The organism is Amycolatopsis sp. NBC_00438 (assembly GCF_036026695.1).
In the GTDB taxonomy this organism is placed as follows: domain Bacteria; phylum Actinomycetota; class Actinomycetes; order Mycobacteriales; family Pseudonocardiaceae; genus Amycolatopsis.
On the sequence record NZ_CP107923.1, the window covers coordinates 8992679 to 9050349 of the forward strand.

Below are 57671 nucleotides of genomic sequence, written 5' to 3' on the forward strand. Positions count from 1 at the left end.
GTCGTGCCGGTCGAGCGGACGCCGCTGCGCAGCCAGATCGCCGTGGGTCTGCGGTTCGTCCTCGGCGACCGCTACCTGCGGACGCTGATGACGTTCGGCGCCGTCTCGAACCTCGCCCTGACCGGGTACCAGGCCATCCAGATCGTCTTCCTGTCCCGCACGCTCGGCGCCGCGCCCGGCCTGGTCGGGCTGGTCCTGGCGGCGGCCGCCACCGGCGGGATCCTCGGCGCCGCGCTGGCCGGTCGGCTCGGCGCCCGCTTCGGCACCGCCCGCGCGTTCCTGCTCTGCGAAGCCTTCGCGGCGCCGATGCTGCTGCTCGGCCCGCTGAGCGGCCCCGGCCCCGGGCTCGTGCTGTTCGTCATCGCGGACTTCGGCGTCTGCGCGGGGGTCGTCGCGTCGAACGTCCTGACCACGACGTTCCGGCAGCGCTACTGCCCGCCGGAGCTGTTCAGCCGGATCAACTCGAGCGCGTCGATCGTCAACTACGGCACGATCCCGCTGGCCGGCGTCCTCGGCGGCGCGCTCGGCGAAGCGATCGGCGTCCGGGAGACGCTCTGGGTGATGTCCGCGCTGCTGGTCGTGGCCCTCGGCATGCTGGCCCCGCTGGCGAAGCTGCGCGACTTCCCGGTCACAGCAGCAGGACGTCCACCTCGTCGCCAACCGCAGCCGAGCTGACGTCCTCCGGCAGCACGATCAGGCAGTTGGCCTGGGTGAACGCGGCCAGCAGGTGCGATCCCGGGCCGCCGCGCGGCCCGACGACCCCGGTGACCTCACGCTCGGACGGCGTGAACACGCCCCGGCGGAACTGGCGGCGTCCGGCCGGCGAGCTCATCGCCTCGGTCAGCCGGGCCCGCACCCGGCGGCGCGAGACGTCGGTGTGGCCGAGCGCGGCCAGCAGCGCCGGGCGCAGGAACGCCTCGAACGACACCAGCACGCTCACCGGGTTGCCGGGCAGCGTCACCACGGGCACGCCCTGCCAGCGCCCGGACCCCTGCGGCCCGCCCGGCTGCATCGCGACCTTCGCGAACTCGACGCCCTGCCCGGTGAGCGCGTCCTTCACCACTTCGTACGCGCCCGCGCTGACGCCGCCGGAGGTGACCAGCAGGTCGGCGTCGGCCAGCCGCGGCTCGATGACCTTGCGGAACTCCTCGACGTCGTCGACGACACTGCGGACCACCTCGACCTCGCAGCCGAGCTCGCGCAGCGCGGCGGCGAGCATCACGCTGTTGGACTCGTAGATCTGGCCGTGCCGCAACGGTGCCGGCGCGTCGACCAGCTCGGTGCCGGTGGAGGCGACGAGCACCCGCGGCGGCCGGTGCACCCGCAGCTCGGCGAGCCCGACCGCGGCGGCCAGGCCCAGGTGCGAATGCCCCAGCACGGTCCCGGCGGGCAGCGCGAGGCTCCCGGCGACGACGTCTTCCCCGAGCCGCCGGATGTGCGCGCCTTCGCGGGCCTCGGCGGTGATGGTCACGGTCTCCGTGCCGCCGTCGGTGTCCTCGACCATCACGACGGCGTCCGCGCCCGGCGGCAGCGGCGCGCCGGTCATGATCCGGTGCGCGGTGCCCGGCTCCAGCGGCCGGACGTCGACCCGGCCGGCCGGGATGTCGTCGGCGACCGGCAGTGTCACCGGCACCGAGGCGACGTCGGCGGCGCGGACCGCGTAGCCGTCCATCGCGGAGTTGTCGAAGGGCGGCAGGGAGACGCCCGCCGGCACGTCCTCGGCCAGCACGAGGCCGGCCGCGTCGGCGAGCGGCAGGACGGTGGTGGGCGCGGTGCCCAGGAGCGCGGTGATCCGCTCCCGGTAGTCGTCGACGGAGATCACCGGACCATCCTCCCCTGTTGTGGGAGGCGTGCAAGACTCTGCGTCGTCTGAGAGCACGCCCAGGGGAGAACGCAATGCAGGTCCGAGTCCGCAACCAGCCCTCTTTCGCCGTCGCCCGGCTGATGCTGGCGCCGGGGGAACCGTGCCAGGTGGAGTCCGGCGCGATGATGGCCACCAGCTACGGCGTGCAGGTCCAGTCCCAGGCGCAGGGCGGGATCATGAAGGGTCTCGGCCGCGCCTTCCTCTCCGGCGAGTCCTTCTTCATCTCCACCTTCACCGCGCCGCAGAACGGCGGCTGGGTCGACGTCGCGGCCAACCTGCCCGGCGACATCCAGACGATCCCGCTCGACGGCCGCACCGGCTGGGCCGTCACCCGCGGCTGCTGGCTCGCGTCGTCGCACGGCGTGCAGACCGAGACCAAGTGGGGCGGGATGAAGAACCTGATGGGCGGCGAAGGCGGTTTCCTCACCCACGCCACCGGCCAGGGCGAGCTGCTCGTCAGCTGTTACGGCGCGGTCGAGACCATGACCCTGCAGCCGGGCGAGATGGTCACCGTCGACACCGGGCACGTCGTCGCGTACGCCGACACCGTGCAGTACCAGATCCGGAAGGTCGCGACCGGCATCATCCAGTCCATGAAGAGCGGTGAAGGCCTCGTCTTCGACTTCGTCGGCCCCGGCCAGATCATGACGCAGACGCGCAACCCGTCGGCCCTGATCAGCTGGATCATCTCGCACGTCCCGTCCCGCTGATGCGCGTCCAGACCCGGCACACGCCGGGCTTCGGCGTCGCCCGGGTGCTGCTCGACCCGGGCGAGGCCGTGCAGGCCGTGCCCGAAACGCTGCTCGCCAGCCGCTTCGGCGTCACCGAAACGGCGGCGGGCCGCGGCGGCGTCCGCGCGGGCAAGACGACGATGGCCGTCTACACCGCACCGTCCGACGGCGGCTGGATCGACTTCGCGCCGCTGCGCCCCGGCGACGTCTACCCGTTGGAACTGCGCGGCGGCACGGGCTGGTCGGTGCACCGCGAAGCCGTGCTCGTGCGCCCCTCGGCGGTTCGCCACGACCCGAGCTGGGCGCCGTTGCAGCAGCTCTTCGGGGCCGACGCGGGGTTCCTCGAGCACTTCAGCGGCACCGGTCCCCTCGTGCTCGCCGCACCCGGGCCGGTGGACGCGTTCGAACTCGCCCAGGGCGAGCTGGTCACCGTCCGCCCGGACTACCTGCTGGCCTATCCGGACACCGTGCAGTGCCGGCTGCGCGCACTCGATCCCGGCGGCCCGCAGTCGGTGCGCACGGGCGAGGGATTGGCAGTCGACTTCGCGGGTCCCGGGACGGTGCTCGTGCACGCGCGGAACCGCCGTCTTTCGCAGGCGTGATCTTCGGACGAATTGCCCATTGCCGAGGGGAATAATTCCGGTAGCGTGATTGGGACTCGCGCCGCTGGCCTACGCTGGGCCAGCGGATCCTTGTGTGCTGAGGGAGGGCGCCGTGGCTGTCGGCACCGTCAAATGGTTCAACTCGGAAAAGGGCTACGGGTTCATCGAATCCACCGAAGGACCAGACGTGTTCGTCCACTATTCCGCCATTCAGGCTGACGGATTCCGCACTTTGGACGAAGGCGACCGGGTGGAGTTCGAAGTGCAGTCCGGCCGGGACGGACGGAGCCAGGCGGCCGACGTGCGGAAGGTGTCGTAACTACCGCTGTTGACCTGTTGGGCCAACCCCCGGCAGCCGCCGAACCAGGGGCGTTAGGCTGCCGGGCGTGACAGGCGATGTGTCGGGGGACCTCACCGGTCGCCGGCTGGGCAACTACCGCATCGACGGCGTGCTCGGCAAGGGCGGCATGAGCGTGACCTACAAGGCCACGGACGTGCGCCTGGGCCGGAAAGTGGCGCTGAAGGTCATCGGCGACCACCTCGGGACCGACGCCGAGTTCCGCGAGCGGTTCGTCGACGAGGCGCGCAACACGTCCGCGATCGACCACGCCAATGTCGTGCCGCTGTACGACTTCGGCGAGCTCGACGGCATGCTCTACATCGCCATGCGGATGGTCGACGGCGGTGATCTCGCCGGCCTGATCGCGGGCGGTCCCATCGCGCCCGCGCGCACGCTGACCATGCTCGACCAGGTCGCGGACGCGCTCGACACCCTGCACAACCGTGGTCTGGTCCACCTGGACGTCAAGCCGGCCAACGTGCTCGTGACGAAGAAGGAGACCTCGCGCGAGCACGTGTACGTCGCCGACTTCGGGCTGACGCGCCGCGGCGCGACCGGCCACCGCACCCGCGGCGGCGACTTCCTCGGCTCGCCCACCTACGCGGCGCCGGAACACCTTCGCGGCGAGCCGCTGGACGGGCGCACCGACCAGTACGCGCTCACGTGCGTCCTCTACGCCTGCCTCACCGGCAGCCCGCCGTTCAAGGGCGACGTCCCGACGGTGATCAAGGGTCACCTCAACGGCGACCCGCCCGCCATCTCCCGCGCTGTCGCGCTGCCGCCGGCGATCGACGAGGTCATCCGCAAGGGCATGGCCAAGAGCCCGGCGGACCGCTACCCCAACTGCGTCGAGATGATCGCGGCCGCCCGCCGCGCGCTCGGCGCCCAGGCGGCGTCGGACACCCCGCCCGGGCCACCCGGTCCGCCGGGGACCAATCCGGGTGGAATCCCCGCGCCGCAGCGTCCTGGTCAGGTACAACAGGGACCGCACCAGACCACGGCACCGCAGCAGGGAGAGGGGGCCCCCGTGCACCCGTACGGAGGACAGCAGCAGCCCGGTTACGGGCAGCAGCCCGGACCGCAGGGCCCGGGTGGCCCCGGCGGCCTCGGTGGCCCTGGTGGCCCTGGTGGCCCGCCGCAGGGCCCGCCCCCCGGTTACGGCTACCCCCAGCAGGGCCCGCCCCAGGGGATGCCGCCGCAGGGCCCGTACGGCTACCAGCAGCAGGGCATGCCCCAGCAGGGCCCGCCGCCCGGCTACGGCCCGCCCGGCGACCCGATGCGCCTGCGCCCGCCGATGCCCGCGGGCGGCGCGGGCGCGTTCCACCAGGCGAAGAGCGGCAACACCAAGTGGATCTGGATCGTCGTCGGCGCGGTCGTGGTGATCGGCGCGATCGTGACGGCGATCATCCTGTTCACCGGCGGCGACAGCGGCGGCGGCACCCCGACGACCGCGCCGAACATCCCGGTCGGCCCGGGCGACTCCCAGGGCAACCCGACCTCCTCGCTGAATGCGCCCCCGTCGTCGATCTCCATCAAGCCGAGCTCCTGATCCCGGTCCCGGCCGTCGTGTGGTCGTTCGCGGTCGCGAGATCGTGCGGCGCTGAGCAGGTCTTCTTGCACTCTCCCCCCGAGAGTGCTAAACACGGACTTGGCACTCGACGCCGTTGAGTGCCAGGCGCGCGGTCACCGATCGCGTGCTTGAAGGTCGGGACGGTGAGGCTGACCCCCACTCGGGTCCAGTCGTCCGTCGCGGGCACCGAGCCTGGCCGAGGAAAGAGTCCTGCTGCCGCCGCTGCAAGTAACACAGCGCGGCGGTGGCGCCCAATACCGGAGGACCACACCGCAATGGCCAAACTGATCGCGTTCGACGAGGACGCCCGCCGCGGTCTTGAGCGCGGCTTGAACATCCTCGCCGAAGCCGTCAAGGTGACCCTCGGCCCGCGGGGCCGGAACGTCGTGCTCGAGAAGAAGTGGGGCGCGCCGACGATCACCAACGACGGCGTCTCCATCGCCAAGGAGATCGAGCTCGAAGACCCGTGGGAGAAGATCGGGGCCGAGCTCGTCAAGGAAGTTGCCAAGAAGACCGACGACGTCGCGGGTGACGGCACCACCACCGCCACCGTGCTCGCCCAGGCCCTGGTCAAGGAAGGCCTGCGCAACGTTGCCGCCGGCGCCGACCCGATCAGCCTGAAGCGCGGCATCGAAGCGGCCGTCGAGGCCATCATCGAGCAGCTGCACAAGATGGCCGTCCAGATCGAGACCAAGGAGCAGATCGCTGCTACCGCCTCGATCTCGGCCGCTGACCGCACCATCGGCGAGCTGATCGCCGAGGCGCTGGACAAGGTCGGCAAGGAAGGCGTCGTCACCGTCGAGGAGAGCAACACCTTCGGTCTCGAGCTCGAGCTCACCGAGGGCATGCGCTTCGACAAGGGCTACATCTCGGGCTACTTCGTGACGGACCCGGAGCGTCAGGAAGCCGAGCTGGAGGACCCCTACATCCTCCTCTTCGGTTCCAAGATCTCCACCGTCAAGGACGTCCTGCCGCTGCTGGAGAAGGTCATCCAGTCCGGCAAGCCGCTGCTGATCATCGCCGAGGACGTCGAGGGCGAGGCCCTGGCCACCCTCATCGTCAACAAGATGCGCGGCACCTTCAAGTCCGTCGCCGTCAAGGCCCCGGGCTTCGGTGACCGCCGCAAGGCGATCCTGCAGGACATCGCGATCCTGACCGGTGGCCAGGTCATCAGCGAGGACGTCGGCCTCAAGCTGGAGAACGCCGACCTGTCGCTGCTGGGCAAGGCGCGCAAGGCCGTCATCACCAAGGACGAGACGACCATCGTCGAGGGTGCGGGCGACGCCGACCAGATCCAGGGTCGCGTCAACCAGATCCGCGCCGAGATCGAGAACTCGGACTCGGACTACGACCGCGAGAAGCTCCAGGAGCGTCTGGCGAAGCTGGCCGGCGGCGTGGCCGTCATCAAGGCCGGTGCCGCCACCGAGGTCGAGCTGAAGGAGCGCAAGCACCGCATCGAGGATGCAGTGCGCAACGCCAAGGCCGCCGTCGAAGAGGGCATCGTCGCCGGTGGTGGCGTCGCTCTCATCCAGGCTGCTGAGGCTGCCTTCGCCGGTCTGAAGCTCGAGGGCGACGAGGCCACTGGTGCCAACATCGTCAAGGTGGCCGTCGAGGCCCCGCTCAAGCAGATCGCGATCAACGCCGGCCTCGAAGGCGGCGTCGTCGTGGAGAAGGTCAAGGGTCTGCCGCAGGGTCACGGCCTGAACGCCGCCACGGGCGTCTACGAGGACCTGCTCGCCGCCGGCGTGCCGGACCCGACGAAGGTCACCCGCTCCGCGCTGCAGAACGCCGCCTCCATCGCGGCGCTGTTCCTGACCACCGAGGCCGTCGTGGCGGACAAGCCGGAGAAGGCTTCGGCCGCTCCCGCCGACCCGTCCGGTGGCATGGGTGGCATGGACTTCTGAGTTCGGCCGCTTCACCGGGAAAGCCCGGTCCGCTTCGGCGGGCCGGGCTTTTCTTGTGACCGCTACGGCTTGGTGAAGAACCAGATGGCGAAGGCGCCGACGATCACGACGCCGAGCGCGAGCACGCCGAGGCCCCCGAGCCAGGCGGTGCTCGCTTCTTCCGCTTCCAGCGCGACGACGATCGCGCCGATCCCGGTGAGCAGGATCCAGATCGCCACCGCCGCGGCCGTGTAGAGCACGGTCTTCGTGACGCTCGCGCTGCCGGTGTCGTTGAAGGCCAGCGCGAAGAAGGCGGCGAAGGCGGTCAGCCCCAGTCCGGCGAGCAGGTAGAGCCCGCCGAGGACCCCGACGACGACCTTCGCGGCCGTCCGGCCGGCGGTGTTCCCTTGATCCACGACCGCGAACCCTAACCCCTCGAACGGGGTTCGCGGAGGGCATTTCGGCCGGTCAGAGTAGGCGGCTACGCCGAACGGCCCGAACGTCCCCTTGGCGTCCGGGCCGCTGTTCGGCACACCCCTGGTCGTCCGGCGGGCACCGGTTCCCCCTGCGAACCGGCGCCCGCCCCGGTCAGGAGTCTTCTTCGGGGGTCAGAATCGCGGCGGCGATGTAGATCGGGATGGCGATCCCGGCGGAGAGGAAAACGGCGGCGACAAGCCCGATCCGCAGCACGTTCGCGTCGATGCCGAGGTACTGGGACCAGCCGCCGCAGACGCCGGTGAGCATCTTGTCGGTACGGCTGCGGCGGACCTTCTTGGTTTCCGGGGTGTACACGCTGTTCGTCATGCAGCAATGTTCGCCCGCCGGGGGTCCAGTCCACATCGGGAAGGGCCCGGATCCGGACCCTGAACTCGGCCTCCGGGAAAACCAGGTGCCGACCCGGTACAACTTCGGACCATGGAACCAGGCGGCGGCTTGAGGTCGTGAGTGTTGAGGGCGGTTCTAACCGCCCTCAACACTCACGACAGGCCGCGGACCCTCGCCAGCCGGGCTTCCCACGCGGCTCGGACGTCGGCCGAGGCCGCGTATGCCTCCGTGGGCTCCGGGGGGTTGCGCAGGACCGGGAGGTAACCGTCCACAGGGGACAGTGAGGCCGCGCAGACGTCACCTTCCAGCAACGAGATCGTGCCCAGGCCGCACGCGAACTCCAGCTCCGGGAGGGCGCCCGCCAGGGCCAGGCCCGCGGCCAGGCCGACGCTCGTCTCCACCGCGGACGACACCACGCACGGCAAGCCGCACGCTTCGGCGACCTCCAGCGCCCGGCGGACGCCGCCGAGGGGGGAGACCTTCAGGACCGCGATGTCCGCCGCTCCGGCGACCGCGACCTTCAGCGGATCCTCCGCTCGGCGGATCGACTCGTCGGCGGCGATGCGGACCGAGACGCGGCGGCGGACCGCGGCGAGGTCGTCGATCGTCGGGCACGGCTGTTCCGCGTACTCCAGGCCACCCGCCGCTCTGTCGAGATCGGTGATCGCGCGGACCGCAGTGTCGACGTCCCACGCCATGTTGGCGTCGACGCGGATCGCGCCGGCCGGGCCGAGCGCGTCGCGGACCGCCTCCACCCGCGCGCAGTCGTCCGCCAGGGACGACCGGGGGTCGGCGACCTTCACCTTCGCCGTGCGGCAGCCGGCCGCGCTGACCAGTTCGTGCGCCTTCTCCGGGCCGACCACCGGCACCGTCGTGTTCACCTCGACGCGGTCGCGGACCGGCGCCGGCCAGCCCGTTTCGCTTGCTTCGACGGCCGCCTGCAGCCACGGCAGGCTCTCGGCGTCGGAGTAGTCGGCGAACGGGCAGAACTCGCCCCAGCCCGCCGGACCGGGCAGCAGCACGCCCTCACGGACCGTGATGCCGCGGAAGCGGTTGCGCAGGGGAATCGCGTAGACCTTCATCACCGCCGATCATGCCACCGTCCCGCGTTTCGCAATCGGGTGCCGATCAGCGCGATTCCGGACAGAATGACTCCCGTGGTCCTCGATTTCCGCCTGCTGGGTCCGGCCGAAGTCACGGCCGACGGCCACCCGGTGGCGCTCGGGGGGAGCCGGCCGTTGATCGTGCTGGCCGGGCTGCTGCTGCGCGCCAACCGCGTCGTGCCGGTCGACGAGCTGGGCCGGTGGCTGTGGAACGACGACCGCCGCCGGTCCAAGGGCGCGCTCCAGACGTACGTGCTGCGCCTGCGCCGCGCCCTCGGCGACCAGGTCTCGATCCGCACCGAGAGCGGCGGTTACCTGATCGAGGTCGCGGACGACCTGCTCGACCTGTCGCGGTTCCGCGCGCTCGCCGCGCGGGGCAAGACGGCCCTGGACCGCGGTGACAGCCGTCAGGCGGCGGCGCACTTCGCGGAAGCGCTCGAGCAGTGGCGCGGCCCGGCGCTGCTGAACGTCGAGTCCGACGCGCTGCACCGCGACGAAGCCGGCCAGCTCGCCGAAGAACGCCTGCGCGTGCGAGAACTGTGGGCCGACGCGCTGCTCGAGGTCGGCGAGTACGGCACGGTCGTCCCCGAACTGGCCCGCCTGACCAGGGAAAACCCGCTGCGGGAGCGGCTGCATGAGCAGCTGATGGTCGCGCTGTACCGGTCGGGCCGCCAGGCCGAGGCGCTCGACGTCCACCGCCGGATCAGCGCGGTGCTCGCCGAGGAGCTCGGGCTGGACCCCGGCCCGTCGCTGCAGCGCACCCGGCAGGCGATCCTGACCGGCGCCGACGTCGGCGAACCCGCGCGTTACCGCCTCGGCGTCGAACCGCAGGTGCCGCACCAGCTGCCCGCCGACCTGCGGACGTTTTCCGGGCGCGAGAGCGACCTCAAGGCGTTGCACGCGCTGCTGCCCGAGGCGCTCGACGCCGACACCTCGACGCCGATCGCGTCCGTCGAAGGCATGGGCGGCATCGGCAAGACGACGCTCGCGGTGCACTTCGCGCACGAGATCGCCGACCGGTTCCCCGGCGGGCAGATCCACCTCAACCTGCGGGGGTACGGGCCCGGCGAGCCGGTCGAGCCGGGGGCGGCGCTGGAGGCGATGCTCACCGCGCTCGGCGTCCCGTGCGAGCAGATCCCGGCCGACCCTGACGGCCGCGCGGCGAGCTGGCGGACGCACACCGCGGGCCGGCGGCTGCTGATCGTCCTCGACAACGCCAACCGCACCGAACAGGTGCGGCCGCTGCTGCCCGGGCCGGGGTGCCTGGTCGTGATCACCAGCCGCTGGCAGCTGCGCGCCCTGGTCGCGACGCACGGCGCCCGGCGCGTCGCGCTGGAGGAGCTCGGCGAGGAGGACGCCGTGGAGCTGCTCGCGTCCACGATCGGCGCCGAGCGCGTCGCCCGCGATCCGGCGGCGGCCGAACGGTTCGTGCGGTACTGCGGCGGGCTGCCGCTGGCGATCCGGATTCTGGCGGTGCGGGCGGCGCAGTTCCCCGAGCTGCCGCTCGACGAGTTCGCCGACTCCCTCGAGAACGAGCACGACCTGCTCGGCTCGTTCGACCTCGCCGACGGTGACGGCACCAACATCCGTTCGGTGTTTTCGTACTCCTACCAGGCACTCGAGCCGCAGGCGGCGCGGTTGCTGCGGCTGCTCGGACTGTCGACCGGCGTCGACTTCACCGCGCCCGCGGCGGCCGCCGTCGCCGGTCTGGACCTGACGCGGACCCGCCCGGTGCTCGCGACCCTGGCGGCCGCGCACCTGCTCGCCCAGCCGCGGCCGGGCCGCTACCAGTTCCACGACCTGATCCGCGCGTACGCGGGCGAAGCCGCGGAGCAGGTCGACAGCGCGGAGGAGCGCGACGCCGCGCTCGACCGGTTGCTCGGCTGGTACCTGGCGTCGGCGCTCAACGCGTCCCGGCGGATGCGGCCCGAGCGCTACTACCGGCTCCTGGAGCCGGCCGGTCTCGACGGCTTGGCGTTCGCCGAGTACCACGACGCGCTGGACTGGTTCGACGAAGAGGCCGGCAACCTGATCGCCGCGGTGCACCTGGCGCGTCGCCGGCGGCGGGACGACGTCTGCTGGAAGCTCGCCTGGCTGCTGCAGAGCTATTTCGGGACGCGCTCGCGGCTGGACGACTGGCGCTCGGTATTCGGCGTGGCGCTCGAAGCCGCGCGCGACGGCGGGCACCGGCCGGGCGAGGCGGGCATCCTCAGTGGACTCGGCGTGGTCAACGGCGTGGTGCGGCAGTACGACGAGTCGCGGCGCTACCTGGAACAGGTGCTGGCGATCCAGCGCGACCTCGGCGCGCGGGAGGGCGAGGCGCGGGCGCAGTACAACCTGGCGCTGGCGGCGCACAACCTGGACGACTACGCCTGGGCGTACGAGCACGGCGTGCAGGCACTGGAGATCGTCCGCGACTTGGGGATGGGCGCGTTCGAGGCGAGTGTGCTGCGGGCGCTGGGCGACATCTGCACGTCGATGGGCGACCACGAGCAGGCACTGGAACTGGCCGACGCGGCGCTGGCGATCCTCGGCCCGGACGGCCGCCCGCTCGACACCCGGTTCACGCAGCACACACGAGGGCTGGCCCTGATCGGCCTCGGCCGGCTCGACGAGGGCATCGCCTGCATCCGCGACTCGGTGGAGATGTTCTTCACCATGGGCGAGCAGTACGAGGCAGCGGACGTGCTGGCCCAGCTGGGGACGATCCATCTGCGCCACGGTGAGGAGCCGCTGGCCCGGGAGTGCTGGGTGCGGTCGGTGCGGTTGCTGACGGAGCTGGGACACCCGGACGCGGACGACGTGCGGGCGAAACTGGCGGCGTTGGTGGGCGCTTCGAGCTGAGGCTGCCTTGGCCGGGAGTCGCGCGCTGAGTGTGGCTTTCGAGAGCTGTTCGGTGGCGGTGGGGGCTCGCGCGGCTGGGCGCGAGGTGGACGCCTGCTGTGCGGGGCCGGTGGGTGGCCGAGTCTTGCGGGACGGAGACCCGCTCAGCGTCTGGTGCGGGTGCGGTTTCACCGAGGTGGCGCGGAGGCCAGATCGATGATGCGGCGGCGCGGGTCGGTGTGTGAGGTCGCGGCTTGACTGAGGTGGCTTGGGACCCGTTCGGTGTCCGGTGGCAGGGTCGAGATGCGGACTGCGGCTTGATCGAGGTGGCGCGCAGGCCCGTTCGGTGACCGGGCGGTGCGGGGGCGCTGCTCGATGGGGTTCTGCGGTGCGGAGATCTGTGCGAGCGCTTGTGGTCCGCGTGGGAGTGGCTCGGGTTGCGCGGCAGGCGGAGTGGTTCTTGGTTGGTGTGATCCGTTCGCGGCGGCGCGGGTTGGTGCGGGGCTGCGGCTTGATCGAGGTGTGCGTAGGCCCGGTTCGGTGTCTGGCGGCGCGGGCGCCTTACCCGATGAGGTTCTGCCGGTGCGGAGATCCGCGCGAGGGCCCGTGGTCCGCGGGTGAATGGTGCGGATATGCGGTGCGGCGGCGGCCTGGTGCGCGCTAGAGCCGGCCGGGTGGGTGGTTGTGCGGCGGACCGCTCGCGTGCTGACCCCCAGTCGCGGCACGCGAGGCAGTCCCGCCCGCTTTGTCATCCAAGACCGGGGCACTCACTGTCCACTCACTGTCTTGTTCGCGGGCTCGACGCCCAGCAGGTCGGCGAGGGCTTGCGCGTTGCGCGGAGCTTCCACCTTGGCGTCGTTGTCGAAGTAGACGTGGACGTCTCGCTTTCCGTCGTCGTGCCAGGCGCGGATCTTCTTCGCCCACTCGCGCAGGGCCTGGTCCGAGTAGCCGCTGACGTACAGCTCCTCGGCGCCGTGCAGCCGGACGTAGGCGAAGTCGGCGGTCTGGTCTTCGAGGAACGGCCACTTGCCCGCCGTGTCGGCGACGACCAGGGCGATGCCGTGCTCTCGCAGCAGCTCCTTCGCCGCCGGCTCCGCGAAGCTCGGGTGGCGGACCTCCAGCGCGTGCCGCAGCGGCCTTCGCTTCCCCGCCTCCAAGTACGGCTTCGCCTTCAGCTTGTCGTCGTGTTTCGTCGCCAGCTCGGCCGCGTCGGTCGTGGTGCGCGGCAGGAGGGTGAAGAAGTTCGCGAGGCGGTCGGGGTCGAACGTGAGCCGGGGTGGCAGCTGCCAGAGGAACGGGCCCAGCTTCGCGCCGAGGGCGAGCACGCCGGACGCGTAGAAGTTGGCCAGCGACGTCTCGACGTCGCGCAGCTGCTTCATGTGCGTGATGAAGCGGCCGCCCTTCACCGCGAACAGGAAGTCCGACGGCGTCTCGTCGAACCACGCGCGGAAGCGCTCCGGGCGCTGCAGCGAGTAGAACGAGCCGTTGAGCTCGACCGTGTTCAGCCGCCGCGACAGGTACTCCAGCTCGCGCCGCTGGGCCAGGCCCGGCGGGTAGAAGTCGCCGCGCCACGGCGGATAGCGCCAGCCCGATGTGCCGATCCGGATTTCGGCGATCGCTCTCACCGCCTTCCCGCGGTGCGTGATGCCCGTTCGCCGGCTCGCCCAAACGCGCCCGTGCGGGCGCCGTCCGGACCGGTGGACCGCCGGCCGGGACAGCTGACCCAACTTCGCGGACGGCCGTCTCACCGGCCCCTTGACGCGCTTGCTCATCACGCCGCACCGCGCCGGAGCGCCGCCCCGCGCCGGAATTCCGCACCGCGCCGGAATTCTGCACCGCGCCGGAGTTCGGCACCGCGCCGGAGCACCGCACCGCGCCGGAGCACCGCCCCGCGCCGGAGCACCGCCCCGCGCTGGAGCACCGCCCCGCGCCGGAGCGCCACACCGCGCCGGAGCGCAGCACCGCACCCGCGGGCGGCGGGCCGCCGGCCAGCCGGCGGCCGTACCGACCTGCCGGACCGCGCCCAGCAGGAGGCCGGCCGCGAGCGCGCCGAGGAGCAGCCCGGTCGCCGCGTGGAGCGCCGGCCACGTGGACGTGCCCGGCGCGCAGGCCGCGGCGACGAGAATCCGGCGGCGAGACGCCCGGAAAGGTTGCCGCTCCGCGCTTTCATGCCCAGGAGAACCGCCAGTGCCGGGTCTGTACCAGGTCCGACGCGTACTCGCGCAGGTTGCCCGGCTGGGCCGCAAATGTCGGGAGGCTGAACGCCCGGTGTTCCGCCGCCACCGACAGTGCCCTCGCCTGGTTGCGGGGTGGGGCCGACACCGACAGCTCGATCGTGTCGAAGCCCAGCACCACCAGCGTCGCCCCGAACCGCTCTTCCCAGCTGCGCAGCACCGCCGACAGCTCGGCGACCTGGTCGGTGCACTTGATCATGCCCGTCCAGCCCAGCAGGGCCGGGATGTCGGCGGGTCGCTCGGTCTGGACCAAGCCGAGCCTGTGCGGGGCGCGCGTGGCCAGGATCGAGCCCGTGTTGCCCGCCTCGGCCAGCGGGTCGGAGCGACGCTGGCTGCGCTTGGCCAGCCCGGGGAACCGCGCGCCGAAGGGGCGCAGGCAGGCGCCGTCACAGCAGGAGCCGTCCCACCAGCGGTCGAGCACGCTCACCGGGTCGGCCGACGCGACCCGGTGGCCGGCCGGGGCGAGCCGGCCGCGGTCGTCGATCCAGTCTTCGCCGTTCGCCGCGAACCGCTGGTCGTGCGGGATCAGCACCGGCCACAGCCCGGACCGCTCGAACTCGGCCACACAGCCCAGGTAGCGCTCGGGCCGGGTCAAGGGCAGGTCCGACACCCACAGCCGGCCGTGCCACGACCCCGGTGGCAGGGTCTGGACCGGCGGCGCGGGTGTACCGGGGCGGAGCGGTGCGATCGTCATGACGTCCCCTCGAACTTGTGTTCGGCTGGTGCATGTCGAACAGTAGTTCGAGGGTCTGACAATTTCCAGTGATCTCCCCGCTCATCCGTTCGAGTGAATCCGGAAAAGGCCAGGTCAGAGCACTGGGTGAGACGTCTGTGGCGGAAGTTGTTCCTGTGACGATCCGCTGGGCCGAACGGGGACGCCGCGCCGGTGGTGCAGGCTCATGCCCGTGATCGACGACTTCGCGAAGGCCTACCTGCACAGCGACCTGCGAGAGATCCGGGAGGCGGTGCTCGGGAAGCTCGACGGGCTGTCCGAGTACGACATCCGGCGCCCGCTGACCGCGACCGGGACCACCCTGCTCGGCCTGGTCAAGCACCTCGCGGTGGGGGAGGCCCGGTACTTCGGCGAAGTCTTCGGCCGGCCGTCCCCCGACGCCGTCCCGCGGTGGGACGACCTCGAGCTGCGCGGCACCGACATGTGGGCCACCGAGCACGAAACGCGCGAGGAGATCATCGGCCGCTACCGGCGCGTCTGGGCGCACTCCGACGCGACGATCGACGCGCTGGCCATCGACGCGCCCGGGCACGTGCCCTGGTGGCCCCGCCCGGACGTCAAGCTGTTCAACGTCCTGGTGCACGTGCTCACCGAGACCGGCCGGCACGCCGGGCACGCCGACATCCTGCGGGAACAGCTGGCCGGCACGCCGCCGACGGACAGCGGGCGCGACCGGGCGTTCTGGGCGGCGCGGTGCGCGGAAGTCGACCGGGCGGCGAAGGCCGCCGGCCCGATCGACTCCTGAAAGCGCAGGTCAGAGCGGCCGGAGCAGGTCGTCCGCGTCGACAATGTGGTACGCGTAGCCCTGCTCCGCCAGGAACCGCTGCCGGTGCGCGGCGTACTCCGTGTCGACCGTGTCGCGCGAGACGATCGAGTAGAAGTGCGCCTGCCGGCCGTCGCCCTTGGGCCGCAGGAGGCGGCCGAGCCGCTGGGCTTCCTCCTGCCGCGAACCGAACGTCCCCGAGATCTGGATCGCCACGGACGCTTCGGGCAGGTCGATCGAGAAGTTCGCGACCTTGGACACCACGAGCGTCCGGATCTCGCCGCGGCGGAACTTGTCGAACAGCTCCTCGCGCTCCTTGTTCCGGGTGGAGCCCTGGATCACCGGGGCGTCGAGCTCGTCGCCGAGCATCTCCAGCTGGTCGAGGTAGGCGCCGATGACGAGGGTCGGCTCGCCCGCGTGCTTCGCGACGATCGACTTGATCACCGGTGTCTTCGTCATCGCCGTCGCCGCCAGCTTGTAGCGCTCGTCGGCCTCGGCCGTCGCGTAGCCGAGCCGTTCGGCGTCGGTCAGCGTCACCCGGACCTCGGTGCACTCCGCCGGCGCGATCCAGCCCTGCGCCTCGATGTCACGCCACGGCACGTCGTAGCGCTTCGGCCCGATCAGCGAGAAGACGTCGCCCTCGCGGCCGTCTTCGCGCACCAGCGTCGCCGTCAGCCCGAGCCGGCGCCGCGACTGCAGGTCCGCGGTCATCCGGAACACCGGCGCGGGCAACAGGTGGACCTCGTCGTAGACGACCAGGCCCCAGTCGCGCGAGTCGAACAGCTCCAGGTGCCGGTACTCGCCCTTGGTCTTGCGGGTGACCACCTGGTAGGTCGCGATGGTGACCGGCCGGACTTCCTTCTTCTCGCCGGAGTACTCGCCGATCTCCTCTTCGGTCAGCGACGTGCGCGCGATGAGCTCGCGCTTCCACTGCCGCCCGGCGACCGTGTTCGTCACCAGGATCAGCGTCGTGGCCTGCGCTTTCGCCATCGCCGCCGCGCCGACCAGGGTCTTGCCGGCGCCGCAGGGGAGCACGACGACGCCGGAGCCGCCCGCCCAGAACGCCTCGGCGGCCATCCGCTGGTAGTCGCGCAGCTGCCAGTCCGACTCGTCGAGCGCGATCGGGTGCGCCTCGCCGTCGACGTACCCGGCGAGGTCTTCGGCCGGCCAGCCGACCTTCAGCAGCGCCTGCTTGAGCCGCCCGCGTTCGGACGGGTGCACGAGCACGGTGTCGTCGTCGATCTTCGCGCCCAGCATCGGGCTGATCTTCTTGTTGCGCGAGACCTCGGTGAGCACCGCGCGGTCGGTGGTCGACATCACCAGCCCGTGCGCGGGGTGGTTGGCGATCTGCAGCCGCCCGAAGCGGCCCATCACGTCGACGACGTCGATCAGCAGCGGCTGCGGCACGGGGAAGCGCGAGTACGTCGTCAAGGCGTCGACGACCTGCTCGGCGTCGTGCCCCGCGGCGCGCGCGTTCCACAAGGCCAGGGGGGTGATGCGGTAGGTGTGGACGTGCTCCGGGGCGCGTTCGAGCTCGGCGAACGGCGCGATCGCGACGCGCGCGTCGTCGGCCTGGGGGTTGTCGACCTCCAGGAGCACGGTCTTGTCGGACTGGACGATCAGCGGGCCATCAGTCACAACTACTGTTATACGTGCCTCGCTCCGGCCCGCTCCGCTCGCGGGTCCGCCGGTGGGACGATATGCCGAGGGGATCACTGGAGGGCACGTTGACCACACCACCGTCCGACGACAACCCGTTCCGGACGCCGGACTACGCGACGCCGCAGTCCGTGCCGATGCCGGTGGCGCCGATGCCCGGCGGACCGATGCCGGGGGCACCGCAGCGGCCGGGGATCCCGCACTGGTTCAGCGTGAAGGTGCGGATCACGCTGATCGCGTGCGTCGTCGCCGCGCTGGGGCTGGGCGCGCTGGGGGCGATGAGCATCGTGTGGATCCACCAGGCCGGGCCGCCGTCGGACGGCGACTGCCTCTACCTGACGCGCGAGAGCGGCCGGCAGCTCGCCTACCACCGTGTCGGGTGCGGCGAGAACAGCGCGACGTTCAAGGTGGACGACAGCTACCGCGGGACGTTCAGCTGCGGGTCCAGCGACGACTACGTGCGGTTCCAGATCAGCGGCTCCGGCACCGACCGGACCCTCTGCCTCGCGTTGAACGTCAGCTCCGGTGACTGCCTGCGCGACGTCGACGACGACGCCGCGGTCGCCAAGGTCAGCTGCACCGACGCGACGGCGCAGCTGCGCGCCGAGGTCGTCTCCGGCTACGGCGTCACAGACCCCGAAGAAGCCTGCGGCAACGCCGAAAAGGCCCTGAAGTACACCGGTCCGCCGCGCCGGATCGTCTGCCTGAGCCCGACCGGCGAGAACATCTAGCCGAACCACCTCCCGAGCTCGGCCGGCTCGACGGCGTACCCGTCCGGCCGGATCAGCAGCAGCCGCCCGCGGTACTCGCCGTCGGTGGTGGTCGCGCGCACGACGTCGACCTGCCCGGTGTGGCCGGCCGGTGCCGGGTGGTCGCCGAGGTCGAGCAGCAGGCCGCGGCCGCCGTGCAGCAGCGCCGAGAGCCGCGTCGGGCCGGTCGCCGTCGTCAGGTCGAGGTCCGGGACGCGGTGCGCGCCCGGGTAGCTCAGCGCCAGCCCGGACATGAGCCCGCTGAAGTAGCGGTTCCCGTCCGGCGTCCGCATCAGGTCGACGACGATCTCCCGCAGCGCTTCGACGTTTTCGCCGCGGTCCGGCGTCGTGAACACGCGCTGCGCGGCCGTGTGCCGCAGCACCTGGGCGGCGGCCGGGTGGCGTTCGTCGTGGTAGCTGTCGAGCAGCCCGGCCGGCGCCGTGCCGCGGACGGTCGCGGCCAGCTTCCAGCCGAGGTTCATCGCGTCCTGGACGCCGAGGTTGAGCCCCTGGCCGCCGAGCGGCGGGTGGATGTGGGCGGCGTCGCCCGCGAAGAGCACCCGGCCGTGGCGGTAGCGCTCCAGCTGCCGTGTGGCGTCGTTGAACCGCGACGCGCCATGCAGCTCGCCCAGACGCGTTTCGGCGCCGTAGAGGGCTGCCAGGGCCTTGGTGACCTCCGTGTCGGTCACCGGCGCGTCGCGGCTCGGCTGCGTCGTCGTGGCGCCGAAGACGAACCGGTGGGTGCCGTCGCCGAGCGGGGTGAGCATCGCCCAGTAGCCGTTCGCCTGCCGTGTCACCTCGCTGAAGTGCGCGACGCGCGGCGGGACGAGGTCGGACGCCGCCGCGAGCGTGAGGTGCGCGAGCGTGGCGACGTAGGTCTCGGTGCGGCCGGGGAACGGCAGCCCGAGCCGCTTGCGGACGGTGCTGTGCGCGCCGTCGCAGGCCACCAGCCAGCGCGCGCGGAGCCCGTCGACGGTGACGCCGTCGTCGTCGGCCTCGACGGTGGTGACCTCGAACCCGCGCCGGAGCACCGCGCCCCGCTTGACGGCGTGCTCGGCCAGCACCGCCTCGACCTCGTCCTGGCTCCGGTTGAGCACCCGCGGGTGACGGGTGCGCCAGGCGCCGTGGTCGAGCGGGACCGGCAGCCCGGCGAAGTGGCCGTTCGGGCCGTCGACCGTCCGGTCGGCCGGGTCCAGGCCGCGCAGGTCCAGCAGTTCGGCGGTCCGCGGCTGCAGGCCGACCGGGCGTGGCAGGCCCGGCCCGTCGCGGCGGTCCAGGACGGTCACGGAAACCCCGGCCAGGGCCAGTTCGGCGGCGGTGGTGAGGCCGGCGGGTCCGGCGCCGGCGACAAGGACGTCCATGTGCACTCCTCAAGTAGACTGAGTGCAAAAGTAGACCAAGTGCAAAGTTGTCCGCGAGCTAATAACTGTTCTGGTCGGGGAGCAGGGCCTGGACGTCGAGGCGGTCGGCCAGCTGGCCCGAGTTGTGCATCAGGTCCGCGACCCGCTGCAGCCGGATGCCGTTGAGGGACGCCGGGTACGAGCCCAGCGAGATCAGGGACGCCGTCGTCGTGTCGATGTCGGAGAACTTCGGGAGCGAGTCGCGGATGATCGCCGGGTCCGTCGCGCTCTGCTGGGCCGTGCCCAAGGCGGTGCGGAACGCCGCGAGGGTGCGCGGGTTGGCCTGCGCGAACGGCTTGGTGGCGGCGTAGCCGGACAGCGGGAAGTCGAGCGTCGCGCCGCGGGCGCCGTCGGCGAGGATGTGCGCGCCCAGGTCCTTCTCGGCGCGGGTGATGTACGGCTCGATCATCAGCGCCGCGTCGACGTCGCCCGCCTGAAGCGATTGCGGCATCCGGTCGAACGCGACCTGCTTGAACTTGATCTTCGTGACGTCGACGCCCGCGGTGCCCAGCACCGAACGCGCGACGAGCGCGCCGACGTCGTCGAGCGCGTTGACGGCGATCTCCGGTGCCTTTTTGGCCGTCGGCACCGTGTAGTCGGAACCCGGCAACGTGACCAACGCCATGGTGTTCGGGCCGGACGTGTACGCCTCGCCCTGGAGCTGCAGGGCCGCGCCGCCGGCCGCGGCGCGGAACATCGCGATGTCACTGGCGAACGTGACGTCGAGGTCGCCGGACGCGAGTTTGGCCAGTCCGTCGTCGGCGCCGAGCTCCACCAGCTGCACGTTCAGGCCCGCCGGGCCGAATTTCCCGGCCCCGACGGCGATGCGCAGCGGGGCCGTGTCGATGGCGTTGCCCACACCGACCCGCAGAGTGGTCCGTTCCAATGGCGGCGCGGCGGCGGTCGAACCGGAATTGAACAGGCTGCAGCCCGCGGTCGCCAGCAGCGCCGCTACCAGCGGAATCGTCCATCCGCGTCTGATCATGAACCTTCACCTACCGCGAGAATCTGATTCTCGTGCTGGATCGTATGGTCCGCGCCCCATACGATCGCGGGCAGGGCCGGATCGCGCCAGCGCGGCTTTCGGATCTTCATGAAGCGGGCTACCGTTCAGTAGGTTCGAGGTGTCGGTAGGTCCGCGGGTTCCTCCCGCGGTGGAAAAGGAAACCAGGTGACCCGTCGCGACAAGCGTCCCCGCAAGGGTGGCGAGGCGGCGGATCCGCGTCCGGCCGGCGGTCGCTGGCGACTGCGGAACTGGCGCCTCGGCACCAAGCTCTTCGCCGTCGTGCTCATTCCCGCGCTGGCCGTGATCGCGCTCGTCGGCCTGCGGATCAGCACCGACCTGCGTGACGCGCAGCAGCTCGCGGAGTTCGCGACCCGCGGCCGGGTTGACAGCACCGTCGCCGAAGCCCTGCACGAACTCCAGCGCGAGCGCGACCTCACCGTCCGGTTCGTCGCGCAGAACCGCCAAGGCGACACCGCCGACCTCGCCGGCCAGCGCAAACGCGTCGACCAGGCGATCGGGACGTTCGAGCGGACCCTCGCCGACAGCCGGCCGCGTCTCGACGCGAAGGCCGCGGAAAGCCTGCAGCAGACCGACGATCGGCTGCGTGTGCTCGGCGGCCTCCGGTTCTCCGCGGAGCACTCCGCCTACCCCGCCGACGCCGTGCTCCGCTCCTACAGCGAGCTGATCTCCGGCCTGCTCGACATCAGCGACTCCGCCGCGGCCGACGTCTCGGACCCCGAGCTCGCGCGGTTGCGCTTGGCGGGCAACGCACTGGCGCGGATCAAGGACCAGCTGTCGGTCAAGCGCGCGGTGATGGCGGAGGCGCTCGCCGAGGGCACGCTGAGCCGCGACCGCACGCGCGCGCTGCTCGGCGCGGAAGCCGAGCTCGATGCCGCGCACAACGACTACCGCACCTTCGCGACTCCTGACCAGCAACGGATGTACGACGACACGGTGATCGGCCTGGTCGTCGACATCGGCAACGACATGGTCGAGTCCGCGCTCACCCGCACCGAAAACGGCCAGAACCTCTCGGGCCTCGACCCGAACCAGTGGGACACCTCGGCGACGCACACGGTGAACCTCGCCCGCCAGGTGCAGCAGGCGTTGCTGGTCCAGTTGCAGGAACGCACGGACACCCTCGCGTCGCAGGCCCGCACGGCGGCGATCTGGGACGGCGGGGTCGTCCTCGCGGTGCTGCTCGTCGCCGGGGTGCTCTCGGTCGTCATCGCGCGGTCCTTGTTGCGCCCCTTGCGGATCCTGCGCCGCACGGCCCTGGAGGTCGCCGAGCACCGGCTGCCCGCAGCGGTGCAAGGCCTGCTCACCGACCCGGAACCCGCGCCGGAGAACCTGCGCAAACGTCTCGCCGTCGCCCCGGTTCCGGTGTTCACGCGCGAAGAAGTCGGCCAGGTGGCGCGCGCGTTCGACGCGGTGCACGGCGAAGCCGTCCGGCTGGCCGGGGAACAGGCGATGCTGCGCGAGAACGTCAACGCGATGTTCGTCAACCTCTCGCAGCGGAGCCAGGACCTGGTCGAACGGCAGCTTTCGGTGCTGGACCGGATGGAGGCCGACGAACAGGACCCGGACACCCTGGCCGGGCTGTTCGAGCTCGACCACCTCGCGACGCGGATGCGGCGCAACAGCGAGAACCTGCTGGTCCTGTCGGGTCAGGACTCCGCGCGGGAGGACGCCGGCGCCGTCGCGGCGGACGAGATCATCGGCGCCGCGCTCTCGGAGGTCGAGCACTACCAGCGCATCGAGCTCGGCCCGGCGCCGCAGGTCGCGGTCCGCGGTGAGGCCGTCAACGACCTCGTGCACGTCGTTTCGGAGCTGCTGGAGAACGCGACGCGCTACTCCGGCGGCGGCGCCGTCACCGTGGCCAGCGCCGAAACCCACGACGGCGACTGGCAGATCGAGATCACCGACCACGGCGCCGGCATGCCGCAGGCCGAGATCGACCGCACCAACGCGCGCCTGGCGAACCCGCCGGACGTCGACGTCGAGGTGTCGCGCCGGATGGGCCTGTTCGTGGTCGCGACCCTGGCCGTGCGGCACCGGATCGACGTCCGGCTGAGCGCCGCCCAGGGTTCCGGGCTGGTCGCGACGGTGCTGGTGCCGACCGCGCTGATCGTCGAGCTGCCGCCCCTGCCCGCGCCGCCGCCACCCGCCGAGCCCGAGCACGCCGCGGAACCCGAACTGCTGGCGCCGCTCGCCCCGCTCACGCCGCCGGAGCCGGAGCCGGAGGGGCCGGAAGAGCTGACGCCACCGTCGATCGAGGCCGGCCCGCCGCGCCGCGCGCCGGTGGTGGCGCGCGAGCACGCCCCGGAGTGGCCGACCGCGGAAGACGACATCCACCTCGACTTCGACGCCCCGACCGAGCGGATGCCCGCTTACCGCGACGTCCTGTCCCGCTGGTTCGACGCGTCCGCGCCGCCCGAGGTGCCGCGCCGGGCGACCGAGCCGCGCCCGGTCGCCGAAGAGCCCCGCCCCGTCGAACCCGAGCCGCGGCACGCGCTGGCCTCGGGGTTGCCGCTCCGCGAGGCCGTGCCGCCACCCCCACCGCCGCCGCCGCCACCCCCGCCGCCCGCTCCGGTGCCGGTGGCCGCCGAGCCGAACCCCGACGACGAGGACACCGATCCCCAGTTCGCGCCGGTGCCCCCGCCCGTCGTGCCCCCGCAGCCGCCCGCCGCGATCGAGCCCGAGTACCAGTGGCCGACCCCCGCGGAGCTGGAGCAGGAGGACGGCGCCGAGGACACCTGGCCGTTCCTGCAGCCCGCCGACGCGGCCGCCAGCCCGGGAGCGGTGCCGGAGCAGCGGCCGATACTCTCTCTTTCCCCGGAGGCGGTGCGCGAACGGATGACAAGCCTGCAAGGCGGCTTCCGGCGAGGGCGGCACGCGAGGGGAGAAGACACCCGGAACCAGTGAAACGGATGAGGCATGAGCTCGAAGACGCCCCTGCTGGAAGTGATCGCGCTGGACGCGGCGGACGCCGAAGGCGCGCAAGCGGGCGGGGCCGACCGCCTCGAACTGGTCGCGGACATGGCCCAGGACGGCCTGACACCCTCGCTGGAGACCCTGCGTGACGTGCTGTCGGCGACCGATCTCCCGGTCCGGGTCATGCTGCGGGACAACGGTTCCTTCGCCGCCGGCGACATCGAAGGCCTGCGCGCGGACACGGCCCGGCTGATCGAGGCGGGCGCGCGCGAGTTCGTGTTCGGCTTCCTGAACGTCGACAGCGAAATCGACCTCGACGCGTGCGAAGCACTCATCAAGGAGATCAACGGCCTGCCCTGGACGTTCCACCGTGCCATCGACCGTACGCGTGACCCGCTGCGCGCGTACGACCAGCTCGCGGCACTGGGCTGCGACACGGTGCTCGCCGCGGGCCACCCGAACGGCGTCGGCAGCGGGCTGTCGGTGCTGCAGCGCCTCGCGCAGCGCGAGAACGGCCCGGAGTTGCTCGTCGGCGGCGGCCTGCGCGCCCAGCAGGTCCACCTGTTGCGCGCGGGCGGGGTGCGCGGGTTCCACGTCGGCAGCGCGGTCCGGCCCGGTGGCTGGCAGGCCGCCGTCGACGCTGAATCGGTTCGCATGTGGGTGGAACTCGTCAAGTCCTGATCGAACTGCGAATTCTGTGCGCCACCCGGCGTTTTATGACGAGATCCGCAGGGTGTCGCGGAGTGCGCGGTAAACGCGTTCTTTCGCCGTGAAATTGCATTTCGCCGCTGCAAAAGCCGAGGGTCGCTTGCGTGTGCAGGTGCACGCGCAAGTCCGGCTTTGACCTGGTTGGCGGCTGATTTCGAGCAGATCGACTCGTTACGGTAGTCCCGCATTTCGCGATCCGGCCGACGTACAAGAATCGTTCTGCAGTTCGGGAGGCGGCGCTGTGTGCGCGCGTATTCAGTTCAAGACGAGCTCGTGGCAAGGCCAGCAAGAACCGAAGAACGCGACCATCCGGTGGATTTCCGTCGCCTGGGGGAGGCTGATTCCCCGCGAATACCGAGTCAGTGAGTCCGGAACAACCCGGAAGGTCGAATCGTGACCAGCGCGCTACCGCGGCAACGCGGAACCGGTCCGTCCGAAGACGAGTTCGCCCAGCTGGGGCTCGGCAGCTCGCTCGCCCTCGGCGGCCTCCTGGCCGTCGTCAAGATCGCGGAAACCGCCACAGGTGTGGTGCTCACCGCCGCCGGGGTACTCCCCGGTGCCAACCCCCCGACGGAGCGACCCGGAGCCTGGCCCGGAGGGGAATGACCGGGAGTTGCCAGGGCCGGCGGCTCTCTAGGAGACGGAGGGCTGCCATGACCGGCAGTGACGGCCGGGAGAACCCGCGCGGCGCCCGCGTGGGCCTCGCCGACGTGCGACGGGTCGAAAAAACCGTCGCGGAACTCCGGGCGCGGGACTACCGCTACGGCGGCGGGTCCTGCGCCGAAGCGATCGAAGCGCGGCTGCCGGCCGCGGCGGAGCTGCTGACCGGCACGATGCGGGACGCCGTGCTGGTGCGGCTCTGCACCGTCGTCGCCGACCTTTACAACCTCGCCGGCTGGACCAGTTTCGACGAGAACCGGCCGGCGGCCGCGCTGACGGCGTTCGCGCGGGCCCTGGAACTGGCCGTCGAGGCCGGGAACGACGACCTGCAGGCCAACATCCGGTACCGCACCGGCCGGCTGCACCTGCACTACGGCGCGGTCGACGCGGCCCTGGCGGAGTTCGCGCAGGGCCGCGAGGCGGCGCTGCGGGCGCGTTCCCGGCGCGCGCAGGCGATCCTGTCGGCCAACCAGGCGTGGGCGTACGCGAAGAAGGCCGACGTCACCGCCGCCCTGACGTACCTGCGCCGCGCGCGGGCCGAGTTCGCGGACGCGCACGAGGCCGAGGTGTCGCCGTGGGCCGCCTTCTTCGGGGACACCGACATGGCGGCGATGATCGGCACGGTGCACGGCGAGCTGGCACAGGTGGTCGACGTGCGGCACGGCCGCGCCGGGATCCGCGCCCTCACCGACGCGATCGCCGGCTACGGCCCGGACATGACGCGCAGCCGGGGCCTGACGGTGATCTGGCTGGCCACCGTGCACGCGCTGGACGGCGATCTCGACGTCGCCGCCGCCGTCGGGCAGGAGGCCATCGACCTGGCCGGCGCGTTGCGGTCGCCGCGGACCCGGCAGCGCCTGCGGACGCTGTCGGCGGCGGCCCGCCGGTTCTCCGGCGACGGGCACGCCCAGGAGCTCGTCGACCGCATCGACGGTCTGCCGCGTTGACCATCGAATTCCCATGAAATGGTAAACGGTGCGGAAAACGGAAATGGGAATCGAGAAATGACCAACAAAAGTAGGTCGGTCGCCGACTTATGCTCCTTGGCAACCTGCTGCGAGTATTCCGCGCAGGCCCGGTCCCCACCGCCGAGAGGAATTCTCCCATGCGCTTGCGCAAGCTTGTCGCGGCTGCCGTGCCGCTGCCTGCGTTGCTCGGCCTCGCCGTGGCCGTCCCGGCCGCCGCGGCGTCGGAACCCCTGGTCACGCTGTCCGACTCGGCCGCGCCGCTCGTCAACAGCGCCCGCACCGGCGACGTCGGCGCGGCTCAGCAGATCACCGCGGCCCTCTCCCTGAAACTGCACAACCAGCAGGCGCTGGAAAAGTTCCTCGCCGATGTGCAGAACCCGGCTTCGCCGCAATACCACCACTTCCTCACGCCCGCGCAGTTCAACGCCGAGTTCGGTCCGACGCAGGCCGACGTCGACAAGGCCGTCTCATTCCTCGGGAAGGCGGGGGCCACCGGGATCGAGGTTTCCGGCAACCGGCAGGCCGTCACGTTCCACGGTTCGGCGGCGCAGCTCGAAGCGGCGTTCCACACCCGGATCGGGACCTACCACGACACCGTCTCCGGCCGGGACTTCTTCGCCAACGACGCCGCGCCGACCGTGTCCGCGGACGTCTCGGGCGTCGTGGCGAACGTCGTCGGCCTCGACGACCACGCCGTGCGGACGCACTCGTCCGCAGCGGCCAAAGCGCAGCCCAACGTCGTCAAGTCCGTCACCCCGCCGGTCCTCAAGACCGCGTACGGCACCAGCGGCCTCTCGGCGACCGGCAGCGGCGTGAAGGTCGGGTTCGTCGAGTTCGACGGCTACAAGAAGGCGAACGTCACCAAGTACGACAGCACGTACGGCCTCGCGGCCGGCTCGGTGACGACGGTCCCGGTCAGCGGCGCGAACTACGACTCCGCGCCCGGTGACGGCGAGATCGAGGTCGAGCTGGACATCGAGGTCGTGCACGCCCTCGCCGCCGCGGCGAACGACTACGTGTACGAGGCGCCCAACTCGAGCGCCGGCGAACTGGCGATGTACCAGAAGATCGCGTCGGACCACACGGTCAACGTCGTCTCGATCTCCTGGGGCGCCTGCGAATCCGCCGAGGGTTCGAGCGCGGCGAAGAGCGTCAGCAACGCGATCGCGACCGGCACCGCGGAGGGCATCTCCTACTTCGCGGCGGCGGGCGACGACGGCACGACCGACTGCTACCGCCAGACCGGTTCCACCGCGAAGGCCGTGGACTTCCCGGCGTCCAGCCCGAACGTCACCGGCGTCGGCGGCACGCAGCTGACCGTGACCTCGTCGAACGGCTACAGCAGCGAGAAGGCGTGGAACGACGGCGCGTCCAACGGCTCGACCGGCGGCGGCATCTCGACGGTCTTCACAGCGCCGTCCTGGCAGTCCACGCAGAGCACGACCAACCGCAAGGTCCCGGACGTCTCCGCGGACGCGGCCAGCGGCTCGGGCTACTACATCTACACCGCGGGTGCCTGGGAGACGGTCTGGGGCACGTCCGGCGCGGCCCCGCTGTGGGCGGCCTTCGCGACGCTGCAGAACCAGGTCCACGGCGGCGGCCTGGGCAACCTGAACCCGAAGTTCTACTCGATCGGCAACGGGTCCTCCTACGGCACGGGCTTCCACGACGTGACGACGGGCAACAACACCCTGCACGGCACGACCGGCTTCACCGCCGGCACGGGCTACGACCAGGTCACCGGCTGGGGCTCCTTCAAGGGCTCGGGCCTGTCGGGCCTGATCGGCTGAGCTCGCGGTAGGTCCGTGAAGGCCTCCTTGAGGGACGTAGAGTCCCTCAAGGAGGCCTTCACGGCTTTTCGGTGGTTTCTTTCGCAGCGCTAACGGTTAGCCTGGGGGCATGCTCAAGCGCACGGTGCTGGACGCCACCCGCGAACTCCTCCGAGACCTCGGCCTCACCACGGTTTTCGGCAACCCCGGCACCACCGAGGTCCCGTTCCTGACCGACTGGCCGGACGACTTCGACTACATCCTCGGCCTGCAGGAGTCCGCCGTCGTGGCGATGGCCGACGCCTACTCCCAGGCCACCCGCCAGGCCGTCCTGGTCAACCTGCACTCCGCCGGCGGCGTCGGCCACGCGCTCGGCAGCGTCTTCACCGCCTACCGCAACCGGACGCCGCTGATCGTCGTCGCCGGCCAGCAGGTGCGGTCGCTGCTGCCGCACGATCCGTTCCTCGGCGCGATGGACGCCCCCGAGTTCCCGAAGCCGTACGTGAAGTGGTCGATCGAGCCCGCGACGGCGGAGGACGTCCCGGCCGCGTTGGCGCGGGCCTACCACGTCGCGACGCAGGCGCCGTCCGGTCCGGTCTTCGTGTCCGTCCCGGCCGACGACTGGACCGTCACCACCGAACGGCCGGTCATCTCCCGGCCGCGGATCCGCGGGTTCGCGCCGGATCCCGAGGCGATCGCCGGGCTCGCCGCCGCGCTGGAGGCCACCGAGCGGCCGGCCATCGTCGTCGGCGGGGCCGTCGACCAGGACACCGCGGTCGAAGACGCCATCGCGCTCGCCGAGCGTGTCAACGCCGGCGTGTGGGTCGCGCCGATGTCGTTCCGGTGCTCGTTCCCCGAGGACCACCCGCTGTTCCAAGGCTTCCTGGACCCCGAACGCGGGGCCATCTCGGACAAGCTGGCCGCGTACGACCTCGTCGTCGTGCTCGGCGCGCCCGCCTTCACCTACCACGTCGACCGCGGCCGGGGTGAGGCTCCGCTGCCGCCGCTGTTCGTCGTCAGCGACGACGAGCAGATCCTCGCGCGCGCGTTCGAAGGCACCGGGATTCGCGCCACGCCGAAGCTCGGTATCCGCGCGCTGGTCGACGCCGTGGGTGAGACGAGCCGGCCCGCGCCCGCGCCCGCGCCGCTGGAGCGTCCCGCGAAGCCCGCCGCCGACACGCTGACCGCGGCCTACTTCTACGCGACGCTCGCGGACCTGTTGCCGGACAACGCGATCGTCGTCGAGGAGGCGCCGAGCCACCGCGGTGTCCTGCACGACCACCTGCCGATCACGGCGACCGACACGGGTTTCCTGACGGTCTCCAGCGGCGCGCTCGGGTACGGCGTCCCGGCCGTCGTCGGCGCGGCCATCGCCCGGCCGGACCGCAAGGTCGTCGGCGTGATCGGTGACGGCTCGAGCATGTACGGCATCCAGGCGCTCTGGACGGCCGCGCGCCAGGAACTGCCGGTGACGATCGTCATCCTGGACAACACCGAGTACGCGGCGGTCCGCATCCTGGGCGACGCGATCGGCGGCTCCAAGCTCCCGGGCACCCAGCTGGGCGGGATCGAGTTCTCGGCGCTGGCGGCGAGCCTGGGCTGCCAGGGCATCGCGATCACCGAGCCGGCGGCCCTGGCCCCGGCGCTGACGGCGGCCCTGGCCGAGGACCGTCCGACGCTGGTCCACGTCCGCGTCGCGCCGGAGAACTCGGCGATCTACTGACGCAGCGGTGAAACGGCGGAAGGCCGGGGTCGGTGCGACCCCGGCCTTCCGCCGTCGGTAAGTCCACTGTGGACTCGGGTGGTGCGAGTCAGCTCCGGGACCGGGAGCTCGTCCGCTGCTTGGCCTGCTCGGCCAACGCCCATTCCGCGGCGTCGGAGGCGGCCTTCGCGGCTTCCTCCGGGCTGCCGCCGTGCAGCAGCCGTGCCACTTCGCCGCGCAGCGTCACGAACTCCAGCGACTCGCGGGTCGCGATCTGGTCGCGGTCGGCCGGCAGGTCCACCCGCAGGTCCGCCACGATCGACGCCGGTGACTTCGACAGCACCAGCACGCGGTCGGACAGGTAGACGCTCTCGTCGATGTCGTGCGTGACGACGAGGATCGTGGCGCCCTGCTCGCGCTGGACCCGCCGGGTCAGGTCCTCGAGCTCGAACCGCGTCTGCGCGTCGACCGACGCGAACGGCTCGTCCATCAGCAGCAGGGACGGCCGGCTGGCCAGCGCGCGGGCGATCGACACCCGCTGCTGCATGCCGCCGGACAGCTGCCACGGGTACTTCCCGCCGACGCCGGACAGGCCGACCTGCTCCAGCGCCTCGGCGGCCCGCTTGCGGCGCTCGGAGCGCGAGATCGAGCGCCACCGCAGCGGGAACTCGACGTTCTTCTGCACCGAAAGCCACGGGAACAGCGACCGGCTGTAGTCCTGGAAGACGACGGCGAGGTCGTCCGGCACGCCCGAGACGTGGTCGCCGTGCAGGCTGACCCGGCCTTCGGTCGGCGGGGTCAGGCCGGCGACGCAGCGCAGCAGGGTCGACTTGCCGCAGCCGGACGGGCCGACGATGCTGGCCAGCTGCCCGGCTTCGACGGTGAACGAAAGGTCGTTCACCGCGGTGTGCGCCTTGGGACCGGAGCCGTAGCGGTGACTGACACCGGACACTTCGAGCATGGTTGACATAGAGGGCCTTTCCACCGTCAGTCACGGCCGAGACGGGCCGGCTGCCAAGCCAGCACCCGCCGCTCCGCGGCCAGGAAGATCGTGTTGAAGACGTAGCCGAGGATCCCGAGCAGCACCAGCCAGGACCACATCGTCGGGAAGTCGAAGTCCTGCTGGGCGTTCAGCAGTGAGCGCCCGATGCCGAAGGAGGAGCCGACCAGTTCGGAAACCACCATCAGCAGCAGCGAGATCGACAGGCTGACCCGCAGCCCGGCGAAGATCTTCGGCGCCGCCGCCGGGAGCACGACCATGCTGACCCAGTACGCCTTGGGCGTCCGGAACGAGCGCGCCGTCTCCACCTTGACCTGGTCGACCGAGCGGACGCCGTCGACCGCGTTGAGCAGCACGGGCCAGATCGCGCCGAAGATGATCGATCCGACCTGCATGCCCGAGCTCAGCCCGAACAGCACCACGAACACCGGGATCAGCGTGGGCGGCGGGATCGAGCGGAAGAACGCGAACAGCGGGCCGAGGTAGTCCATCGCCTTCGCGGACCGGCCGACCAGCACGCCGAGGACGATGCCGACCGCGGCGGCCAGCGCCCAGCCGCCGAGCATGTGGCCGAGGCTGGGCAGCACGTTGTCGAACACCGTGTCGGTGAGGAAGAGCTGGGACGCCGGCCCGGTGAACCACAGGTTCACCGCGCGGACCGCGATCTCCGACGGTGGCGGGAAGAACTTGCTGCCGCCGGCGCGGGCGGCGAACTCCCAGAGCACCACGAGGATCGCGAAGAGCAGCCAGTTGCGCAGGATCGTGGTCGCGCCGCGGACGGCACGCCTGCCCACGCGTCCGGACAAGGTCGCCGTGCTCACGCGATCGCCTCCCGGTCCACCGTGCTCCAGCGGAACAGCCGCCTGCCGGCCAGCTCGAGTCCCTCGTTGATGAGGTAGCCGAGCACACCGGCCACCACAGTACCGGCCAGGACCAGGTCGAACCGGGTCGAACCGGTGCTGGCGACCAGGATGAAGTTGCCGAGGCCGACTTCAGAGCCGGCCAGGAACTCGGTGCTGACGACGGCGATCAGCGCGATGGTCGCCGACAGCCGGACGCCGGTGAAGACGAACGGCGCGGTGAACGGCAGCGCGACCGACGAGAGGATCCGGAACCGGCTGGCCCCGCTCGCCCGCGCGGTCTCCATCAGCACCGGGTCGATCTCGCTGAGCCCGTAGATCGTGTTGAACATGATCGGCCACAGCGCGGCGTACACCGCGAGGGTGATCTTCGCTTCGGGGCCGGAGCCGATCACCAGCAGCACCAAGGGGATCAGCGCGGCGACCGGGATCGGGCGGAGGAACTCGACGATCGCGGCGGTGGCGTTGCGCAGCACCGGGACGCTGCCCAGCAGCAGTCCGGCGGGCACCCCGACGACCACGGCGATCAGGATGGCGATGAACCAGGCCAGCATCGTCGCGACGACGTCGCGGAGGAAGGAGGGGTCGCCGAGCAGTTCCCCGGCGGTGACGAGGACGACGCTGGGCGGCGGGATGAACGTTTTGCTGACCAGGCCGACCTGGACGACGACCTCCCAGAGGAGGAGGAAGCCGACCAGGCCGATCAGGCCGCGGAGCAGTTTGGTCACGGTGTCAGCTGGCTGTCGCCTGCGGGGCGATCATCGACGCGGCGTCGACGGCCGAGGCGATGGCTCCCAGCTGCAGCAGCAGGTCGGGGACCCGCTGCATGCGCCGGGCGTCCAGGACCGAGCCGTAACCGGGGATCGTCAGCAGCTTCGCCGTGTCCGCGTCGATCTTCGCGTACTTGATGAGCAGCGGCTCGACCTTCGACCGGTCGGCGATCGCGTCGCGGGTGGCCTTCTGCATCGCGCGCTGGAAGGCGGCGAGGGTCTTCGGGTTCGACTGGACCCACTTCCTGGGCGCGCCGTAGCCGGTCAAGGGGAAGTTCTGGCTGGCGCCGGAGTTGATGTCGACCACCGGGGTGGCGCCGACGTTCTTGGCGGCCTGGGTGATGAACGGCTCCGGCAGGTAGGCGGCGTCGACCTGGCCCTGCTTCAGCGCGGCCGCGATGTTCGGCAGCGCGAGCGTGACCCACTGGACCTTGTCCGAGGGCACGCCGTGGTCCTTCATCACGGACTTGGTCAGCAGGTCGGACGCGGTGTTCTTGGCGGTGATCGCGATCCGCTTGCCGGCGAGGTCGCCGATGGACTTCACCGGCGAGTTCGGCACGGTGACGATGGCGTTGCTCTTCGCGTTCACGGAGGAGCCGTCGGCGACGAGCTGCATGTCGGCGGCGCCGGTGCTCTTAGCGATGAAGAACGGCGTATAGGTGGAAAGCGCGATGTCCGCTTCGCCGGCGATCGACTTGGTCATCGACGCCTGGCCGCTGGCCGCGATCACGGACTTGACCTCGAGCCCTTCGGCCTTGAAGTAGCCGCCGTCCTGGGCGAGCCAGAACGGGCCCAGGTCGGTGGTGGGCAGGATCGACACCGTGAGGCTCGACTTCTCCAGGCCGCCCCCCGTCGACGAGGCGTTCGAGTCGTCCGAGCCGAGCGCGCTGCAACCGCTGGCGGCGGTCACGGCAGCGGCGGTGAGGGCGAGCCCGAGCGCGGCGCGGCGAGTACGAACCCGGCCACTGCTCCTGGCGTTTCCAAGCAAGGCCTGCTCCTTGGCGAAGGTGACGGTGGGTGTACCGAATCCAATGGAAGTGCGTGACTCATTGTCCGGAGGCACGCGGGCCACTGTAGAGAACGTGACAGCCCGCTCACAACGGGTAGAAGCAATACCCGAGAGAGTGGTGCGCGTCACTCTTTAGGATTCTGGTCTAGACCCGCTGCTCCACTCGCCGTAGCTGAATGCCCAGCGCAAGGCCGAGAACTTGAAAAAGTGATCACCGGCTGTGCGTCTACTGAGCGAACGCTGTGCAACATCCTGCGCTTGTTGTCGGGAGGGTTACATCTTCCCCGGCCGTTCGCTACCCTCTGCACCTGCGGGGAGGTTTCAACCTCCGATGTAGTGAGAGAGAGTGCCTGGATGGCCGATCAAGACGACCCACATCGGTCTACCAGGACACGCTGTGCTTTTCCTGAGAGATACGCCCCCGCAGTAGTGACCACAGCCAGGCCGGGCAAAGCCGCCGCGCCGGTGGGATAGGCCGACAAAGACCGATGCAAGACCAGCGCAGGGACCCGACCGTGATGCTCCAGCTGAACCGATTCCGCCCGCGAGGGCGGCGTTCGGGCACCCCCGTCGAAGACGATCTTTTCACCCGTACGGGTACCGTCTCGCGCTGGGCTCCGACCGACCGGCCGCAGCGCCGGGAAGCCAGGAGCGTGCGTACGAGTGGCTGAGGAGAACGCGATGCGCCCTGGCGGGCGCTGGACCGACCAGGGATTCACGAGCACGAACGATGATGGTGGTGCGGCGGTGCCGAACGAAGACGCCGCGGGGGTGGGAGGGACCCCTGCGCAGTCGCCCGGAGGAAATCCGGGAAAGAGGTCCGGGCTTTTCTCCGGCATGCGTGACTGGCGGCTGCGGTCCAAGCTGGCCGCGGTCCTGATCATCCCTACCCTGACCGCGTCGGTGCTGGGGGCACTGCGCGTGGTCGACGACGCCCAGCAGGCGTCGGAGTTCCAGCGCACCGCCGACCAGGTCGCGTTCGCGGTCAAGGTCACCACGGTGGTGCACGAGCTGCAGAACGAGCGCGGCCTGGCCGTCGCCCGGATCGCTTCGGCGAACCCGTTGCTGCAGACCGGGCTGGACGCGCAGATCGCCAAGGTCGACCGCGAGGTCAACGACCTGAAAGGCGCCGCGTCGACGCTGAAGAACGACGACCAGGCCACGACCGACCGCTACGCCCGCGGCATCCAGCGCCTCGACGCGCTGCGCCCGCTGCGCGCGGCCTACGGCGCGCAGAACGGCCTGCCGGACATCACCGTCATGACGGCGTACTCGGGCATCGTCGACGCGCTGATCGAGCTCGGCCGCGAGGTGACCACCGCGGTCACCGACCGGGACGTGCTCCGCCTCGGCACCAGCACGCAGGCGATCAGCGAGGCCAAGGAATTCACCGTCCGCTCGGACGCCGACCTGCAGATCGCGGCGTACCGCACGAACTTCCCCGGTGACCTCCTGGACCAGACGCGCGCCGCGGCGTCCAGTGCGGACGCTTCGGTCATCTCGTTCCTGGCGAACGCCGACGACGACCAGCGCCAGCTCTACAACGACACCTACTCCGGCCCGGAGGTCGACGACCGCCGCCGGATCCAGACCAGCGCGTTCGCCTCCGCCCAGCTGGGTGACCCGCCGAGCATCGATCCCGGGGTGCTCAGCAAGGACAGCACGGTGTCGGCGGACAAGCTGCACGCCGTCGAGTCGAACCTGCTGGCCCAGCTGAAGACCCGCGCGGACGACCTGGCCACCGCGGCCGTCAACTCCGCCTGGATCGGCGGTGCCATCGTGCTCGCCGCGCTGGCCGCCGCGATCGCGCTGATGCTCATCGTCGCCCGCCTGATGCTGCGCCCGCTCCGGGTGCTGCGGAAGAGCGCGCTGGACATCGCGTACACCCGGCTGCCCGAAACGGTGCAGAACATCCTCGACGACCCGGACCCGGTCGGCGCCTCGAAACGCGCCGTCCAGCCCGTACCCGTCGACTCGCGCGACGAGATCGGCGAGGTGGCGCGCTCGTTCGACATCGTCCACGAGCAAGCCGTCAAGATGGCCGCCGAGCAGGCCCTCCTGCGCGAGAACGTCAACGGCATCTTCGTGAACCTCTCCCGGCGGTCGCAGCGGCTGGTGGAACGCCAGCTCGGCGTCATCGACCGCCTCGAGGCCGACGAGCAGGACCCGGACCACTTGGCCAGCCTGTTCGAGCTCGACCACCTGGCCACCCGGCTGCGGCGCAACGGTGAGTCCCTGCTGGTGCTCTCCGGCGCCGGCCTGGCCAAGTCCGTGCCGAAGCCGGTGCCCGCCGCCGACGTCATCGGCGCCGCGGTGTCCGAGATCGAGCAGTACGCCCGGATCGAGGTCGGCATCGTGCCCGACGTCGCCGTCCAGGGCCTCGCGATCCACGACCTCGTGCACGTCCTCGCCGAGCTGCTCGACAACGCGACCTACTTCTCCGAGCCGGAGACGAAGGTCATCGTGCGGGCGGTCGTCACCCGCCGGAAGGCCCTCGCCATCCAGGTCACCGACCACGGTGTCGGGATGAGCGACGAGCGGCTGAGCGAGGTCAACGCGCGGCTCGCCGAGCCGCCGGACCTGGACGTGTCGGTGACCCGGCGAATGGGTCTCTACGTGGTGTCGCGGCTCGCCAAGCGCCACGGCGTCGAGGTGCGGCTGCGCGAGAACGAGGACATCGAAGGCGGCGTCATCGCCCGCGTCGTCGTCCCGGCCGAGCTGCTCACCCAGCTCCGCCCGGGCATGCCGCGCCAGCAGATGCAGACCCAGACGCCGCCGCCGCAGAACCGGTCCGAGACGTCGATGTCGATGCCGAGCATCCCGGTCCCGTCGATGCCCGACTTCGAGCAGACGCAGACGCACCACCACACCCCGCCACCGCCGCCGGCCCCGCCGGTGCACGAACCGGTGGCCAACCAGGGCGGGCTGGTCCCGCTGGACCAGCCGATCAGCCTGGACGACCTGGTCAGCGGGGGCCGTGCGGCAGGCCCGTTCCTGTCGCCGGAGCTCCCGAAGCCGGAGACGCCCGCGTGGCCGACGGCCGAGGACCTCGCGCCGCTGACGCCGTCGCCGAACGGCGACGGGGCCAGCCACAGCGCGGACACCCGGTTCCAGCCGCTGGTGCTGCCGAAGCGCGAGCCGAAGTACGTCCCGCCGGAGGAGTCGTCCCCGCCGCCACCCGTGGCGGACGTCGGCTCGTCGGCGCTCGAAGACGATGTACCCACCCGGCGGCTGCCCATCTACCAGTCGGTGCTGTCACGCTGGTTCAGTGAGGGCGACGAAGCGGGCGCGGCGGATCCGGTGCCGGCCCACCAGGCCGACGCCGGGGACGACCCGATGCTGCCGCCGCTCACCGGGCCCGTCGACGAGCCGCGGTACGAGCCGGAACGCGAGCGTGAGCCCGCGCCCCGGTACGAGGCCCAGCGCGAGCCGGTTCGCGAGCGTGAACCCGTTCGTGACCGCGAACCCGTCCGGGAGCGTGAGCCGGAGCCCGAGCGCGTCGACGAGCTGCAGCCGACCGCGGCGACCCGGCACCCGCTGCTCCCGCCCGACGACGGCTGGCACAGCGCCTCCGACGAGGGCTGGAACGCGGCGCAGTCGCTGCTGGAGGCGAAGGACGAGGAGATCACCCCGGCCGGGCTGCCGAAACGCGTCCCGAACGCCTACCTGGTGCCCGGGTCGATCAACAGCCCCTCCTCCGACGCGCCGGCGCAGAACAACTTCGCGGACAACACCGGTGGGAGGCCCGGAACGGGTGTGATCACCCGCTCGGCGTCCACAGCGCGGAGCCGGATGGCAAGCTTCCAACGTGGCTACACGTCCGGACGGCACGCGTTGAAGGAACGCACGGACGAAGACGGTGGGTTTCCGATGAATGGCAACACCACAGACAGCAGTGAGGAGTGAAAGTGACACGGGCGGGTGCAATGCAGCCGGGTGGCTCCGCGCAGCCGGGTGGCTCCGCGCAGGCCAAGGCGGGTAATACCGGCAGCTTCGCTTGGCTGATCACGGATTTCGTGCACCGGGTGCCCGGCGCGGCCCACGCGGTCGTGGTCTCGGCGGACGGTCTGCTCCTGGCGGCCTCGCGCGGCCTTCCGAAGGACCGGGCGGACCAGCTGGCGGCCGTCGCGTCGGGGCTCACCAGCCTCGCGCGGGGTGCGGCCAAGGTGTTCGAGGGCGGCACGGTCGCGCAGACCGTGGTCGAGATGGCCAACGGCTTCCTCTTCCTGATGGCGGTTTCCGACGGTTCCTGTCTCGCGGTGCTCGGGTCACCCGAAAGTGACATCGGCTTGGTCGTCTACGAGATGACCCTGCTGGTGGAGCGGGTCGGCCAGCAGCTGACACCGGAGATGCGGGCGCAACTGCAGGGCGCAGCGGTCCGCCGCTGACGACCGGGGAACCGAGGAGAGAGCCGTGGACGACGGGCGCTTGAGGGGCGATGGCCGGCTCGGTGACGACTTCTCCGGCGGCTGGTCCGAGCAGCCGGGGCCGGACGACGGGCGGGAGGACTGGCAGTCCTTCCGGGAGCGCGTCGACCGCGAGTGGCGGCAACGGCGGGTCCAGGGTTCCGACGGCGACCCCGTCCGGGAACCGCCGAACTGGCTGACGGACTCGAACGCCGGGCAGGAGCCGATCCGGCCGATCCAGCCGGGCAGCAACGAATACCGCGACCGCCTGCTCGGCGGCCCGGGCTCGGAGCTGTTCGGTGGCGCGAGCGGGCCGTTGTACGACGCGGCGGACTTCGCCGCGTACAGCAACGACCGCGAGCGCGACTACACGTCGGGTCCGGACTCCGGTGAGCTGGCCGCGGCGTTGCCGCGGCAGGCCCACCAGGAGTACGTCGACGAGCCACCACCGCCGACGGAGATGGAGACGTCGGGCCTGGTCCGGCCGTACTTCCGGACCCGGGGGCGGACGAAGGCGACCCTCGACCTGGCGATCGAGACGCTGATCTCGACCAGCGAACAGGGCCGCCTGCTCGACCGGGTCCGGGTGCCCGAGCACCGGTCGATCTGCGACCTGTGCTTCGACACCCGGTCGGTGGCCGAAGTGGCGGCGCTGCTGCGGCTGCCGCTCGGTGTGGTGCGGGTGTTGATTGGTGACGTGGCGGGTCTCGGCCTGGTTCTGGTGCACTCCAGCAGCCAGACCGTGGGCGACCGGCCGAGTATCGAGTTCATGGAAAGGGTGCTCAGTGGGCTTCGGAGAATTTGACTCCGACGCGAACGCGCCGCAGGTGACGGGTCCGACCTCGTCGGCCAAGATCGTGGTCGCCGGCGGGTTCGGTTCGGGGAAGACAACGATGGTCGGGGCGATCTCGGAGATCGACCCGCTGACCACCGAGGCCATGATGACCGAGGCCAGCGTCGGACACGACGACACCTCGGCCACGCCCAACAAGACCACCACCACCGTGGCGATGGACTTCGGGCGCATCTCGCTGGACTCGGACCTGGTGCTGTACGTGTTCGGCACGCCGGGTCAGCACCGGTTCTGGTTCATGTGGGACGACCTGGCGGTCGGGGCCATCGGCGCGGTCGTGCTCGTCGACACGCGGCGGCTGGCCGACGCGTTCCCGTCGATCGACTTCTTCGAGAACCGGAAGCTGCCGTACGTCGTGGCCATCAACTGCTTCGACCGGTTGCTGCACCACCAGATCGAGGACGTCCGGCACGCGCTGACCATCGCGCCGTCGGTCCCGATCATGGCGTGTGACGCGCGCGAGCGCGACTCCGCCAAGCAGGTGCTGATCTCGGTCGTCCAGCACGCGATCGCGCACGATTCGGCGTTGCGCGCGGGATAGTCCTGATGACGCCCCGATCCGGATGCGGCCGTTGGAGTGAACTCCACGGGCTTCACCCACTTCGGGGAGAGCGGCGGCCGTCCGGAGCAGCGCTCGGGGCGGCCGGTTCGGTACCGGCGAAGTCCGGGCCGTCCCACCGGACCGCCCGGACCCGGGCTGACCTGCGCGGACACTCCGCCACCACGGGACGTGGCCCGCGGCGCGGCGGATCCCTCGAACGCGTGGACCCGTCCGGGTCAACGCGGTGTGCGATCGCGCGCACACGTAGGGTGCGCAGCGGTCTGCCGTCGGCGGACTCGACACCACCGGCGGTGCGAATACGCTTTACGGAGGCGTCGTCGACCGGCCGTGCCGCCCGCTCCGGTGTGCGGCGCGCGGCGCCGCACGAGCAAGGAGGGGCAGTAGTGACGGCAACCGGCCAGGGTGCGTTCGGCTGGCTCATCACGGAGTTCGTGCGCCGGGTACCCGGCGCCGCCCACGCCGTTCTGGTGTCCGCCGACGGCCTGCTGCTGGCGCCGTCGGAAGGACTGCCCCAGGAGCGCGCCGAGCAGCTGTCCGCGGTGGCCTCCGGACTGATCAGCCTGACGCACGGAGCCGCACGCTGTTTCGAGGCGGGCGGTGTCAACCAGACCGTGGTGGAGATGGAGCGCGGTTACTTGTTCCTGATGTCCGTTACGGACGGTTCGTCGCTGGCGGTGCTGGCCGCGCCGACGTGCGACATCGGCACGGTCGCGTACGAGATGACCCTGCTCGTCGAGCAGGTCGGCCAGCAGATCACCCCCGAGCTGCGCGCGCAGCTGCAGGGCGGCGTGCGTGGGTAGGACACGATGAGGATTTCGGGATTCGACGATCCGGACTCCACCGGCTGGGACGCACTGCACCGCGGCACCGAGCGCGAGGGTTTCGATTCGCCGAGCAAGTTCGACATGTCGACGTTGTCGACGATCATGCCGCGCCGGAAGCGGCAGACCCCGCCGCCACCGCAGCCGCGGCCGGACCCGCAGGGCTACACCGACGAGGACACCCGCGAGTGGGGTTCCTCGGCGGCCACCGACGACGACTACTACGACGACGACTCCGGTGACTCCGGTCATGAGCCCGGCTACGGCCAGGCCGGTTACGAGCCCGGCTACGGCCAGGCCGGTCACGACCCGGGTTACGCCGAGGACGGGTACGCCGCCGAGCAGCCGGAATGGCAGGACGAGCCGCGCTACGAGCCCGAGCCGCCGCCGGTGGAGACCTGGACGCCGCCGCGTGGCGCGGGCCGCTCCCCGGCCCCGCGCCCGCCCGCGCCCCGCCCGCCGGCCCCGCGCCCCCCGGTGTCCCGGCCCCGGGCCCAGGCGGCACCCCCGCCTTCGTGGGCCCCGCCGGTCGACCCGCGCGCCGGGTGGACCCCGCCGCCGGACCCGGAGACCCGCTGGATCCCGCAGCCCGAGCCGCACGGTTACGACGAGCCGGCCTGGAACGAACCCGCCGTGCGCGCGGCGAACCCGAGGCCGGTGGCGTCGGCCGGCTCGCGGGTGCGGCCCTACACCCGCACGGGTGGCCGCACCCGGTCCGACCACAACCTGGCGCTCGAGGCCCTGGTTTCGACGTCCGACGACGGCCGCCGCTACCGCGGTGTCCGGTCGGTCGAGCACCGCCGGATCTGCGACCTCTGCCTCGACACGCGGTCGATCGCGGAGATCGCCGCGCACCTGCGGCTGCCGCTGGGCGTGGTGAAGGTGCTGGTCGGGGACATGGCCGACATCGGGCTGGTGCTGGTCCACCACACCGAGCTGATCCTGGGCGACCGCTCGTCCCGCGACTTCATGGAACGCGTCCTGGCGGGCTTGCGAGCCCTGTAGCCCGACCTGCGCCGCACCCGTCGTGAGTGGTTAGGGCGGTTAGAACCGCCCTAACCACTCACGACAAGCTGCGGCAGACTCAGGGCGTGAGGGTCAGGGCCAGCGTGTTGCCGGGCCCCGGGACCGCCGCGTTGACCAGGGCCGTCCCCGGACCGCAGTTCGCGAAGGCGCCGATCGTGTAGGTCGACGTCAGGTGCCCGCCGGTCGAGAGCGTGAAGTCGGCCGACGTGATCTCCGTCGTCACCGGCTGCGCGGTGCCGCACGCGGGGCCGACGTCGTACGGGGCGCCGCCGACCGTGACGTCCGAGACGCGCACCGGCCAGGTCGCGGTGCCCGTGAACCCGCCGAACGACGAGCCCTCGATCCGGGCCGGGCCGAGCGTCACCGTGGCGCTCACCGCGCCGACCGTGACCCGCGCCGGCGGCAGGGTGAACGTCCCGCTGTAGGTGTACGGCCCGATGTCGGTGTACATCTCGACCGTCCCCGGCCCGAGCTTCACGTTCGCGTCGGGCTTCGCGACGTGCGTGGTGCCCACGACCGCGTACTTCGTGTAGACCGGCGGCCCGGCGGCGGCCGTCCCGGCGAACCCCAGCCCGCTCACCAGCACCGCCGTGGCCACCGCGGTCACGCGTGTTCCTCGCTTCATGGTCCCTCCCCTGACTTCCGAAGGACCCAGGCTTACCACGTCGGCGCGCAGTGCGGTGCCGATTCACCGGATCGCGGGTGCTCAGTCTTCGACGATGGCCGCGGAGGTGATCCGGTGCAGGGAGTAGCGCTCGTTGTTGTCGCCTTCGAGGATCCCGCCGCCGACCCGGATCGGGCGGACGACCCGCTGGCTGGCGGTGCCGCGGGAGTCGACGAAACCGATCCAGACCTCACGGCGTTCGAGCGTGGCCCGCGACAGCAGCTCCAGCGTCGCCGACGTGTCCGCGCCGCCCCCGCCGGGTGCCTGGACCGTCGACCCGCGGCGCCGGGCCGAGGCCGCGTCGCCCGCGCGCAGGTTGGAGACGATCCGCTCCGCCTGGTCGTCGGTCAGCACCGCCGGCTCACCCGGGTTGCGCCGGGCCGCGCGGGCCTTCGCCGGCAGCCGCCGGCCACCCGGGCGGATGTCGACGACCCGGCCGTCCGGGCCCTCCGCGGCCGGGGCGAACCCGGCCGCGCGCAGGCCGGCCAGGACCTCGTGCAGGGGATCCGGGCTGATCACCACGGTCGGCGCGATCAGCCGCAGGTCGTGCTCCACGGCGACCGGGTGCGCGAGCACCTCGGCCAGCAACGCCTCGTCGTCGCACCGCAGGAACGACGCCGCGACCCCGCCGCGCAGCCGTCCGTGCCGCCGCGCGACGTCGTCGACCAGGTAGCTGAGCCCCTGCGGCACCGGCGTCGCGGACTTCGCCTTGAACAGCGCGTGCAGCTCGTCCGCCGTCCGGCCGGTGTCGAGCGCGCGCCGGACCGAGCCCTCGGTGATCCGGTAGACCGTCGCGTGCCCGGCCGACTCGATGTCGGCGACCGCGTCCATCTCGGTGGCCAGCTCCGGCTCCAGCGGCCCCGGCGCGACCACCGTCAGGTCGGCCTGGAGCAGCACGCGGTCCACCGGCGCGGGCAGCGCGTCCAGGATCGCCTCGACGGCGGCGGGGCGGTCGTCGGCCAGCAGGGCCCGGGTCGCCGTCGTGACGCCGCCGAGCCCGGCCAGGCCGAGCGCGCTCGCTTCGGCCATGGTCCAGCGGACCGTCTCGTCGCGCAGCCGGCCGCCGCGCCGCGGGGCCCGCCAGGCCAGCACCGCGACCAGCTCGTCGACGCTCTTCACCCCGGCGCCCTCGGGGAGGTCGGCCAGCGCGGCCAGCACCCGGCGGCGCACGACCGGCGCCAGCGGCCGCCGCAGCTCCTCGGAAAGCGGCGCGACCGGCTTGTCCTTGGCGTCGCGGCCGCCGGCGAGCCCGGGCAGCCGCGGCAGCTCCAGCCACGCCTGCGCGAGCGTCATCCAGCGCTGCGCGGTCGGCGACGCGAGCCAGGAGTCGGTCAGCGTCGTCGGCACCCATTCGGGCAAGGTCGTCTCGCTGTCCGCGACGAGCCCGGCCCCGACGGCCAGCTCGGCCAGCAGGGTCGCCTGCGTCTCGTCGATCTCGAGGTCCTTGGCCAGCTTCTTCAGCTCGCGCACGCCGAGGCCGCCCGACTTGAGCACCGGGGGCGGCGCCGCCGACCACGCGCGCAGCAGGGATTCGGTGTGGCGCAGGAACTCCATCGCCTCGCCGGCCGCGGCCTCGTCCACAGTGGACGCCCGGTGCGGGTGCACCGGCAGCTCGGGCTCGACGAGCGTGCCCGGCCCGAACACCCCGCCGCGCACGGCGATGCCCAGCTCACGCGGCAGTTCGACGGTCTGGTCGTCGCGCCGCAGCAGCAGCCCGCGGGCGAGCAGCTTCTGCACCGGCGTCTCGGCCTTCTGGAGCGTGAGGTCGATCCCGGCGTCGCGGGTGCGCCCGATCGGCGGGCCGGCGGCCAGCGCGTTCAGCACCCCGCGCTCGTCGTCGGACAGCTCGGCCAGCCGCGCCTCGAGGTCTTCGCCGGCCAGCGCCGGCGACGGCGTGCCCAGCCCGGCCGGGAACGGCCCGAGCGCCTCCCGGACCGCGGGCGGTACCCGCAGCGCGTCGTCGGAGCCCCAGACCAGCGCCCGCGCGCGGAGCCGGGTCAGCGGGGCCGCGATGTCGGCGCCGACCAGCTTCGCGACGTCTTCGACCGGCACGGGATCGCGGTCCGCGCCGGCCAGCAGACACGCTTCGAGCACGGCCAGGGTGAGGGTGTCGAGTTCTTCGCAGGCACGCGCGACGGAGCCCGGGGTGCCGGCGCGCGTGGCCAGCACCGTGCTGTCGGAGGGCGGGGGCGTGGACAGATCGCGACGCGTGCGGAGCAACTCCGCGAGCGCGTCGTCGGACTCCCCACGCAGCCAGTCCGCCAAGGAGGTCGCGGGCATAGAAGGCCAGCGTACCGGGCGGTTGGCCGAGCCTGCGGGGGCTCAGGCAGACTGTGTCCGGAGAATCCGGCACGGCTGTGGAGGACGTTGTGGCCAAGGGCGAGAAGAAGCACAAGGGCGTCGACCCGACCTGGCCGGGCGAGGCCGGTGAGCACCCCGTGACCGAACTGGCGTCGGACCGCCAGGGCGCGCTGTCGCCGTTCGGGGACCTCACCTTCCCGCTCGACACGGTGCCGTACGTGCACCCCGAGACCGAGATCAACCGCTGATCCTGTCGTTACTGGTCAGTACCGGTATCGGGGCCTCGTGAGGGCGGTCACGGGAGTAGGTTCGCTCCCGTCCCAGCCCCTCTTTACCCACGCGGGAGTAAGCCATGCCGGTTCCCGGTCCCGGATATTCGATCACCGTCCGGGTCGAGGCCCCGGCCTCGTCCAGCGCGGCCGGTGACCTCACCACCGCCGTCGGGCGCGTCGGCGGCGTACTGACCGCGTTCGACGTCGTCGAGTCCCACTCCGACTCGATCGTGGTCGACATCAGCGCCAACGCGCTGTCGGAGAACCACGCGAACGACATCACCCAGACGCTCGACTCGCTGCCCGGTGTCAAGGTCCGCAAGGTCTCCGACCGGACGTTCCTGATCCACCTCGGCGGCAAGATCGAGGTCACCCCCAAGGTCGCGCTCCGCAACCGTGACGACCTCTCCCGCGCCTACACCCCGGGCGTCGCCCGCGTCTGCCAGGCGATCGCCGCGAACCCCGAGGACGCGCGCCGCCTGACCATCAAGCGCAACACCGTCGCCGTCGTCACCGACGGCTCCGCGGTGCTCGGCCTGGGCAACATCGGCCCGGCCGCCGCGCTGCCGGTGATGGAGGGCAAGGCGGCGCTGTTCAAGAAGTTCGCCGACGTCGACGCGTGGCCGGTCTGCCTGGACACCCAGGACACCGAGGACATCATCAAGATCGTCAAGGCGATCGCGCCGGTGTACGCCGGGATCAACCTCGAGGACATCGCCGCGCCGCGCTGCTTCGAGATCGAGAAGCGGCTGCGCGAGCAGCTGGACATCCCGGTGTTCCACGACGACCAGCACGGCACCGCGATCGTCGTCGTCGCCGCGCTGCGCAACGCCCTGCGCGTGGTCAAGAAGAACATCGAGGACTGCAAGATCGTGGTCAGCGGCGTCGGCGCGGCCGGCTCGGCGATCATCCGGCTGCTGCTGCGCAAGAACCCGGGTGACATCGTCGCCGCGGACATCGACGGCATCGTCCACTCCGAGCGCGGCAACCTCGACGACAACCTGGCGTGGATCGCGTCGCACACGAACAAGGAGCAGGTCAGCGGCACCCTGCACGAGGCGCTGGTCGGCGCGGACGTCTTCATCGGCGTCTCGGCGCCCAACCTGTTCGGCGCCGAGCAGGTCGCGACCATGAAGGACAACGCGGTCGTCTTCGCCCTGGCCAACCCGGACCCGGAGATCGACCCCCTCGAAGCCCAGCAGCACGCCGCCGTCGTGGCGACCGGCCGCAGCGACTTCCCGAACCAGATCAACAACGTGCTGGCCTTCCCGGGCGTCTTCCGCGGCCTGCTCGACGCGCACGCGAACAACATCGACGACGAGATGCTGCTGGCCGCGTCCGACGCGATCGCCGACGTCGTGGACAGCGGCATGCTCAACGCGTCGTTCATCGTGCCGAGCGTGTTCGACAGCGCGGTGGCGCCCGCGGTCGCCGAGGCGGTGCGCAAGGCCGTCCGCGCCGAGCGCTGAGTCACCACTTCGGATGACCTCGGAGTCCGTCTTCCGGCGGACGACGGTGGCGTTCCGCGGGTCCTAGGCTGGCCTCCTGCTCGTTCGGGGAAAGCCCAACGCGGAAGTTCTTGCTGGTCACGGCCGTCGCCTCGGTGGTGGCGGCCGTGGCTGTGGGGGTGGCGCCGGGCGCGTGCCCGGCGGACGTCACCGCGCCGGGGCCCGGCTGAGCCGACGACCAACCGGCGAGCACCGGCGCCCGGGACCCCCAGCTCGCGGCGCCGGTGCGAAACCGGCGACCTGCGCCTGCAGTTCGGCCCGCACGATCGGGGTCGTGCGGCGAACCGCCCGCCACTTGCCCTGCCCAGGTGCACGGCAGCAAGGCGAAACCGGCGACCGGTGCGCCGATCGTGCTTCGGGTCGTGACTCGTGCCCGCGCGCTCCGAGGCGCGGCGCCGTCGCCAGTCGCCGACTCCGCCTCGACCGGATCCGTTCCGCGAACCACAACCGTCCGGCCCCGGCGCGTCGTCCCGTCCCAGGCAGGCCCCGGCCCCCGTCCGCCGGCCCGGAAGTAGCCTCGGTGGGTGAGTGAACTCAGCCACGTCGACGAGACCGGCGCCGCCCGGATGGTCGACGTCTCCGGCAAGACCCCCTCCGCGCGCACCGCGCTCGCGGCCGGGACCGTGCGGACCACCGCCGAGGTCCTCCGGCTGCTGGCGACCGACGGTCTCCCGAAGGGGGACGCCCTGGCCACCGCGCGGATCGCCGGGATCATGGGCGCGAAGCGGGTGCCCGAGCTGATCCCGCTGTGCCACCAGATCGCGCTGTCCGGCGTCAAGGTCGAGTTCGAGCTGGGCGACACCGAAGTCCGGATCCGCGCGACCGCCAAGACCACCGACGTCACCGGCGTCGAGATGGAGGCCCTGACCGCGGTGGCCGTGGCCGGGCTGACCGTGCACGACATGATCAAGGCCGTCGATCCGGCGGCGACGCTGGACGAGGTCCGCCTGCTCCGCAAGGACGGCGGCAAGACCGGGACCTGGGAGCGGCCGTGAAGCGCACCGCACGCGTGATCGTGGCGTCCAACCGCGCCGCGAAGGGGATCTACGAGGACAAGACCGGCCCGGTGATCGCCGCCTGGCTGGCCGATCGCGGGTACGACGTCCCGGCGCCGGTCGTCGTCGAGGACGGCGATCCGGTCGGGGTGGCGCTGCGGGCCGCGCTGGCCGGCGGCGTGGCCGTCGTGCTCACCACCGGCGGCACCGGGATCTCCCCGACCGACCGCACCCCGGACGTCACGAAGACGGTCCTGGACCACGAGCTGCCGGGTGTGGCGGACGCGATCCGCGCGGCGGGCCTGCCCAAGGTGCCCTCAGCGGTCCTCTCGCGCGGTGTAGCCGGGGTTGCGGGGAGGACCCTCGTCGTGAACCTCCCGGGCTCCAGCGGCGGCGTCAAGGACGGTTTGGGTGTCCTCGACGGCATCCTGGACCACGCCGTCGACCAGCTGGCGGGCGGCGACCACCCGCGCGTGGCCCCGGCGGGCCCCGCGGTCCGCGTCGCGCGAGCCCAGGTGACGTCGGAACCGGTGTCGGTGGAGGAGCACGCGCGCCTGGTCGAGGACGACGCGGCGGGCGCGGTGGTGACGTTCGCCGGCGTGGTCCGCGACCACGACGGGGGCAAGGGCGTCCGCGACCTGACCTACGAGGGCCACCCGAGCGCGAGCCAGGTCATCGCGGACGTCGTGGCGGACCTGTCGGCCCGCTGGACCGGCGTCCGCGCGGTCGCGGTCAGCCACCGCATCGGCGCGCTGACGATCGGTGACGTCGCGCTGGCGATCGCCGTCGCGGCGGAGCACCGCGGCCAGGCGTTCACGGCGTGCGCGGAGCTGGTCGACGAGGTCAAGGCCCGGCTGCCGGTCTGGAAGCACCAGCACTTCACCGACGGCACGGACGAGTGGGTCAACTCGCCCTGACGGGAAAACCCGGCACCGCGCGCAGCGGTGCCGGGTCCGAAACGAGACGAACCCTCCACCGCCCGGGGGATCGGCGGTGGAGGGTTCGTGTGTCACGGCACTAGGCCGGACCTCGCATCACTACGCGATCGTCACTTGGTGGCGATCTTCTGCCCGACGAGGATCATGTCCGCGTTCGGGATGTACTTCGCGTTCAGGTCCTGCAGCTTCTGGTAGCCGCCGGTGACGCTGAACTGCTTGGCGATCTTGGACAGCGTGTCGCCCGCCACGACGGTGTAGTCACCGGACGGGTTCGAGCTGCTCACGCCGGCCGCCGACGGAGCCGCCGGGGTCGCCTTCTTCGGGGTCGCGGAGGCCGCCGGGGCGCTCTTCTTCGGAGTCACCTTCTTGGGCGTGGTGGTCTTCGCGGTCCGCGGGGCCGTCGACGAACCGCCGCCGGCCTTCTTGCCGCAGACCGGCCAGGCGCCGATGCCCTGGCCCTGCAGAACGCGCTCGGCCACGGCGATCTGCTGCTCACGCGACGCGCCCTGCGCGCTGCCGGTGCCGCCGTAGGCCTTCCAGGTGCTCTGCGTGAACTGCAGGCCGCCGTAGTAGCCGTTGCCGGTGTTGATGCTCCAGTTGCCGCCGCTCTCACACTGCGCGATGGCGTCCCAGTTCGTCGCCGACGCGGGGGTCGCGGCGATTGCGAGGGGAGCGCCGACCGCGATGCCCGCGATGGCGACGCGAGCGACGGTGCGGGTGGCAGCGGACATCTTGCGGTGCTTGCCTCGGTAAGACATCTGAATGCTTCTCAGGCTTCCCTGCGCCTACGAGACTTGTGCTGAGGGTCAGGATCGGGGTCCTGGCGCCGGCCCTCTCAGACCGGCGGACGGCTCCGACGCACGACGCGTCGTCCTCGTCCCCTCGTCCCTGTCCGGAAATGCTTTCGCTCGGGGTATGGGTCCGGGTATCCGTCGGACAGGGCTAGGCGCTACGGATTCCCGGTGGTGCTGACTGGTCGGGGCCAGCCGATTAGCGACGGTACGTAACGATGACCGTGATCGGAAATTATTCGGGGCGTGACCTACGTCACAGTAACAGCACGCAACCCCTGTCGATGCGGGTGTCTGCGCAGGTCAGAGGGCCGTTATCTGTCCGTTTCCTTGCCGAGACAAAGCACGGATCGTGAGGCTTGCATCACGTGTTTTGCGCTGTGAATGGCCCTTTCGTGCCGCCTGGTTCACGAATGGGGGGCGCATCTTATGGAGTCCCTCGGCGGTCCGCCAGACTTGACAGCAGGCTTCAGGCATCCCACCAGTCACTCTTGTCCCACCTGTTCGGGCGGTTTACGACCACGGTCGGAGGTGCCCGGCCGGGCACCTCGCGCCGGCAGGGGCGACAGACGGTGTCCGACCAGGCGAGACGGGTCACCGGACGGAGTGGGAACGACTGCGGATTCAGCCTCCCGCGAACGCCCGGATGCGGTGAGGCGCCACGCCGGGGCGCCGGACCCGCGTCGGCGAGCGGTCGGCCGTCGTACCCGAACGGTCGGCGGATATCGGGGGAGCGGAACTCGCGTACGCAGGTGGACGGCTCGCGCACCCGGGCGGTCGGCGCACCTGTCCATGGGCGCGACGCCCTATGTAGAGGAGAAGGTCAGCCGCCGGCGAAGGGCGGGAGGACGTCCAGCTCGGCGCCGTCGGTCAGCTCGCGGGTCAGGTCCCGCACCGCGACGCCGTCCAGCAGGTAGCTGACCGCGTCGAGCACCCGGGGCAGGCCGACGGGGTGGAGGCGGCGCAGCTCGGCCACGGCGTCGGCGACGGAAGCGGTCGAAGGCAGCTGCACCTTCTCCTCTTCTTCTCCGGCCGCGGCGCGCGCCGCCGCGAAGTACCGCACCACGATGGTCAGGGTGCTCATCTCAGCCGCCGATCGCGCTCATCGGCCGGATCGGCTGCGCGAACCCGGCGTCGTTGATCTCGTGTCCCGCGAGCTTGCCCCACATGGTGGCCCGCCAGGCGTCCGCGACCTCTTCATCGCGCGCGCCCGCGCGCACGAGGGCCCGCAGGTCGGTCTCGTCGTTACTGAACAGGCAGGAGCGCACCGCGCCGTCCGCGGTCAGCCGCGTCCGCTCGCAGGCCGAGCAGAACGGCCGGGTCACCGACGCGATCACGCCGACGTCGCCGGGGCCGCCGTCGACCAGCCAGCGCTCGGCCGGCGCCCCGCCGCGCTTGGCCGGGAACGGCGAGAGCGAGAACTCCGCCTGGAGCATCCCGAGGATCTCCGACGCGGTGATCATCTCGCCGCGGTTCCAGCCGTGCTGGGCGTCGAGCGGCATCTGCTCGATGAACCGCAGGTGGTAGCCCTCGGCGAGGCAGAACTTCAGCAGGGACACGGCTTCGGTCTCGTTCACGCCCCGCATGAGCACGGCGTTGACCTTCACCGGCGACATCCCGGCGTCGCGTGCGGCGGCCATGCCGGCCAGCACGTGCGAGAGCCGGTCGCGGCGGGTGATCTCGAAGAAGGTCGCGGGGTCGACGGTGTCGAGCGAGACGTTGATCCGGGCCAGCCCGGCCGCGGCGAGGGCCGGAGCGCGCTTGGCGAGGCCGATCCCGTTGGTCGTCATGGACAACCGGGGCCGCGGTTCGAGCGCGGTGATCCGCGCGACGAGGTCTTCGAGGCCGGGCCGCAGCAGCGGCTCGCCGCCGGTGAGCCGGATGTCGGTGACGCCGAGCCGTTCGACGGCGATCCGCATCAGCCGGACCAGCTCGTCGTCGGTCAGCACCTGGTCGCCCGGCATCCAGTCGAGGCCCTCGGCGGGCATGCAGTACGTGCACCGCAGATTGCACCGGTCGGTCAGGGAAACCCGCAGATCGGTGGCCACCCGGCCGAAAGTGTCGATGAGCCTTGGGTTCTCGGGTCTGGGCACGCCGGACGAACCTCGTGTAGCGGGGACGCGAGGAAACCCGAGATCTACTGCCGTCATTACGCCCAGCCTAACTCCGGATCGTGCGAAGTGAGCAGATCGCTAGGATACTTCGCGCGGCGAGTGGTTCAGTGGCCGAACTATCCGGAGCCGGGAGAAGGGCGCGTGATGTCGGACACCACGGAAAAGACGTACCCGGTCGGCGAAGAGGAACTCTTCCGCTTCGCGGAATTGGGTCGCGAAGGCAGCACGCTCACTGTCCTGCGGCACGCCAGGATCGCCGAGCGGATGGGCCTGTCCGGCACCGACCACAAGACGTTCGACCTGGTCGGCCAGGCCGACGGGCCGCTGACCGCCGGCCGGATCGCCGAGCTCACCGGGCTGTCCACCGGCGCGGTGACCGGCGTCATCGACCGGTTGGAGAAGGTCGGGCTGGTCCGCCGGGTCCGCGACCCCGAGGACCGGCGCAAGGTCCTCGTCGAGGTCGTGCCCGGGGCCTCCGAGCGCTACGCGCCGCTCTTCCAGTCCGCCTTCGACTGGCTTCGCGAGATGCTCGCGCAGTTCTCACCGGCCGAGCGAAAAGTCATCGAGCGTTATCAGAATGTCATGCTCGAACAGCTGCGCACCGAGATCATGCACAATTCGCGCCCCGCATAGCTTTTCCTCAAGTGCGGCGATAATGTCTGCGCCATGCCGCAATTTCGGTTGTCCGAGGCAGCACGCCTGCTCGGGGTCAGTGACGACACCGTGCGCCGCTGGGTGCGCGCGGGCCAGCTGACCGCCACCGACGACGCCGCCGGCCGCAAGGTCGTGGACGGCGCCCAGCTGGCCGGGTTCGCCCGGGCCCAGGCGAGCGGCCCCGACGACCCGTCCTCGGTCGGCCGCTCCGCCCGCAACAAGTTCGTCGGGCTGGTCACCGAGGTCGTCGCCGACAAGGTGATGGCCCAGGTGGAACTGCAGTGCGGGGCACACCGTGTGGTGTCCCTGATGAGTACCGAAGCCGTTCGCGAGCTGGGCCTGCGCCCAGGGGTGCTCGCGGTCGCGGTGGTCAAGGCCACCACCGTCGTGGTGGAGACACCGGAAGGAAATCGATGAAGAACGCTTTTCGGGGGTCCGGGTGGCGAAGCCCCCGGCCCGGGGCGAAGCCCCGGTTGTCACAGCTCGCTCTCGCCGTCGCGGCCGTCGCCCTGTTCGCGGGCGCGTGCAGCAGCTCGGACGAGCCCAGCACGCAGACCGGCGGGTCGTCGGTCTCCGCGCCCGCGCCCAAGGGCACCGGTGACGCCGGCGGCACGCTGACCGTGTTCGCCGCCGCGTCCCTCACCGAGTCGTTCACCGCGCTCGGCAAGGAGTTCGAAGCCGCGCACCCCGGCGTGACCGTGAAGTTCAGCTTCGCCGGTTCGTCCGGTCTGGTCCAGCAGCTGACCAACGGCGCGAAGGCCGACGTCTTCGCCTCCGCGGACCAGGCCAACATGGACAAGGCCACCCAAGGCGGGGTGATCGACGGCCAGCCGACCGTGTTCGCCACCAACAAGCTCGCCATCGCCGTCGCCCCCGGCAATCCCAAGGGCATCAAGTCCTTCGCCGACCTGAACAAGGCCGGGCTGACCGTGGTGACCTGCGCCGCGCAGGTGCCGTGCGGCTCGGCGACGAAGAAGGTCGAGACGAGCACCGGCGTCACGCTCAAGCCGAAGAGCGAGGAGCAGGACGTCAAGCAGGTGCTGGCCAAGGTCCAGTCCGGCGACGCCGACGCGGGCCTGGTGTACGTCACCGACGCCACCTCCGCCGCGGGCAAGGTCGACAAGGTCGACTTCCCCGAGGCGAGCGGCGCGATCAACAACTACCCGATCGCCGTGGTCAAGGGCGGCCAGAGCGCCCTGGCCAAGGAGTTCGACGAGTTCGTGCTCGGCACGGAGGGCAAGACCGAGCTGGCCAAGGTCGGGTTCGGCCCTGCGGCGTAACCGTCTCGCGAACGGCCGGCCGGGACGCTCCCCGGCCGGCCGTTCGCGGGTTCCGTGGGTGCTCGCCGTGCCCGCCACGCTGGCGCTGGCGCTGGTCGTGCTGCCCGTCGTCGGGCTGCTGGTGCGCTCCGACCTCACGCGGTTCCCCGCGCTGATCGTCACGCCGTCGTCGTTGCACGCGCTGCGGCTGTCGCTGATCACGGCCGCGCTGTCCACTGTGGCCTGCGTGCTGCTCGGGGTGCCGCTGGCCGTCGTGCTCGCCCGCGCCCGGTTCGCCGGCGTCCGCCTGCTGCGCTCGATCGTGCTGCTGCCACTGGTGCTGCCGCCGGTCGTCGGCGGGCTCGCGCTGCTCTACCTGCTCGGCCGCAAAGGCTTCCTCGGCATGCTGATCACCACGCTGACCGGGGAGTCGGTGCCGTTCACCACGACCGCGGTGGTCATCGCGCAGACGTTCGTCGCGATGCCGTTCCTCGTGGTCAGCCTCGAAGGGGCGCTGCGCGGCTCCGGCGACCGTTTCGAGCAGGTCGCCGCGACGCTCGGCGCGCGGCCCTGGACCGTCTTCCGCCGGGTCACGCTGCCGCTGCTGCTGCCCGCGCTCGGCTCCGGCGTCGTCCTCAGCTTCGCCCGCGCGCTGGGCGAGTTCGGCGCGACGATCACCTTTGCGGGCAGCCTCGAAGACGTCACGCGCACGCTGCCGCTCGAGGTCTACACGCAGGCCGAAGTGGACGTCGACAGCGCGGTGGCGCTCGCGCTGCTGCTGATCATCGTGGCGGTCGTCGTGATCGCCCTCGCGCGGCCGCGCTCGTGGGAAGGCGGCCTGCGATGAGCCTGGCCGCCCGGATCGACGTCGTCCGCGGCGCGTTCGAACTCGAAGTGGACCTCGACGTGCCCACCGGGACGGTGCTGGCGCTGCTGGGCCCGAACGGCTCCGGCAAGTCGACGGTCCTCGGCTGCCTCGCCGGGCTGGTCGCGCCCCGGTCCGCGGAGATCACCGTGGCCGGGCGGGCGCTGGCCGAGCTGGCGCCGCACCGGCGGGGCATCGGCCTGCTCTCGCAGGACGCCCTGCTCTTCCCGCACATGTCCGCGGTGGACAACGTCGCGTTCTCGCCGCGCTCGACCGGCGCCGGCCGCCGCGCCGCCCGCGACCTCGCCTACTTCTGGCTGGCCGAAGTGGACGCCGTCGAGCTCGCCGACCGGCGGCCCGGCCAGCTGTCCGGCGGGCAGGCCCAGCGCGTCGCGATCGCCCGGGCGCTCGCCGCCCAGCCGGACCTGCTGCTGCTCGACGAGCCGTTCGCCGCCCTCGACGTCGATGCCGCGCCGGCGATCCGCGGCCTGCTGCGGCGCGTGCTGAAGACCGGCCCGACGACCGTCCTGGTCACGCACGACCCGCTCGACGCGCTCGCGCTCGCCGACCACGTCGCGGTGATGAACGACGGCCGGATCGTCGAACGCGGCCCGACCCGTGACGTGCTGTCCGCCCCGCGAACGCCGTTCACCGCGCGGATCGCCGGCCTCAACCTGATCGCCGGCACGGCGGTCGAGAACGGTCTGCGCACGGCGTCCGGTGCCGTCGTGTCCGGCATCCCGGCGGCCGACGTGGTCCAGGGTGAGCCGGCGGTCGCGGTGTTCCCGCCGAACGCCGTCGCCGTCTACGCCGGTGACGGCGAGCACCGGGGGAGCCCGCGCAACACCGCCGACGCCGTCGTCGCCGCGCTGGAGCCGCACGGCCCGGTGATCCGCGTCCGGGCCGAGGGCGACGGCTGGGCGCACGGCCTCACCGCCGACCTCACCCCGGCCGCCGTCGCCGACCTGGCCCTGGAGCCCGGCACAGCGGTGACGCTGTCGGTGAAGGCCGCCACGGTCAGCGTGCACCCGGCCGCCACTTCCTGAGCCTGCCGCGGCTTGTCGTGAGTGTTTAGGGCGGTTAGAACCGCCCTAAACACTCACGAGGGCCGCGGCAGACTGCTCAGCCGTCGTGGTGGTGGCTGCCGCGGCGTTGAGCAGCAGCGCGACCCGGACGTGGTCGTGGTCCTCCGGCAGCGTCGAACCGTGCACCAGCCGCCGGCCGCGGGCAGTTCCGTGGGCACCGGCAGCAGGCCGCCGTCGGTGCCGATCAGGCGGACGGCGTCGTTCACCGGCCGGTTGTCCTCGTCGACCAGGTTCAGCGTGTAGAACCGCGAGTCGGGCCGAGCGCGTCTTCCTCGTTGTCGCGGATCAGGTACATCCCGGCGAGGCCCGTGTGGACGGTGAAGCGCGTGATCGCCATCGCGTGGTCGTGGTAGCAGAGCGGCATCGCGGGCTGGACGTTCTGGTCGAGTAGCCGGGCCGGCCGGCCCGTCCGCCACCGGGCCCTGCAAGGCGACGAGCGGAAACTCGCCGTCGATTTGATTCGACCACGAAATCCGCAGTTGTTCACCGGCGCGCACTTCGATCGTCGGACCCGGGAAATGTCCCGCGTACGTCCACAATGTACTCGGCGGTAACTGCGAGTGCAGTCGCTGGTGCTCGGTCACCATCGGAATGGTGATCGCGGCGTGGTCCCAGGAATGCGGCCGGAGCGCCGGCGGAACACGCAGCGGGTCGAGGAACTTCGTGAGTCCCCAGTTCGGCGCGGTGCCCGGCCCGGTCGTCGCCGGGCGCTCGATGATTTCGGTCATGCGATTTCTCCCCCTCGCGGTGCGGGGCAGACCGAATTGCGCCACGACGTTTCCGTCGACGACGTGTGCGATGAATTTCCCCGAACCTCTCGGTGGCCGGGCACGCGACTCCCCTCGCGAAACCGGCAATTCCCACCGTATCGCCTTTCGACGACGAACGCAGGTGTCTCGCGCGCGTGATAGGTTTCGCCCATGGATGAGCGCCGGTGGACGTATCTCTCCGACATGGACGGCGTCCTGGTGAAGGAGGAGCACCTCGTTCCCGGGGCCGACGAGTTCCTCGCCGAGCTGAAGGCGAACGGCATCGACTTCCTGGTGCTGACCAACAACTCGATCTACACCCCGCGTGACCTGCGGGCGCGGCTCGAGCGCACCGGGCTCGACATCCCCGAAGAGGCGATCTGGACGTCGGCGCTGGCGACGGCGAAGTTCCTCTCGTCGCAGCGGCCGAACGGCTCGGCGTACGTCATCGGCGAAGCGGGCCTCACCACGGCGCTGCACGAGGTCGGGTACGTCCTGACCGAGCGCGACCCGGACTACGTCGTGCTGGGCGAGACCCGCACGTACAGCTTCAGCGCCATCACGCGCGCGATCCGGCTGATCGAGGGCGGTGCGAAGTTCATCGCCACCAACCCGGACGCGACCGGCCCGAGCGTCGAGGGCTCGATGCCCGCCACCGGTTCCGTCGCGGCGCTGATCGAGAAGGCCACCGGGCGCTCGCCGTACTACGTCGGCAAGCCGAACCCGTTGATGATGCGCTCGGCGTTGCGCCGATTGGGTGCGCATTCGGAGTCGACGCTGATGATCGGCGACCGGATGGACACCGACGTGCACTCGGGCATCGAAGCCGGGTTGCAGACGATTCTGGTGCTCACCGGCATCTCCACCAGGGAGTCGGCCGAACGCTATCCGTACCGGCCCACTCTCGTGCTCGACTCCATCGCCGACCTGATCGGGAAGACGACCGACCCATTCGGGGAAGGCTGATCGAGACCCCATCGCGAGCAGGGCTTATCGTCACCGGATGAGCAACTCCACGTACGTGGTGGGCGACGTGCATGGCCACCGGGACGAACTGGCCGAAGCACTGCGCGCCGAGGGGTTGGTGGACGACGAAGACAACTGGTCAGGGGGCGAGGACCAGCTCTGGTTCCTCGGTGACTTCGTCGACCGCGGGCCGGACGGCGTCGGCGCCATCGACCTGGTCATCCAGCTCGAAGAGCAGGCGGCGGAAGCCGGCGGCCAGGTCCAGACGCTGCTGGGCAACCACGAGATCCTCGCGCTCGGCATGTACCACTTCGGCGACCAGCCGGTGCCGTCCGACTTCGGGCCGCGCAGCTTCGCCCGCAGCTGGGAGATCAACGGCGGCCTGCTGTCGGACCAGGACCGGCTGACCCCGGAGCACATCGAGTGGCTGACCGCCCGGCCCCTGGCCGCGCTCGCCGCCGACCACCTGCTCCTGCATTCGGACACCCTCGAGTACCTCGACTGGGGGGATTCGGTCGAGGCGATCAACGACTCCGCCCGCGAGATCCTGATGGGTTCGGACATCGAGTCGTGGTGGGACGTCTGGCGCCGCATGACGACCCGCTACGCGTTCCGCGGCCCGGAAGGCGAGGAGAACGCCCAGAAGCTGATGGACGCCCTGGGCGGCTCGCGCATCATCCACGGGCACAGCGTCATCGCGGACCAGCTGGGCATCCACCCCACGCAGATCGAGGGCCCGTTCCTGTACGCGGGCGGCAAGGCCCTGGGCGTCGACGGTGGCCTGTTCGTCGGCGGGCCGTGCCTGGTGGTGAAGCTGCCGTACGAGCCGGAGTCGTGATCAGGGGAGCTCGACGATCTCCTTGCCGAGCGGCATCAGGGACACCGGGATCATCTTGAAGTTCGCCACGCCCAGCGGGATGCCGATGATCGTGACGCACAGCGCGATGCCCGTGAAGACGTGCCCGATAGCCAGCCACAGCCCGGCGAAGAGGAACCAGATCACGTTGCCGACGAAGGACGGCGAGCCCGCGTCGCGGCGGTCGACGACCGTGCGGCCGAACGGCCAGAGCGCGTAGCGGGCGATCCGGAACGACGCGAGCCCGAACGGGATCGTGATGATCAGGACGCAGCAGATCACGCCCGCGACCAGGTAGCCCAGCGCCATCCAGAAGCCGCACAGCACGAGCCAGATGATGTTCAGCAGCGTACGCATCAGACGTGCAGCTCCCCGCTCACGACGGTCACGGCCTGGCCGGACAGGTGGACCCGGTCGCCGTCCTGGCGGGTCCGGACGATCCCGCCGCGCGCCGACACCTGCGCGCCGGTGAGGTCGGTTTTGTTCAGTCGCCCGGACCAGTACGGCGACAGGACGCAGTGCGCCGAGCCGGTGACGGGATCTTCGTCGACGCCCACGCCCGGACCGAAGAACCGGCTGACGTAGTCGACACCGTCGACGTCACCCGCGGCGGTGACGAGCAGCCGGCCCTTCCAGGTGTCCTTCAGCGCTTTCAGGTCGGGCTCGAGGGTCCGGACGGCCTTGGCGTCCGGGAGGACGGCGAAGAGGTTGTCGACCCCGCGCCCGGTGCGCTCGATCTCGACGCCGGGCAGGATCGCGCTCAGATCGTCGTCGGACGTCGTGGGCGGATCGGAGGGGAAGTCCAGCTCGACCCAGCCGCCGGCGGCCTTCGCGCGCAGCTCGCCGCTGAGGGTGGCGTAGACCTGCTCGCCGCCGAGGACGTGCGTGGTGGCGACGGTGGCGTGCCCGCACAGCGCGACTTCGGCCGCCGGGGTGAACCACCGCAACGACTTCGGCCCCTCGCCTTCGTCTCCGCCGACGACGACAAAAGCGGTCTCGGAGTGCCGCATCTCCGCGGCGACGGCCTGCATCCAGGCCGCATCGGCGGGCGCGTCGAGGAGCACGACCCCGGCGGAGTTCCCGGCGAAGGCCCGGTCGGTGAAGGCGTCGACGATGAAGAAGCGCATGCTTCCACTGTATCCAGGGCTTTTGGCCCGTGGTGGTGACGCTTTTCTCGCATCACCAGGGCAACCCCTTAGGGGTCCTGGAGGTCAGGCGCCGCGCTCTTCTCGCGTCCCGGCTCGGGTTCCGGCTACGGTCGACCGCGCGGTCGTCTCGCGGTCCGGCTCGGGTTCCGCCTTGGGCCAGGTTTCGCCGGTGG

Annotated in this window: 53 protein-coding genes (1 of these 53 cut by a window edge); 32 read left to right on the forward strand and 21 right to left on the reverse strand. The window is 71.4% G+C overall.

Annotation, left to right across the window (positions count from 1 at the left end; translation table 11 throughout):
* Positions 1-675, forward strand: partial view of an MFS transporter gene (locus OG494_RS41380; protein ID WP_328448186.1) — the 3' portion only. Its footprint begins 579 nt before the window's first position; 675 of the gene's 1254 nt are visible here — the last part of the coding sequence; its start codon lies beyond the left edge, outside the window; its stop codon occupies positions 673-675.
* Here the strand turns inward: OG494_RS41380 and moeA are convergent.
* Entirely contained in the window at positions 629-1822 is a 1194-nt protein-coding gene (moeA, locus tag OG494_RS41385; RefSeq protein WP_328448188.1) for a molybdopterin molybdotransferase MoeA, read from the reverse strand. The two genes, OG494_RS41380 and moeA, sit on opposite strands and share 47 nt — an antisense overlap.
* Before the next feature lie 74 nt (positions 1823-1896).
* Here moeA and OG494_RS41390 point away from each other — a divergent pair, with 74 nt between their 5' ends.
* The 5 genes from OG494_RS41390 (at position 1897) to groL (ending at position 7011) form a co-directional block, all read left to right on the forward strand.
* Complete coding sequence (locus OG494_RS41390; protein ID WP_323324264.1) at positions 1897-2574, forward strand: TIGR00266 family protein; 678 nt, start codon at positions 1897-1899, stop codon at positions 2572-2574.
* Positions 2574-3197: an AIM24 family protein gene (locus OG494_RS41395; protein ID WP_328448190.1), complete on the forward strand. Its 624-nt coding sequence runs from the start codon at positions 2574-2576 to the stop codon at positions 3195-3197. Before OG494_RS41390 ends, OG494_RS41395 begins: the two co-directional genes overlap by 1 nt.
* A gap of 112 nt (positions 3198-3309) precedes the next feature.
* The gene (locus tag OG494_RS41400; protein ID WP_005164266.1) at positions 3310-3516 is read left to right on the forward strand and encodes a cold-shock protein; all 207 of its coding nucleotides are present in this window, start codon (positions 3310-3312) and stop codon (positions 3514-3516) included.
* 67 nt (positions 3517-3583) lie between these two features.
* Positions 3584-5086: a serine/threonine-protein kinase gene (locus OG494_RS41405; protein WP_328448192.1), complete on the forward strand. Its 1503-nt coding sequence runs from the start codon at positions 3584-3586 to the stop codon at positions 5084-5086.
* Positions 5087-5382: 296 nt separating this feature from the next.
* Positions 5383-7011 carry a chaperonin GroEL gene (gene groL, locus OG494_RS41410; RefSeq protein ID WP_326944734.1) on the forward strand — a complete coding sequence of 543 codons (1629 nt, stop codon included), beginning with the start codon at positions 5383-5385 and terminating at the stop codon, positions 7009-7011.
* Between the two features lie 62 nt (positions 7012-7073).
* On the opposite strand, the gene OG494_RS41415 is transcribed toward groL, so the two are convergent.
* The 3 genes from OG494_RS41415 to OG494_RS41425 all read right to left on the reverse strand — a co-directional run bounded on the left by OG494_RS41415 (position 7074) and on the right by OG494_RS41425 (position 8897).
* Positions 7074-7406 (reverse strand): hypothetical protein, encoded by a 333-nt coding sequence (locus tag OG494_RS41415; RefSeq protein ID WP_328448196.1) that lies wholly within the window; start codon positions 7404-7406, stop codon positions 7074-7076.
* A 172-nt stretch (positions 7407-7578) separates the two neighbouring features.
* Positions 7579-7794 (reverse strand): PspC domain-containing protein, encoded by a 216-nt coding sequence (locus tag OG494_RS41420; protein WP_328448198.1) that lies wholly within the window; start codon positions 7792-7794, stop codon positions 7579-7581.
* A gap of 173 nt (positions 7795-7967) precedes the next feature.
* The gene (locus OG494_RS41425) at positions 7968-8897 is read right to left on the reverse strand and encodes an o-succinylbenzoate synthase (protein WP_328448200.1); all 930 of its coding nucleotides are present in this window, start codon (positions 8895-8897) and stop codon (positions 7968-7970) included.
* Between the two features lie 75 nt (positions 8898-8972).
* On the opposite strand from OG494_RS41425, the gene OG494_RS41430 reads away from it, so the two are divergent.
* Entirely contained in the window at positions 8973-11762 is a 2790-nt protein-coding gene (locus OG494_RS41430) for a BTAD domain-containing putative transcriptional regulator (RefSeq protein ID WP_442874344.1), read from the forward strand.
* A gap of 746 nt (positions 11763-12508) precedes the next feature.
* On the opposite strand, the gene OG494_RS41435 is transcribed toward OG494_RS41430, so the two are convergent.
* Positions 12509-13366, reverse strand: a complete 858-nt coding sequence (locus OG494_RS41435) for a DUF72 domain-containing protein (RefSeq protein WP_328448204.1) — start codon at positions 13364-13366, stop codon at positions 12509-12511.
* Between the two features lie 541 nt (positions 13367-13907).
* Positions 13908-14669: a DUF4253 domain-containing protein gene (locus OG494_RS41440; RefSeq protein ID WP_328448206.1), complete on the reverse strand. Its 762-nt coding sequence runs from the start codon at positions 14667-14669 to the stop codon at positions 13908-13910.
* 205 nt (positions 14670-14874) lie between these two features.
* Between OG494_RS41440 and OG494_RS41445 the strand changes: the two genes are divergently transcribed.
* Positions 14875-15453 carry a DinB family protein gene (locus tag OG494_RS41445; protein WP_328448208.1) on the forward strand — a complete coding sequence of 193 codons (579 nt, stop codon included), beginning with the start codon at positions 14875-14877 and terminating at the stop codon, positions 15451-15453.
* 9 nt (positions 15454-15462) lie between these two features.
* Here OG494_RS41445 and OG494_RS41450 read toward each other — a convergent pair whose 3' ends face one another.
* Entirely contained in the window at positions 15463-17109 is a 1647-nt protein-coding gene (locus OG494_RS41450; protein WP_328448210.1) for a DNA repair helicase XPB, read from the reverse strand.
* Positions 17110-17198: 89 nt separating this feature from the next.
* On the opposite strand from OG494_RS41450, the gene OG494_RS41455 reads away from it, so the two are divergent.
* Complete coding sequence (locus tag OG494_RS41455) at positions 17199-17861, forward strand: LppU/SCO3897 family protein (RefSeq protein ID WP_328448212.1); 663 nt, start codon at positions 17199-17201, stop codon at positions 17859-17861.
* Here OG494_RS41455 and OG494_RS41460 read toward each other — a convergent pair.
* On the reverse strand, positions 17858-19240 hold the full coding sequence (locus OG494_RS41460) for an FAD-dependent oxidoreductase (RefSeq protein ID WP_328448214.1): 1383 nt from the start codon (positions 19238-19240) through the stop codon (positions 17858-17860). The genes OG494_RS41455 and OG494_RS41460 overlap by 4 nt on opposite strands.
* A gap of 58 nt (positions 19241-19298) precedes the next feature.
* The gene (locus OG494_RS41465; RefSeq protein ID WP_328448216.1) at positions 19299-20264 is read right to left on the reverse strand and encodes an ABC transporter substrate-binding protein; all 966 of its coding nucleotides are present in this window, start codon (positions 20262-20264) and stop codon (positions 19299-19301) included.
* A 186-nt stretch (positions 20265-20450) separates the two neighbouring features.
* On the opposite strand from OG494_RS41465, the gene OG494_RS41470 reads away from it, so the two are divergent.
* The 6 genes from OG494_RS41470 to mdlC all read left to right on the forward strand — a co-directional run bounded on the left by OG494_RS41470 (position 20451) and on the right by mdlC (position 29047).
* Positions 20451-23210, forward strand: coding sequence for a sensor histidine kinase (locus tag OG494_RS41470; protein ID WP_328448218.1), 2760 nt, complete (start codon positions 20451-20453; stop codon positions 23208-23210).
* A gap of 12 nt (positions 23211-23222) precedes the next feature.
* The gene (locus OG494_RS41475; RefSeq protein ID WP_328448220.1) at positions 23223-23900 is read left to right on the forward strand and encodes a copper homeostasis protein CutC; all 678 of its coding nucleotides are present in this window, start codon (positions 23223-23225) and stop codon (positions 23898-23900) included.
* Between the two features lie 420 nt (positions 23901-24320).
* On the forward strand, positions 24321-24533 hold the full coding sequence (locus tag OG494_RS41480) for a hypothetical protein (RefSeq protein WP_328448222.1): 213 nt from the start codon (positions 24321-24323) through the stop codon (positions 24531-24533).
* A gap of 47 nt (positions 24534-24580) precedes the next feature.
* Positions 24581-25534 (forward strand): hypothetical protein, encoded by a 954-nt coding sequence (locus OG494_RS41485; protein ID WP_328448224.1) that lies wholly within the window; start codon positions 24581-24583, stop codon positions 25532-25534.
* A gap of 158 nt (positions 25535-25692) precedes the next feature.
* Positions 25693-27345: a S53 family peptidase gene (locus tag OG494_RS41490; protein WP_328448226.1), complete on the forward strand. Its 1653-nt coding sequence runs from the start codon at positions 25693-25695 to the stop codon at positions 27343-27345.
* Between the two features lie 109 nt (positions 27346-27454).
* Entirely contained in the window at positions 27455-29047 is a 1593-nt protein-coding gene (gene mdlC / locus OG494_RS41495) for a benzoylformate decarboxylase (protein ID WP_328448228.1), read from the forward strand.
* A gap of 88 nt (positions 29048-29135) precedes the next feature.
* Here the strand turns inward: mdlC and OG494_RS41500 are convergent, their stop codons facing one another.
* From OG494_RS41500 to OG494_RS41515, 4 genes are read right to left on the reverse strand one after another with little or no spacing between them, the layout of a single operon-like run.
* Positions 29136-29996 carry an ABC transporter ATP-binding protein gene (locus tag OG494_RS41500; protein WP_328448230.1) on the reverse strand — a complete coding sequence of 287 codons (861 nt, stop codon included), beginning with the start codon at positions 29994-29996 and terminating at the stop codon, positions 29136-29138.
* 17 nt (positions 29997-30013) lie between these two features.
* Positions 30014-30847 carry an ABC transporter permease gene (locus tag OG494_RS41505; RefSeq protein ID WP_328448232.1) on the reverse strand — a complete coding sequence of 278 codons (834 nt, stop codon included), beginning with the start codon at positions 30845-30847 and terminating at the stop codon, positions 30014-30016.
* Positions 30844-31614 carry an ABC transporter permease gene (locus OG494_RS41510; RefSeq protein ID WP_328448234.1) on the reverse strand — a complete coding sequence of 257 codons (771 nt, stop codon included), beginning with the start codon at positions 31612-31614 and terminating at the stop codon, positions 30844-30846. The genes OG494_RS41505 and OG494_RS41510 overlap by 4 nt, the downstream gene beginning before the upstream one ends.
* A 4-nt stretch (positions 31615-31618) precedes the next feature.
* Positions 31619-32644: an ABC transporter substrate-binding protein gene (locus OG494_RS41515; RefSeq protein WP_442874345.1), complete on the reverse strand. Its 1026-nt coding sequence runs from the start codon at positions 32642-32644 to the stop codon at positions 31619-31621.
* A 702-nt stretch (positions 32645-33346) separates the two neighbouring features.
* On the opposite strand from OG494_RS41515, the gene OG494_RS41520 reads away from it, so the two are divergent.
* The 6 genes from OG494_RS41520 to OG494_RS48520 all read left to right on the forward strand — a co-directional run bounded on the left by OG494_RS41520 (position 33347) and on the right by OG494_RS48520 (position 40312).
* Positions 33347-36571 carry a nitrate- and nitrite sensing domain-containing protein gene (locus OG494_RS41520; protein ID WP_328448238.1) on the forward strand — a complete coding sequence of 1075 codons (3225 nt, stop codon included), beginning with the start codon at positions 33347-33349 and terminating at the stop codon, positions 36569-36571.
* A gap of 20 nt (positions 36572-36591) precedes the next feature.
* A complete protein-coding gene (locus OG494_RS41525) occupies positions 36592-37053 on the forward strand; it encodes a roadblock/LC7 domain-containing protein (RefSeq protein WP_247063745.1) in 462 nt (153 codons plus the stop codon).
* A gap of 25 nt (positions 37054-37078) precedes the next feature.
* Positions 37079-37876: a DUF742 domain-containing protein gene (locus OG494_RS41530; protein ID WP_328448240.1), complete on the forward strand. Its 798-nt coding sequence runs from the start codon at positions 37079-37081 to the stop codon at positions 37874-37876.
* Positions 37857-38465: a GTP-binding protein gene (locus tag OG494_RS41535; protein WP_247017872.1), complete on the forward strand. Its 609-nt coding sequence runs from the start codon at positions 37857-37859 to the stop codon at positions 38463-38465. Before OG494_RS41530 ends, OG494_RS41535 begins: the two co-directional genes overlap by 20 nt.
* Before the next feature lie 404 nt (positions 38466-38869).
* Positions 38870-39286 (forward strand): roadblock/LC7 domain-containing protein, encoded by a 417-nt coding sequence (locus OG494_RS41540; RefSeq protein WP_328448246.1) that lies wholly within the window; start codon positions 38870-38872, stop codon positions 39284-39286.
* Positions 39287-39292: 6 nt separating this feature from the next.
* The gene (locus tag OG494_RS48520; protein ID WP_442874346.1) at positions 39293-40312 is read left to right on the forward strand and encodes a DUF742 domain-containing protein; all 1020 of its coding nucleotides are present in this window, start codon (positions 39293-39295) and stop codon (positions 40310-40312) included.
* Between the two features lie 79 nt (positions 40313-40391).
* On the opposite strand, the gene OG494_RS41550 is transcribed toward OG494_RS48520, so the two are convergent.
* The gene (locus tag OG494_RS41550) at positions 40392-40958 is read right to left on the reverse strand and encodes a hypothetical protein (RefSeq protein ID WP_328448248.1); all 567 of its coding nucleotides are present in this window, start codon (positions 40956-40958) and stop codon (positions 40392-40394) included.
* An 81-nt stretch (positions 40959-41039) separates the two neighbouring features.
* Positions 41040-43277 (reverse strand): helicase-associated domain-containing protein, encoded by a 2238-nt coding sequence (locus tag OG494_RS41555; RefSeq protein WP_328448250.1) that lies wholly within the window; start codon positions 43275-43277, stop codon positions 41040-41042.
* Positions 43278-43366: 89 nt separating this feature from the next.
* Here OG494_RS41555 and OG494_RS41560 point away from each other — a divergent pair, with 89 nt between their 5' ends.
* From OG494_RS41560 to OG494_RS41575, 4 genes are all read left to right on the forward strand, one after another.
* On the forward strand, positions 43367-43546 hold the full coding sequence (locus tag OG494_RS41560) for a hypothetical protein (RefSeq protein ID WP_247058525.1): 180 nt from the start codon (positions 43367-43369) through the stop codon (positions 43544-43546).
* A 104-nt stretch (positions 43547-43650) separates the two neighbouring features.
* Entirely contained in the window at positions 43651-45039 is a 1389-nt protein-coding gene (locus OG494_RS41565; protein ID WP_328448252.1) for an NAD-dependent malic enzyme, read from the forward strand.
* 563 nt (positions 45040-45602) lie between these two features.
* Positions 45603-46073 (forward strand): cyclic pyranopterin monophosphate synthase MoaC, encoded by a 471-nt coding sequence (gene moaC, locus OG494_RS41570; protein ID WP_328448254.1) that lies wholly within the window; start codon positions 45603-45605, stop codon positions 46071-46073.
* Positions 46070-46990, forward strand: a complete 921-nt coding sequence (locus OG494_RS41575) for a molybdenum cofactor biosynthesis protein MoaE (RefSeq protein WP_328448256.1) — start codon at positions 46070-46072, stop codon at positions 46988-46990. Before moaC ends, OG494_RS41575 begins: the two co-directional genes overlap by 4 nt.
* A gap of 131 nt (positions 46991-47121) precedes the next feature.
* Here the strand turns inward: OG494_RS41575 and OG494_RS41580 are convergent, their stop codons facing one another.
* The 3 genes from OG494_RS41580 to moaA all read right to left on the reverse strand — a co-directional run bounded on the left by OG494_RS41580 (position 47122) and on the right by moaA (position 49895).
* The gene (locus OG494_RS41580; RefSeq protein ID WP_328448258.1) at positions 47122-47769 is read right to left on the reverse strand and encodes a transglycosylase family protein; all 648 of its coding nucleotides are present in this window, start codon (positions 47767-47769) and stop codon (positions 47122-47124) included.
* 856 nt (positions 47770-48625) lie between these two features.
* Positions 48626-48886: a MoaD/ThiS family protein gene (locus OG494_RS41585; RefSeq protein WP_328448260.1), complete on the reverse strand. Its 261-nt coding sequence runs from the start codon at positions 48884-48886 to the stop codon at positions 48626-48628.
* Position 48887: 1 nt separating this feature from the next.
* On the reverse strand, positions 48888-49895 hold the full coding sequence (moaA, locus tag OG494_RS41590; RefSeq protein ID WP_328448262.1) for a GTP 3',8-cyclase MoaA: 1008 nt from the start codon (positions 49893-49895) through the stop codon (positions 48888-48890).
* Positions 49896-50060: 165 nt separating this feature from the next.
* Here moaA and OG494_RS41595 point away from each other — a divergent pair, with 165 nt between their 5' ends.
* From OG494_RS41595 to OG494_RS41615, 5 genes are read left to right on the forward strand one after another with little or no spacing between them, the layout of a single operon-like run.
* Complete coding sequence (locus tag OG494_RS41595) at positions 50061-50549, forward strand: MarR family winged helix-turn-helix transcriptional regulator (RefSeq protein WP_328448264.1); 489 nt, start codon at positions 50061-50063, stop codon at positions 50547-50549.
* Positions 50550-50582: 33 nt separating this feature from the next.
* Positions 50583-50987 (forward strand): TOBE domain-containing protein, encoded by a 405-nt coding sequence (locus tag OG494_RS41600; protein WP_328448266.1) that lies wholly within the window; start codon positions 50583-50585, stop codon positions 50985-50987.
* Positions 50988-51043: 56 nt separating this feature from the next.
* Positions 51044-51850, forward strand: a complete 807-nt coding sequence (gene modA / locus OG494_RS41605; RefSeq protein ID WP_328448268.1) for a molybdate ABC transporter substrate-binding protein — start codon at positions 51044-51046, stop codon at positions 51848-51850.
* Positions 51851-51908: 58 nt separating this feature from the next.
* Positions 51909-52676, forward strand: coding sequence for an ABC transporter permease (locus OG494_RS41610; protein WP_328448270.1), 768 nt, complete (start codon positions 51909-51911; stop codon positions 52674-52676).
* Positions 52673-53740: a sulfate/molybdate ABC transporter ATP-binding protein gene (locus tag OG494_RS41615; protein ID WP_328448272.1), complete on the forward strand. Its 1068-nt coding sequence runs from the start codon at positions 52673-52675 to the stop codon at positions 53738-53740. The genes OG494_RS41610 and OG494_RS41615 overlap by 4 nt, the downstream gene beginning before the upstream one ends.
* Positions 53741-53793: 53 nt before the next feature.
* On the opposite strand, the gene OG494_RS41620 is transcribed toward OG494_RS41615, so the two are convergent.
* Positions 53794-54507, reverse strand: a complete 714-nt coding sequence (locus tag OG494_RS41620; protein ID WP_328448274.1) for a multicopper oxidase domain-containing protein — start codon at positions 54505-54507, stop codon at positions 53794-53796.
* A gap of 192 nt (positions 54508-54699) precedes the next feature.
* Here OG494_RS41620 and OG494_RS41625 point away from each other — a divergent pair, with 192 nt between their 5' ends.
* Positions 54700-55494 carry an HAD-IIA family hydrolase gene (locus OG494_RS41625; RefSeq protein ID WP_328448276.1) on the forward strand — a complete coding sequence of 265 codons (795 nt, stop codon included), beginning with the start codon at positions 54700-54702 and terminating at the stop codon, positions 55492-55494.
* Between the two features lie 37 nt (positions 55495-55531).
* Positions 55532-56332: a metallophosphoesterase gene (locus OG494_RS41630; protein ID WP_328448278.1), complete on the forward strand. Its 801-nt coding sequence runs from the start codon at positions 55532-55534 to the stop codon at positions 56330-56332.
* Here the strand turns inward: OG494_RS41630 and OG494_RS41635 are convergent, their stop codons facing one another.
* Both OG494_RS41635 and OG494_RS41640 read right to left on the reverse strand, forming a co-directional pair.
* Positions 56333-56707, reverse strand: a complete 375-nt coding sequence (locus tag OG494_RS41635) for a YccF domain-containing protein (RefSeq protein WP_328448280.1) — start codon at positions 56705-56707, stop codon at positions 56333-56335.
* Positions 56707-57477, reverse strand: a complete 771-nt coding sequence (locus OG494_RS41640) for a PhzF family phenazine biosynthesis protein (protein ID WP_328448282.1) — start codon at positions 57475-57477, stop codon at positions 56707-56709. The genes OG494_RS41635 and OG494_RS41640 overlap by 1 nt, the downstream gene beginning before the upstream one ends.
* Positions 57478-57671 lie beyond the last annotated feature (194 nt).

Coding starts and splice junctions, on each gene's coding strand:
- OG494_RS41440 (WP_328448206.1), bottom strand. CDS start 14,669: ATGACGATCGCACCGCTCCGCCCCGGTACACCCGCGCCGCCGGTCCAG.
- OG494_RS41465 (WP_328448216.1), bottom strand. CDS start 20,264: ATGATCAGACGCGGATGGACGATTCCGCTGGTAGCGGCGCTGCTGGCG.
- OG494_RS41550 (WP_328448248.1), bottom strand. CDS start 40,958: ATGAAGCGAGGAACACGCGTGACCGCGGTGGCCACGGCGGTGCTGGTG.
- OG494_RS41635 (WP_328448280.1), bottom strand. CDS start 56,707: ATGCGTACGCTGCTGAACATCATCTGGCTCGTGCTGTGCGGCTTCTGG.
- OG494_RS41580 (WP_328448258.1), bottom strand. CDS start 47,769: ATGTCTTACCGAGGCAAGCACCGCAAGATGTCCGCTGCCACCCGCACC.
- OG494_RS41625 (WP_328448276.1), top strand. CDS start 54,700: ATGGATGAGCGCCGGTGGACGTATCTCTCCGACATGGACGGCGTCCTG.
- OG494_RS41460 (WP_328448214.1), bottom strand. CDS start 19,240: ATGGACGTCCTTGTCGCCGGCGCCGGACCCGCCGGCCTCACCACCGCC.
- mdlC (WP_328448228.1), top strand. CDS start 27,455: ATGCTCAAGCGCACGGTGCTGGACGCCACCCGCGAACTCCTCCGAGAC.
- OG494_RS41520 (WP_328448238.1), top strand. CDS start 33,347: ATGCGCCCTGGCGGGCGCTGGACCGACCAGGGATTCACGAGCACGAAC.
- OG494_RS41420 (WP_328448198.1), bottom strand. CDS start 7,794: ATGACGAACAGCGTGTACACCCCGGAAACCAAGAAGGTCCGCCGCAGC.
- OG494_RS41555 (WP_328448250.1), bottom strand. CDS start 43,277: ATGCCCGCGACCTCCTTGGCGGACTGGCTGCGTGGGGAGTCCGACGAC.
- groL (WP_326944734.1), top strand. CDS start 5,383: ATGGCCAAACTGATCGCGTTCGACGAGGACGCCCGCCGCGGTCTTGAG.
- OG494_RS41485 (WP_328448224.1), top strand. CDS start 24,581: ATGACCGGCAGTGACGGCCGGGAGAACCCGCGCGGCGCCCGCGTGGGC.
- OG494_RS41490 (WP_328448226.1), top strand. CDS start 25,693: ATGCGCTTGCGCAAGCTTGTCGCGGCTGCCGTGCCGCTGCCTGCGTTG.
- OG494_RS41500 (WP_328448230.1), bottom strand. CDS start 29,996: ATGTCAACCATGCTCGAAGTGTCCGGTGTCAGTCACCGCTACGGCTCC.
- OG494_RS41600 (WP_328448266.1), top strand. CDS start 50,583: ATGCCGCAATTTCGGTTGTCCGAGGCAGCACGCCTGCTCGGGGTCAGT.
- OG494_RS41475 (WP_328448220.1), top strand. CDS start 23,223: ATGAGCTCGAAGACGCCCCTGCTGGAAGTGATCGCGCTGGACGCGGCG.
- OG494_RS41390 (WP_323324264.1), top strand. CDS start 1,897: ATGCAGGTCCGAGTCCGCAACCAGCCCTCTTTCGCCGTCGCCCGGCTG.
- OG494_RS41395 (WP_328448190.1), top strand. CDS start 2,574: ATGCGCGTCCAGACCCGGCACACGCCGGGCTTCGGCGTCGCCCGGGTG.
- OG494_RS41640 (WP_328448282.1), bottom strand. CDS start 57,477: ATGCGCTTCTTCATCGTCGACGCCTTCACCGACCGGGCCTTCGCCGGG.
- OG494_RS48520 (WP_442874346.1), top strand. CDS start 39,293: ATGAGGATTTCGGGATTCGACGATCCGGACTCCACCGGCTGGGACGCA.
- OG494_RS41425 (WP_328448200.1), bottom strand. CDS start 8,897: ATGAAGGTCTACGCGATTCCCCTGCGCAACCGCTTCCGCGGCATCACG.
- OG494_RS41615 (WP_328448272.1), top strand. CDS start 52,673: ATGAGCCTGGCCGCCCGGATCGACGTCGTCCGCGGCGCGTTCGAACTC.
- OG494_RS41595 (WP_328448264.1), top strand. CDS start 50,061: ATGTCGGACACCACGGAAAAGACGTACCCGGTCGGCGAAGAGGAACTC.
- OG494_RS41565 (WP_328448252.1), top strand. CDS start 43,651: ATGCCGGTTCCCGGTCCCGGATATTCGATCACCGTCCGGGTCGAGGCC.
- OG494_RS41445 (WP_328448208.1), top strand. CDS start 14,875: ATGCCCGTGATCGACGACTTCGCGAAGGCCTACCTGCACAGCGACCTG.
- OG494_RS41620 (WP_328448274.1), bottom strand. CDS start 54,507: ATGACCGAAATCATCGAGCGCCCGGCGACGACCGGGCCGGGCACCGCG.
- OG494_RS41525 (WP_247063745.1), top strand. CDS start 36,592: ATGCAGCCGGGTGGCTCCGCGCAGCCGGGTGGCTCCGCGCAGGCCAAG.
- OG494_RS41585 (WP_328448260.1), bottom strand. CDS start 48,886: ATGAGCACCCTGACCATCGTGGTGCGGTACTTCGCGGCGGCGCGCGCC.
- OG494_RS41630 (WP_328448278.1), top strand. CDS start 55,532: ATGAGCAACTCCACGTACGTGGTGGGCGACGTGCATGGCCACCGGGAC.